This is a genomic window from Pseudomonas sp. (genome assembly GCF_035554175.1).
Taxonomy (GTDB): Bacteria; Pseudomonadota; Gammaproteobacteria; order Pseudomonadales; family Pseudomonadaceae; genus Aquipseudomonas.
The window spans coordinates 1-57671 of sequence record NZ_DATMIV010000006.1 but is presented as its reverse complement, the minus strand read 5'-3'; the positions used below and the strand labels follow the sequence as shown (position 1 = coordinate 57671).

The 57671-nt window shown below is 60.9% G+C and carries 45 protein-coding genes, 2 pseudogenes and 1 riboswitch; of the genes and pseudogenes, 34 read left to right on the top strand and 13 right to left on the bottom strand.

Annotation, left to right across the window (positions count from 1 at the left end):
* Positions 1-39: 39 nt before the first annotated feature.
* The 4 genes from VNV36_RS02310 to aceE form a co-directional block, all read right to left on the bottom strand.
* Positions 40-2736, bottom strand: coding sequence for a putative bifunctional diguanylate cyclase/phosphodiesterase (locus tag VNV36_RS02310; protein ID WP_325715854.1), 2697 nt, complete (start codon positions 2734-2736; stop codon positions 40-42).
* A gap of 243 nt (positions 2737-2979) precedes the next feature.
* A complete protein-coding gene (locus tag VNV36_RS02305; protein ID WP_325715852.1) occupies positions 2980-4377 on the bottom strand; it encodes an alkaline phosphatase D family protein in 1398 nt (465 codons plus the stop codon).
* A 278-nt stretch (positions 4378-4655) separates the two neighbouring features.
* A complete protein-coding gene (aceF, locus tag VNV36_RS02300; protein ID WP_325715850.1) occupies positions 4656-6614 on the bottom strand; it encodes a dihydrolipoyllysine-residue acetyltransferase in 1959 nt (652 codons plus the stop codon).
* An 11-nt stretch (positions 6615-6625) separates the two neighbouring features.
* Positions 6626-9271 (bottom strand): pyruvate dehydrogenase (acetyl-transferring), homodimeric type, encoded by a 2646-nt coding sequence (gene aceE / locus VNV36_RS02295; RefSeq protein ID WP_325715848.1) that lies wholly within the window; start codon positions 9269-9271, stop codon positions 6626-6628.
* Positions 9272-9533: 262 nt separating this feature from the next.
* Between aceE and VNV36_RS02290 the strand changes: the two genes are divergently transcribed.
* The 13 genes from VNV36_RS02290 (at position 9534) to VNV36_RS02230 (ending at position 24703) form a co-directional block, all read left to right on the top strand.
* Positions 9534-9659, top strand: a complete 126-nt coding sequence (locus tag VNV36_RS02290; RefSeq protein ID WP_301291621.1) for a hypothetical protein — start codon at positions 9534-9536, stop codon at positions 9657-9659.
* Positions 9656-12595 carry a bifunctional [glutamate--ammonia ligase]-adenylyl-L-tyrosine phosphorylase/[glutamate--ammonia-ligase] adenylyltransferase gene (gene glnE, locus VNV36_RS02285; RefSeq protein ID WP_325715843.1) on the top strand — a complete coding sequence of 980 codons (2940 nt, stop codon included), beginning with the start codon at positions 9656-9658 and terminating at the stop codon, positions 12593-12595. Before VNV36_RS02290 ends, glnE begins: the two co-directional genes overlap by 4 nt.
* 303 nt (positions 12596-12898) lie before the next feature.
* A complete protein-coding gene (gene waaF / locus VNV36_RS02280) occupies positions 12899-13933 on the top strand; it encodes a lipopolysaccharide heptosyltransferase II (protein WP_325715841.1) in 1035 nt (344 codons plus the stop codon).
* Position 13934: 1 nt separating this feature from the next.
* On the top strand, positions 13935-14996 hold the full coding sequence (gene waaC / locus VNV36_RS02275) for a lipopolysaccharide heptosyltransferase I (RefSeq protein WP_325715838.1): 1062 nt from the start codon (positions 13935-13937) through the stop codon (positions 14994-14996).
* On the top strand, positions 14996-16117 hold the full coding sequence (locus tag VNV36_RS02270) for a glycosyltransferase family 4 protein (protein WP_325715836.1): 1122 nt from the start codon (positions 14996-14998) through the stop codon (positions 16115-16117). The genes waaC and VNV36_RS02270 overlap by 1 nt, the downstream gene beginning before the upstream one ends.
* A complete protein-coding gene (gene rfaP / locus VNV36_RS02265) occupies positions 16117-16923 on the top strand; it encodes a lipopolysaccharide core heptose(I) kinase RfaP (RefSeq protein ID WP_325715834.1) in 807 nt (268 codons plus the stop codon). Before VNV36_RS02270 ends, rfaP begins: the two co-directional genes overlap by 1 nt.
* The gene (locus tag VNV36_RS02260) at positions 16923-17657 is read left to right on the top strand and encodes a lipopolysaccharide kinase InaA family protein (RefSeq protein ID WP_325715832.1); all 735 of its coding nucleotides are present in this window, start codon (positions 16923-16925) and stop codon (positions 17655-17657) included. Before rfaP ends, VNV36_RS02260 begins: the two co-directional genes overlap by 1 nt.
* Positions 17654-18406 carry a lipopolysaccharide kinase InaA family protein gene (locus tag VNV36_RS02255; RefSeq protein ID WP_325715830.1) on the top strand — a complete coding sequence of 251 codons (753 nt, stop codon included), beginning with the start codon at positions 17654-17656 and terminating at the stop codon, positions 18404-18406. Before VNV36_RS02260 ends, VNV36_RS02255 begins: the two co-directional genes overlap by 4 nt.
* A complete protein-coding gene (locus tag VNV36_RS02250; protein WP_325715828.1) occupies positions 18406-19857 on the top strand; it encodes a lipopolysaccharide kinase InaA family protein in 1452 nt (483 codons plus the stop codon). Before VNV36_RS02255 ends, VNV36_RS02250 begins: the two co-directional genes overlap by 1 nt.
* A 178-nt stretch (positions 19858-20035) precedes the next feature.
* The gene (locus VNV36_RS02245; RefSeq protein ID WP_325715826.1) at positions 20036-20362 is read left to right on the top strand and encodes a YceK/YidQ family lipoprotein; all 327 of its coding nucleotides are present in this window, start codon (positions 20036-20038) and stop codon (positions 20360-20362) included.
* A 173-nt stretch (positions 20363-20535) separates the two neighbouring features.
* A complete protein-coding gene (locus VNV36_RS02240) occupies positions 20536-22290 on the top strand; it encodes a carbamoyltransferase family protein (RefSeq protein WP_325715823.1) in 1755 nt (584 codons plus the stop codon).
* Positions 22283-23191, top strand: coding sequence for a glycosyltransferase family 2 protein (locus VNV36_RS02235; protein WP_325715821.1), 909 nt, complete (start codon positions 22283-22285; stop codon positions 23189-23191). Before VNV36_RS02240 ends, VNV36_RS02235 begins: the two co-directional genes overlap by 8 nt.
* A 51-nt stretch (positions 23192-23242) precedes the next feature.
* The gene (locus tag VNV36_RS02230; RefSeq protein ID WP_325715819.1) at positions 23243-24703 is read left to right on the top strand and encodes a glycosyltransferase family protein; all 1461 of its coding nucleotides are present in this window, start codon (positions 23243-23245) and stop codon (positions 24701-24703) included.
* A gap of 3 nt (positions 24704-24706) precedes the next feature.
* On the opposite strand, the gene VNV36_RS02225 is transcribed toward VNV36_RS02230, so the two are convergent.
* The gene (locus tag VNV36_RS02225; protein ID WP_325715817.1) at positions 24707-25360 is read right to left on the bottom strand and encodes a BUD32 family EKC/KEOPS complex subunit; all 654 of its coding nucleotides are present in this window, start codon (positions 25358-25360) and stop codon (positions 24707-24709) included.
* Positions 25361-25485: 125 nt separating this feature from the next.
* On the opposite strand from VNV36_RS02225, the gene msbA reads away from it, so the two are divergent.
* The 7 genes from msbA to VNV36_RS02190 all read left to right on the top strand — a co-directional run bounded on the left by msbA (position 25486) and on the right by VNV36_RS02190 (position 33743).
* Positions 25486-27312, top strand: coding sequence for a lipid A export permease/ATP-binding protein MsbA (msbA, locus tag VNV36_RS02220; RefSeq protein ID WP_325715815.1), 1827 nt, complete (start codon positions 25486-25488; stop codon positions 27310-27312).
* Positions 27306-28202: a GNAT family N-acetyltransferase gene (locus tag VNV36_RS02215; protein WP_325715813.1), complete on the top strand. Its 897-nt coding sequence runs from the start codon at positions 27306-27308 to the stop codon at positions 28200-28202. The genes msbA and VNV36_RS02215 overlap by 7 nt, the downstream gene beginning before the upstream one ends.
* 4 nt (positions 28203-28206) lie before the next feature.
* Positions 28207-29607, top strand: a complete 1401-nt coding sequence (locus tag VNV36_RS02210) for a PIG-L deacetylase family protein (RefSeq protein ID WP_325715811.1) — start codon at positions 28207-28209, stop codon at positions 29605-29607.
* Positions 29608-29671: 64 nt separating this feature from the next.
* On the top strand, positions 29672-31093 hold the full coding sequence (gene hldE, locus VNV36_RS02205; protein WP_325715809.1) for a bifunctional D-glycero-beta-D-manno-heptose-7-phosphate kinase/D-glycero-beta-D-manno-heptose 1-phosphate adenylyltransferase HldE: 1422 nt from the start codon (positions 29672-29674) through the stop codon (positions 31091-31093).
* A 130-nt stretch (positions 31094-31223) separates the two neighbouring features.
* Positions 31224-32198, top strand: coding sequence for a glycosyltransferase family protein (locus tag VNV36_RS02200; protein WP_325715807.1), 975 nt, complete (start codon positions 31224-31226; stop codon positions 32196-32198).
* A complete protein-coding gene (locus VNV36_RS02195) occupies positions 32199-32885 on the top strand; it encodes a hypothetical protein (RefSeq protein ID WP_325715805.1) in 687 nt (228 codons plus the stop codon).
* Between the two features lie 57 nt (positions 32886-32942).
* The gene (locus VNV36_RS02190; RefSeq protein ID WP_325715803.1) at positions 32943-33743 is read left to right on the top strand and encodes a hypothetical protein; all 801 of its coding nucleotides are present in this window, start codon (positions 32943-32945) and stop codon (positions 33741-33743) included.
* On the opposite strand, the gene VNV36_RS02185 is transcribed toward VNV36_RS02190, so the two are convergent.
* From VNV36_RS02185 to VNV36_RS02170, 4 genes are all read right to left on the bottom strand, one after another.
* Positions 33740-34705, bottom strand: a complete 966-nt coding sequence (locus tag VNV36_RS02185) for a metal ABC transporter ATPase (protein ID WP_325715801.1) — start codon at positions 34703-34705, stop codon at positions 33740-33742. The genes VNV36_RS02190 and VNV36_RS02185 overlap by 4 nt on opposite strands.
* Before the next feature lie 31 nt (positions 34706-34736).
* A complete protein-coding gene (locus VNV36_RS02180) occupies positions 34737-35549 on the bottom strand; it encodes an aldo/keto reductase (protein WP_325715799.1) in 813 nt (270 codons plus the stop codon).
* Positions 35546-36721 carry an NAD(P)/FAD-dependent oxidoreductase gene (locus VNV36_RS02175; protein WP_325715798.1) on the bottom strand — a complete coding sequence of 392 codons (1176 nt, stop codon included), beginning with the start codon at positions 36719-36721 and terminating at the stop codon, positions 35546-35548. Before VNV36_RS02175 ends, VNV36_RS02180 begins: the two co-directional genes overlap by 4 nt.
* Before the next feature lie 144 nt (positions 36722-36865).
* Entirely contained in the window at positions 36866-37198 is a 333-nt protein-coding gene (locus VNV36_RS02170; protein WP_253498446.1) for a DMT family transporter, read from the bottom strand.
* Positions 37199-37305: 107 nt separating this feature from the next.
* Here VNV36_RS02170 and VNV36_RS02165 point away from each other — a divergent pair, with 107 nt between their 5' ends.
* Complete coding sequence (locus VNV36_RS02165) at positions 37306-38220, top strand: LysR family transcriptional regulator (protein WP_325715795.1); 915 nt, start codon at positions 37306-37308, stop codon at positions 38218-38220.
* Positions 38213-39487, top strand: coding sequence for a lipid IV(A) 3-deoxy-D-manno-octulosonic acid transferase (gene waaA, locus VNV36_RS02160; RefSeq protein ID WP_325715793.1), 1275 nt, complete (start codon positions 38213-38215; stop codon positions 39485-39487). The genes VNV36_RS02165 and waaA overlap by 8 nt, the downstream gene beginning before the upstream one ends.
* Before the next feature lie 48 nt (positions 39488-39535).
* Here waaA and VNV36_RS02155 read toward each other — a convergent pair whose 3' ends face one another.
* Complete coding sequence (locus VNV36_RS02155; RefSeq protein WP_325715791.1) at positions 39536-40969, bottom strand: TolC family outer membrane protein; 1434 nt, start codon at positions 40967-40969, stop codon at positions 39536-39538.
* 206 nt (positions 40970-41175) lie between these two features.
* Positions 41176-41281, top strand: a riboswitch (TPP riboswitch).
* A gap of 146 nt (positions 41282-41427) precedes the next feature.
* On the opposite strand from VNV36_RS02155, the gene thiC reads away from it, so the two are divergent.
* Together thiC and cytX are read left to right on the top strand one after the other, a co-directional pair.
* Positions 41428-43317 (top strand): phosphomethylpyrimidine synthase ThiC, encoded by a 1890-nt coding sequence (thiC, locus tag VNV36_RS02150; RefSeq protein WP_325715789.1) that lies wholly within the window; start codon positions 41428-41430, stop codon positions 43315-43317.
* A gap of 109 nt (positions 43318-43426) precedes the next feature.
* Complete coding sequence (cytX, locus tag VNV36_RS02145; protein ID WP_325715787.1) at positions 43427-44719, top strand: putative hydroxymethylpyrimidine transporter CytX; 1293 nt, start codon at positions 43427-43429, stop codon at positions 44717-44719.
* Here cytX and VNV36_RS02140 read toward each other — a convergent pair.
* The gene (locus tag VNV36_RS02140) at positions 44688-45434 is read right to left on the bottom strand and encodes an RsiV family protein (protein WP_325715785.1); all 747 of its coding nucleotides are present in this window, start codon (positions 45432-45434) and stop codon (positions 44688-44690) included. The two genes, cytX and VNV36_RS02140, sit on opposite strands and share 32 nt — an antisense overlap.
* Positions 45435-45664: 230 nt before the next feature.
* On the opposite strand from VNV36_RS02140, the gene VNV36_RS02135 reads away from it, so the two are divergent.
* The 9 genes from VNV36_RS02135 to VNV36_RS02095 all read left to right on the top strand — a co-directional run bounded on the left by VNV36_RS02135 (position 45665) and on the right by VNV36_RS02095 (position 55026).
* Positions 45665-46282: an NUDIX domain-containing protein gene (locus VNV36_RS02135; protein WP_325715783.1), complete on the top strand. Its 618-nt coding sequence runs from the start codon at positions 45665-45667 to the stop codon at positions 46280-46282.
* Positions 46273-46725, top strand: a complete 453-nt coding sequence (locus VNV36_RS02130) for a DUF1249 domain-containing protein (RefSeq protein ID WP_325715781.1) — start codon at positions 46273-46275, stop codon at positions 46723-46725. Before VNV36_RS02135 ends, VNV36_RS02130 begins: the two co-directional genes overlap by 10 nt.
* A gap of 97 nt (positions 46726-46822) precedes the next feature.
* Positions 46823-47638: a 3',5'-cyclic-AMP phosphodiesterase gene (cpdA, locus tag VNV36_RS02125; RefSeq protein ID WP_325715779.1), complete on the top strand. Its 816-nt coding sequence runs from the start codon at positions 46823-46825 to the stop codon at positions 47636-47638.
* Between the two features lie 157 nt (positions 47639-47795).
* A complete protein-coding gene (locus VNV36_RS02120) occupies positions 47796-48404 on the top strand; it encodes a YqiA/YcfP family alpha/beta fold hydrolase (protein ID WP_325715777.1) in 609 nt (202 codons plus the stop codon).
* A gap of 41 nt (positions 48405-48445) precedes the next feature.
* A complete protein-coding gene (parE, locus tag VNV36_RS02115) occupies positions 48446-50353 on the top strand; it encodes a DNA topoisomerase IV subunit B (RefSeq protein WP_325715775.1) in 1908 nt (635 codons plus the stop codon).
* Entirely contained in the window at positions 50353-51342 is a 990-nt protein-coding gene (locus VNV36_RS02110; protein WP_325715773.1) for an esterase-like activity of phytase family protein, read from the top strand. The genes parE and VNV36_RS02110 overlap by 1 nt, the downstream gene beginning before the upstream one ends.
* A complete protein-coding gene (locus VNV36_RS02105; RefSeq protein ID WP_325715771.1) occupies positions 51339-51863 on the top strand; it encodes a retropepsin-like aspartic protease family protein in 525 nt (174 codons plus the stop codon). Before VNV36_RS02110 ends, VNV36_RS02105 begins: the two co-directional genes overlap by 4 nt.
* Before the next feature lie 7 nt (positions 51864-51870).
* Positions 51871-54138: a DNA topoisomerase IV subunit A gene (parC, locus tag VNV36_RS02100; protein WP_325715769.1), complete on the top strand. Its 2268-nt coding sequence runs from the start codon at positions 51871-51873 to the stop codon at positions 54136-54138.
* A gap of 180 nt (positions 54139-54318) precedes the next feature.
* The gene (locus tag VNV36_RS02095) at positions 54319-55026 is read left to right on the top strand and encodes a PqiC family protein (protein ID WP_163022205.1); all 708 of its coding nucleotides are present in this window, start codon (positions 54319-54321) and stop codon (positions 55024-55026) included.
* A 54-nt stretch (positions 55027-55080) separates the two neighbouring features.
* Here VNV36_RS02095 and VNV36_RS25695 read toward each other — a convergent pair.
* Both VNV36_RS25695 and VNV36_RS25690 read right to left on the bottom strand, forming a co-directional pair.
* Positions 55081-55791: pseudogene (locus VNV36_RS25695) on the bottom strand (histidine kinase); the annotation flags it as partial.
* A 72-nt stretch (positions 55792-55863) separates the two neighbouring features.
* Positions 55864-56616: pseudogene (locus tag VNV36_RS25690) on the bottom strand (AhpA/YtjB family protein); the annotation flags it as partial.
* Positions 56617-56746: 130 nt separating this feature from the next.
* Here VNV36_RS25690 and serB point away from each other — a divergent pair.
* Positions 56747-57671 (top strand): phosphoserine phosphatase SerB (serB, locus tag VNV36_RS02085; RefSeq protein WP_325715765.1); only part of this gene is annotated, 925 nt, incomplete at its 3' end.

The following is a 57671-nucleotide window of genomic DNA, read 5'->3' as shown; positions in this document are numbered from 1 at the left end:
ATCGCAGCCTTCGGCAGCTCCTACAGGGATCTAGGTGTTTCAGAGACAAAGCGGCCCGCGCGGGTAGCGCTTGAGGGCTTTGATCAGCTCGTCACCGGGAATCGGCCGGTCGAACAGATAGCCCTGGCCGACGTCGCAACGATGCCGGCGCAGAAACGCCAGTTGCTCGGCAGTTTCGATGCCTTCAGCGACCACCTTGAGTTTCAGGTTGTGAGCCATTGCGATCACGGCGGAGGTGATTTCCATGTCGTCCTGGTTGTCCGGGATTTCATGGATAAAGCTGCGATCGATCTTGATGATGTCGATCGGGAATTTCTTCAGATAGCTGAGCGACGAATAACCGGTACCGAAATCATCCATGGCCAGAGTCAGACCCAGACGCTTGAGCTGATCGAGCTGCAAATGCGTGTCTTCAGTGGCTTCCAGCAACAGGCCTTCGGTCAGCTCCAGTTCGAGCAGACTGGCCGGTAGTGCTTCTTCCTTGAGAATGTTGGCGATGGAGGCAACCAGATCCGGATCGGAAAACTGTTTCGGCGACAGATTGATCGCCACTTGCAGATTACCCAGGCCGGCGGCAGTCAGGGATTTGCTCATGCGGCAAGCCTGACGGGCGATCCACTTGCCGATCGGAATGATCAGGCCGGTCTCTTCGGCGACGCTGATGAACTGGTCCGGGCGGATCATGCCGCGCTCCGGGTGGTTCCACCGCAGCAACGCTTCCATGCCCAGCAGGCGCCCGCTGCGCAGGCACAGTTTCGGCTGGTAGAAAACGTCGAGCTCGTTTTGCGTCAGGGCGCGGCGCAGGTTGTTCTCGACGAAGAGTTTGTAACTGGCTTCGGCGTTCAACGCTTCGGTAAACACCTGCACCTGATGTTTGCCATTGGCCTTGGCCTTGTGCAGCGCCAGACCGGCGTTGCGCATCAGCGTTTGCGGGTCGCGTCCGTGCAACGGCGCGCAGGCCAGGCCGACGGAGCCGGTGACGCTGATCAACTGGTTGTCGACGAACATCGGTTTGTCGAGGGTCATCAGCAACTGGTTGGCGATCTGCTGACCGGCCTCAAGGTCGGTGTCGTCCAGCAGCACGGCAAACTCGTTACTGGCGAATCGCGCCAGGCTGCCGCTCGGGCTCAGACTGTTGCGCAGGCGCCGGGCGAGACTGATCAACAGTTTGTCGCCGGTCTGGTGACCGAGGCTGTCGTTGATCCGTTTGAAGTTGTCGATGTCCACCAGCAACAGGCTGATCGGCGAGTCGCTGTCGCGGGCAAAACGCTCATCGAGATTGCGGATGAATGCCGGGCGGTTGCCAAGGTTGGTCAGGTTGTCGGTATAGGCCAGGCGCTCGATGCGTTGCTGCGCCAGTTTGGTCTGGGTGATGTCTTCGTAGATGCCGATGTAATGCGTCAGCTCACGGTTGTCGCCATAGACCTTGGAGATCGACAGCTGCCCCCAGTACGGTTCGAGGTTCTTGCGCCGGCTTTTGAATTCACCCTGCCAGCTGTTGCTCTGGGCCAGCGCCGAGGGCGCGTCGAACAGCAGCTCGCTGAGATTTTCCAGCGCCGGCAATTCCGACAGGCGCTGGCCGTGGACTTCTTCGGTGGTGTACTGGGTGATCGCGGTGAAGCTCGGGTTGACGTACTCGACCACGCCGTCGCAGTTGACCAGCAAAAAGGCGTTGGCACTTTGCTCGACCGCACGCTGAAACAGGTGCAGGGCACTGGTGGCGGTGCGACGGTTGTGGTTGTTGATCACTTGCGCGAACTGGTCGGCCAGTTCACCGGCAAAGGCGATTTCGTCGGACTGCCAGGCGCGGGTGGCGCCGGTCTGCTCCAGACACAACACGCCCACCACCTGGCCGTCGACGCGAATGCTGGCGTCGAGCATGGCGTTGACGTCACGCGCACGCATCGCCTCGGCCATCTCACGGGTGCGCGGGTCATGCATCGCATTGTGCGCGTCGATAGCGCGGCTGCTGTGCAAGGCTTCCATGTAATCTGGAAAACCGCTGATATCGATCGGCTCCGGCAGGATGTATTCCTGGGTCGCGCGATGGTAGGCGGAGATCGGCAGCAACCGTTGCCCTTCAAGGTTCCACAGGCTGGCGCAGTCGATTTCATAGATGTCGCAGGCGCAGCGGGTGATCAGTTCGGCGGCTTCCTGCAACGAGTTGTGCGTGCTGTAGCGCTGGCGGGCGAGCAGCAGAATCAAATCCTGCTGCGCGCGTACGCGTTCCAGATGCAGCAGTTGTTCCTGCTGGGCGCGCTGGTTCAGCTCAAGGGCTATTTGCAGGCGCGAATTCTGGGTTTCCAGATCGACCGAAGGCAGCGCCTGGGATTCATCGAGCATATTGTCGACCGCCAACAGATAGCCGCGCAGCAAGTGCCGGTTGTGCTGTTTATAGGCTTCGCCCAACTCAAGGATATTCAACGCGCCGGCCGCCGTGTGCAGGGTGTAGCGCACCACGTAATGCGCGCCTCTGCTCAGTTGCTGCTGGATCGCGTCGTGCAGTTGATAGCGCGCTTGCGGTTCCATCAGGCTGGCGTAGGGCGATCCGACCAGGGCGCACAGTTCGACGGCCGGCTGGCCGAACTGGCGTTCGCAGTTGGGATCGAGAAAGAGCATCGCCCAACTGGCTTCATTCAAGCGCTCGAAACGCAGCATGCCGAGCCGCGAGGGCACAGGCAACTGCGTCACTACCTCGGCCGCCATACGGCTGGCGGCATCGGGTTGGCTCTTCATGAAGGGAACTCACTTGGAAATATGCTGAATGCGCCGGGCTCTCGCCCTCTTAACTGTTGGCTGCGGCAAGGTTGCATCATTGCGGCACCGACTGACAAGAGAGATGAAGGCCAAGTGCTATAAGAATATGTCGGCTGCAGTGAGCATTTCTCCAGTGCGGCACTGAAATGAGTAAAAGATCGCAGCCTGACAGGGAGCGCATATCCATGCAGGAGCTGGCGAAGGCTGCGTTCTTTCGCGGGTTCAACGCAATTTAATACTGATCGATTGCAGCAGCTTGCCGTCACGATCGTGATAGTTGACCAGAATCTGCTCAGCCTCGACGACCACATGGGCAAAGTTGTCCTGGCTCACCACGGCACTGGTCAGCTCGTGCCGGTAGTCGCCGGCTGCCGTGCGAGCCAGCGGTTGATCGAGGATAAAGGTCGAAGCCTTGGCGTACGGCAGCAATTTGCTGTTGTGCAGCGGCGAGGACACGATGGTGTGCACTTCAAAATCGACGTCCTCGCTGTGAGTCAGGCGACTGGTCAGTGAGCCATGGACGTCGCCGGAGACGAACACCACGTTGTTGATTCGATGGGTGCGGATGGTTTCCAGCAGGCGCAGGCGCTGCTCGGGAAATGCTTTCCAGGCATCGTCACCGTTGAACTTGCGATCGGGATAAAACATCACGCTGGTCACCACGAACTTCACCCGTGCCGGGCTGTGGATCAGCCATCGGAGCAGCGCCTGTTCCTGTTCGACGTCGAGAATGCGCCGGTCTTCTTTCGCCAGGTTGCGTTGGGTACGACTGTCGGTCACGAACCAGGCGATATCGCTGTCGCCGAACTGGTACCAGTAATGCCGTAAGGTATTGCGGTCGATCTGGCCATCGCTGTCACGTGCATAAACCGGGCTGTGGCTGGCTTGATAAAGTTCATAAGCAGCCATGGCATTACGATATAAATCCTTGTCCGCTTCTTTGGCATTGGCAGGCCAGTTATCTTCGATTTCATGATCATCGAGCATCATATAAGTCGATGTATTGGACATCAGTCGTTGAATATTCGGCTGCGAAAACGCCGTTCGATATTTCTTCAGGATGTCTTTGGCTTCGCGATCCGGTGCGATGAAATTAAGGTCATCAACATAAACTTGATCGCCTGTCATGATCACCGCGCTGACGGGAGACTGAGTATTTTCGATCAGTTGGTTGATCGAGCCAAAGATGCGGTCGCCCAATTGCGGTAACGAGGCGATACCAGCGGTTATCCGCAGATAACGGCACGAGCCGACGATAAAGCCCCGGGGTTGACTGGGCTCGGTAGTGCGGGTGCGAAAGCGGTAGAGCTGACGCGGCCACTGCAGCGGAAACTCCACCACCGTGTCGATGGTATGCACCGGATTCATCGGGCTTAACCAGCCGGCCTGGTATTCGTATTCACAATCGGCGTTCAGATCCTGCAGTACCAGCACGCCTGACATGTCATTGGTCGGATTCAAAAGTGCGAATACGCTATTGGACCATTTCTCGGCTCCGACTCTACGTGCGCGAACTCCGGCAAATACGCGTTTGCTGTCCTGTTGCTCGCCGCGAATAAAAATGCGTACTTCGTTAGTTGTGGTGTGGCCCACGATCGGGCCGATAACAGGTTTGAACATAATCGATTCCCTTCGAAAGTTTGAATAGTAAGAAATAAATAAGCGAGATGCGTTGGTTCAACTTTCCTGCGCAGAGGTTAGTTGGCTAGCGGCGGAAAATATTGGCGTAAAGTGGACCCGATCTGTGGCCGATATCAGCGCAGGTTGTGGGAAAAAGGTGCAGTAGGGTTTATTTCAGGCAAAAAAAAGCCCCGCCAGACTGACGGGGTTGAGGTACGAGCGTGTGGCGCTCGAAAGGGTGCAGCAAACGGCCCTCCGTTGCCGGAAGGCCGTTTGTATTACAGCAGGATCGTGCGGATGTCGCCCAGCAGGCTGCCCAGACGCTGGGTGAAGCGTGCAGCTGCAGCGCCATTGATCACGCGGTGATCGTAGGACAGCGACAGTGGCAGCATCAGCTTCGGCTGGAACGCTTTGCCGTCCCAGACTGGCTGGATGGTTGCCTTGGAAACACCGAGGATCGCCACTTCCGGCGCGTTGACGATCGGCGTGAAGCCGGTGCCGCCAATGTGGCCGAGGCTGGAAATGGTGAAGCAGGCGCCTTGCATTTCGTCCGAGGACAGCTTCTTGGTGCGGGCTTTCTCAGCCAGCGACGCCGCTTCGGCCGCCAGTTGCAGCAGGCTCTTCTGATCGACGTTCTTGATGACCGGTACCAGCAGGCCATCCGGGGTGTCGACCGCGAAGCCGATGTTCACGTATTTCTTGCGGATGATCGCCTTGCCGCTTGGTGCCAGCGAACTGTTGAAGTCCGGCAGTTCCTTGAGCAGGTGGGCGCAGGTCTTGAGCAGCAGTGGCAGGATGGTCAGCTTGACGCCGGCCTTTTCGGCCACGGCTTTCTGCGCAACACGGAAGGCCTCCAGCTCGGTGATGTCTGCCGAGTCGAATTGCGTCACATGCGGAACGTTCAGCCAGCTGCGGTGCAGGTTGGCAGCGCCGACTTGCATCAGACGCGTCATCGGCACTTCTTCGATTTCGCCGAAACGGCTGAAATCGACCACCGGAATCGGCGGGATGCTCGCGCCACCGGTGGCGCCGCCAGCAGCGGCCGGTGCTTCCTTGGCCTTCTGCATCATCGCCTTGACGTAAACCTGCACGTCTTCCTTGAGGATGCGACCGTGCGGGCCGCTGGCGCCGACGGCGCTCAGCTCGACGCCGAACTCTCGGGCCAGTTGACGCACGGCTGGGCCGGCATGGACTTTCGCGCCTGGCTTGGCCGGTGCGGCGGCTGGAGCGGCAGCAGCAGGTGCTGCGGCAGCCGGAGCAGCAGCGGCAGGTGCCGGAGCGCTTGGTGCAGCAGCTGGAGCCGGGGCAGCAGCAGGTGCCGCGCCTTTGACTTTGAGCTTGAGGATCAGGTCGCCGGTGCCAACTTCGTCATCCAGCTTGATCGAAACGCTTTCAACCACGCCAGCGGCAGGCGATGGAATTTCCATGCTCGCCTTGTCGGATTCCAGGGTGATCAGCGACTGGTCAGCTTCGACGGTATCGCCGGCCTTGACCAGCACTTCGATGATCTTGGCTTTGCCGGCCGAGCCGATGTCCGGGACATGAATGTCCTGAACGCTGTCAGCGGCCGGTGCAGCCGGAGCAGCAGCCGGGGCTGGCGCAGCGGCAGCAGCAGGCGCAGCAGCCTGAGCCGGGGCGGCAGCAGCAGGGGCCGCAGCACCCGCCACTTCCAGATCCAGAATCAGATCGCCGGTGCCGACTTCGTCGTTGAGCTTGACGCTGATGGCCTTGACCACGCCAGCGGCAGGCGACGGGATTTCCATGCTGGCCTTGTCGGATTCCAGAGTGATCAGCGATTGATCAGCCTCGACGGTGTCGCCGACCTTGACCTGGATCTCGATGATCTGTGCCTTGCCCGACGAACCGATGTCCGGCACGTGCACTTGCTGCACCGAAGCGGCAGCAGGAGCAGCGGCGGGCGCGGCAGCAGCAGGCGCGGCAGCCGGTTTCTCTTCAGGCTTGGCAGCAGGTGCGGCGGCAGGCGCAGGTGCCGCTTCAGCGGCGCCTTCGACTTCCAGCTCCAGCAGTTCGTCGCCTTCTTTCAGGCGGTCGCCCAGCTTCACTTTCAGGCTCTTGATGACGCCGGCTTTCGGGGCCGGCACTTCCATGCTGGCCTTGTCCGATTCCAGGGTCAGGATGCTCTGGTCGGCTTCGATGCGGTCGCCGACCTTCACAAACAGTTCAATTACTTCACCTTCACCGCTGCCGATGTCAGGTACGCGAATGAGTTCGCTCACAAAATGTCTCCTCAGCAGTCCAGTGGGTTGCGTTTTTCCGGGTCGATGCCGAACTTGACGATGGCCTCGGCCACGACTTTAGGTTCGATATCGCCACGGTCAGCCAGTGCTTCCAGGGCTGCCAACACCACGAAATGACGGTCGACTTCGAAGAAATGACGCAGTTTCTTGCGGCTGTCGCTGCGGCCGAAACCGTCGGTGCCCAGGACTTTGAATTCCTTGGACGGTACCCACTGGCGGATCTGCTCGGCGAACAGCTTCATGTAGTCGGTAGAGGCGATGACCGGACCCTTGCGACCGTTCAGGCACTCTTCGACGTAGCTCAGCTTCGGCTTCTGGCCAGGCTTGAGGCGGTTGCTGCGCTCCACGGCCAGGCCGTCGCGACGCAGTTCGTTGAAGCTGGTGACGCTCCACACATCGGCGCCGATGTTGAATTCTTCGCGCAGGATCTTCGCCGCTTCCCGCACTTCGCGCAGGATGGTGCCCGAGCCCAGCAGCTGCACGTGGTGCGCCGCCTCGCGAGTGTCTTCTTCGAGCAGGTACATGCCTTTCTTGATGCCTTCTTCGGCACCGGCCGGCATGGCTGGTTGCTGGTACGACTCGTTCATCACGGTGATGTAGTAGAAGATGTCCTGTTGCTCTTCGGTCATCTTCTTCATGCCGTCCTGAATGATCACCGCCAGCTCGTAGCCGTAGGTCGGATCGTAGGTGCGGCAGTTCGGGATGGTCGCGGCCAGCAGGTGGCTGTGACCGTCTTCGTGCTGCAGGCCTTCACCATTCAGGGTGGTGCGGCCGGCGGTGCCGCCGATCAGGAAGCCACGGGTACGGCTGTCGCCGGCAGCCCAGGCCAGGTCGCCGATACGCTGGAAGCCGAACATCGAGTAGAAGATGTAGAACGGCAGCATCGGCTGGTTGTGGCTGGAGTACGAAGTACCGGCAGCGATGAACGAGCTCATGGCGCCGGCTTCGTTGATGCCTTCTTCAAGGATCTGACCTTTCTGGTCTTCCTTGTAGAACATCACCTGGTCTTTATCGACTGGCTCGTAGAGCTGGCCGACGGAGGAGTAGATGCCCAACTGACGGAACATGCCTTCCATACCGAAGGTACGGGCTTCGTCCGGGATGATCGGAACGATGCGTGGACCGATTTCCTTGTCCTTGACCAGTTGCGCGAGGATCCGCACGAAAGCCATGGTGGTGGAAATTTCACGGTCGCCCGAGCCATCGAGGATGGCCTTGAGGGTGTCCAGATCCGGAGTAGGTACGCTGAAACTCTGCGCGCGGCGCTGTGGCACGAAACCGCCCAGTGCGGCACGACGCTCGGCCAAGTAGCGGCCTTCGGCGCTGTTCGGCTCCGGCTTGAAGAACGGCAGGTGTTCCAGCTCTTCGTCCTTGACCGGGATGTCGAAGCGGTCGCGGAACAGCTTCAGGCTCTCGACATCGACCTTCTTGGTGTTGTGCGCAGTGTTCTTCGCTTCGCCGGCACCGGTGCCATAACCCTTGATGGTCTTGGCGAGGATGACGGTCGGTTGGTCTTTGTGGTTGACCGCTTCGTGGTACGCCGCGTAGACCTTGTACGGGTCGTGGCCGCCACGGTTGAGTTTCCAGATCTCGTCGTCGGACAGATCGGCAACCATTGCCTTGAGTTCAGGCGTGTTGAAGAAATGCTCGCGTACGAACGCGCCGTCTTTGGCTTTGTAGTTCTGGTACTCGCCGTCGATGACTTCGTCCATGCGACGCTGCAGGATGCCGTCGACGTCCTTGGCCAGCAGTGGGTCCCAGAAACGGCCCCAGATGACTTTGGTCACGTTCCACTGGGCACCACGGAACACACCTTCGAGTTCCTGGATGATCTTGCCGTTGCCGCGAACCGGGCCGTCGAGGCGCTGCAGGTTGCAGTTGATGACGAAGATCAGGTTGTCCAGCTTCTCGCGGCCGGCCAGGGAGATCGCGCCCAGGGATTCCGGCTCGTCGCACTCGCCGTCGCCCAGGAAGCACCAGACTTTCTGTTTGCCCGGCTGGATGAAACCGCGGTGCTCCAGGTATTTCATGAAGCGCGCCTGGTAGATCGCCTGGATCGGGCCCAGACCCATCGATACGGTCGGGAACTGCCAGAAGTCAGGCATCAGCCACGGGTGCGGGTAGGACGACAGGCCCTGACCGTCGACTTCCTGGCGGAAGTTGTTCATCTGGTCTTCAGTGATGCGGCCTTCCATGAAGGCGCGGGCGTAAACGCCTGGCGAGGTGTGACCCTGGAAGTAGATCAGGTCGCCGCCATGTTCGTCGGTCGGGGCCTGGAAGAAGTAGTTGAAGCCGATGTCATACAGGGTCGCACTGGAAGCGAAGCTGGAGATGTGACCACCCAGGTCCGAATCTCTCAGGTTCGTACGCATTACCATGGCCATCGCGTTCCAGCGCACCAGCGAGCGAATGCGGCGTTCCATGAACAGGTCGCCAGGCATGCGTGCTTCGTGGGTAACGGGGATCGTGTTGCGGTAAGGCGTGGTGATGGCGTAAGGGAGCTGCGAACCGCTGCGGGTCGCCAGTTCACCCATACGGGTCATCAGATAGTGAGCACGGTCTTCGCCTTCTTTGTCGAGAACCGATTCCAGGGCGTCCAGCCATTCCTGGGTTTCGACGGGATCGAGGTCTTGCATGGCTTGCTCCAGGGCGGAAAGGCTTCCAGAATCGGTTGCCTGAGTTTGCGACTGGCCTTGTGGGCAGACGATTTAAAATTCTTGGATTGCCGACAGGTTGTTCCGGCGGCGTGTAGTTTTACTACAAATCTTCCGGCATTTCAGCCTTTCGAATGTATAGACGAGTAGTAAAACTACAGATGAAAGGCTTGTGGCCTCCGACTGCGTTGTGAGAATAATCGTTAAGGCGGGTCGATTTCCATCCGAATAAGGTGAAAGTTTGATGCTGGATGCCAAAGAAGAAGAAATTTCAGCTATTTCTAACTTTTGTTCGACAGTTCTTCACGTAGCGGGTTTTCATCATTCACTACAAGCGGCTCTTTATACGCCGATCAAGGATAGACCATGACCCTGCCCGTGCTTGCCGAACTGCCCGCCGTTCTCCTGCCGTTGGTCAGCCGATCCGAGCAGTCGTTCCGTACGGCCGTCGCCTCCCTTGATGACGACCAAGGCCTGTCGACCTGGTCGCCGGAGCGCTGGTCGCAATTCGCCCGCGTGACTGCCGCCAGTGAGTTTGTCATTGAACAGAGCGTTCGTGACCCTTTGATGTTGCTGTCGCTGGCGGCGTCCGGCGAACTCGATCGGCCCTTTGCACCCGGTGAGCTGCGCGCGCAAATCGCCGCCGCGGTGAATGCCGCGCAGAGCGAAGATGAACTCGGCCGTGCCCTGCGCCGTCAGCGCTCGCGCCAACAGGTGCGGATCATCTGGCGCGATATCACCCGCCAGGCCGATCTGGTGCAGACCTGCCGCGACCTTTCGGACATGGCCGATGCCACCATTGATCAGGCTTATCAATGGCTGTACAGCCGCCACTGCGAGCAATTCGGCACGCCGACCGGCCGGCGCAGCGGCTTGCCGCAGCAGATGGTCATTCTTGGCATGGGCAAGCTCGGCGCGGTCGAGCTGAATCTGTCGTCGGACATTGACCTGATCTTCGCGTACCCCGAGGGCGGCGAAACCGTTGGCGTGAAGCGTTCGCTGGATAATCAGGAATTTTTCATCCGCCTCGGCCAGCGTCTGATCAAGGCACTTGATCCGATGACCGTCGATGGCTTCGTCTTTCGCGTTGACATGCGTCTGCGTCCGTACGGTTCTTCCGGCGCGCTGGTGCTGAGCTTCAATGCGCTGGAGCAGTATTACCAGGATCAGGGTCGCGACTGGGAACGCTACGCGATGATCAAGGCGCGAGTGGTGGCCGGCGATCAGGTGGCCGGTGCGCAGTTGCTCGACATGCTGCGCCCGTTCGTTTATCGGCGTTATCTCGACTTTTCGGCGATCGAAGCGCTGCGCACCATGAAGCAGTTGATCCAACAGGAAGTGCGGCGCAAGGGCATGGCCGACAATATCAAACTCGGCTCGGGCGGCATCCGTGAAGTCGAGTTCATCGCTCAGGCCTTCCAATTGATTCACGGTGGCCGCGACCTGAGCCTGCAACAACGTCCTCTATTAAAGGTGCTGAGCACGCTGGAAGGGCAGGGCTATCTGCCGCCGGTGGTGGTCAATGAATTGCGCGAGGGTTACGAGTTTCTGCGTTACACCGAGCACGCCATCCAGGCGATTGCCGACCGTCAGACCCAGATGCTGCCGGACAACCCGCAGGATCAGGCGCGCATTGCCTTCATGCTCGGCTTCGCGGACTGGGAGGCCTTCCATGCACAGCTGATGTTCTGGCGCGGTCGCGTGGCCTGGCATTTCGCTCAGGTGATCGCCGATCCCGACGAAGAAGAGGGCAGCGAAAGCGAAGTGGTGGTCGGCGGTGAATGGCTGCCGCTGTGGGAAGAAGAACAAGACGAAGAGGCTGCGTGCCGACAGTTGCAGAAAGGCGGCTTCGCCGATGCCGGCAAGGCCCTGAAGGCGCTGGCCGGTTTGCGCGGCAGTGCGCAATTGCGCGCGATGCAGCGGCTGGGACGCGAACGTCTGGATGCTTTCATTCCGCGACTGCTCGCGCAAGCCGTTGAGCATGACAATCCTGACTTGGTGCTCGAGCGAGTGTTGCCGCTGGTGGAAGCGGTGGCGCGGCGGTCGGCCTATCTGGTTTTGCTCACGGAAAACCCCGGTGCACTGCGGCGCCTGTTGACGCTGTGTGCGGCGAGCCCGTGGATCGCCGAGCAGATCACTCGCTTTCCGCTGCTGCTCGACGAATTGCTCAACGAGGGCCGGTTGTTCAAACCGCCGCTGGCGCCAGAACTGGCGGCCGAGTTGCGCGAGCGCCTGACGCGCATTCCCGAGGATGACCTCGAGCAACAGATGGAAGCCCTGCGCCATTTCAAACTGGCGCACCGCCTGCGTGTGGCTGCCTCGGAAATCGCCGGCAGCCTGCCGTTGATGAAGGTCAGCGATTACCTGACCTGGCTAGCCGAGGCGATTCTCGAACAGGTGCTGGCCCTGGCCTGGCGCCAGACCGTGGCCAAGTACGGCACGCCACTGCGCACCGACGGTACCTTGTGCGATCCCGGCTTCATCATTGTCGGTTATGGCAAGGTCGGCGGTCTGGAACTGGGGCATGGTTCGGATCTGGATCTGGTGTTCATTCACGACGGCGACCCACAGGCGGAAACCGACGGACCGAAGTCCATCGATGGCGCGCAGTTCTTCACGCGGCTGGGGCAGCGGATCATTCATCTGCTGACGGCGCAGACCAACTCCGGCCAGCTGTATGAAGTGGATATGCGGCTGCGCCCCTCTGGCGCTTCCGGATTGTTGGTGAGTTCCCTCGGTGCGTTTGCCCGCTATCAGGAAAATGAAGCCTGGACCTGGGAGCATCAGGCCTTGGTGCGTGCGCGGGTACTGGTGGGCAGTCAGGATGTCGGTCAGGCGTTCGAGAAAGTCCGTGCGCAGGTCCTGGGCAAGGCGCGCGATCTGGCGAAATTGCGCCAGGAAGTCAGCGAAATGCGCGCGAAGATGCGCGACAACCTCGGCACCAGGAGCACTGCGGCGGGGACGGCGGCGAATGCCTTCGAGGCGACGGTGCCATTCGACCTCAAGCAGGACGCCGGTGGTATCGTCGATATTGAATTTATGGTGCAATACGCGGCCCTGGCGTGGTCGCAGAGCCATCCGCCGCTGCTGCGCTGGACCGATAACATCCGCATTCTGGAAGAGCTGGAACACGAAGGGCTGATGCCTGCCGAGGATGCCAGCCTGTTGCGCGAGGCCTACAAAGCCTACCGCTCCGCCGCCCACCGGCAGGCGTTGCAGAAGGACGCCGGGGTGATTGCCGGGGATCAGTTTGCCGAAGAGCGGCGACAGGTTTTGCGGATTTGGCGTGAGTTGGGGCTAAGCTGACAGCGGTTTATGCAGCTATACCCTGTGGGAGCGAGCTTGCTCGCGAAGACGGAGTGTCAGATGACACAGATGTCGGAGGTGATAGCCCCTTCGCGAGCAAGCTCGCTCCCACAGGAGATCTACAGTGTCCGTAGATCTGAAGCGGGACGAACAAACCCTGTAGAAGCGAGCCTGCTCGTGATAGTGGAGTGACAGTCGACAGTCATGTTGAAGGTAATGACCCATCGCCAGCAGCGCCGCTTCCACAATGATTCTCGAGGCGGGGAGGCGTAAATGCCTCCCCGGTTCGTTTTTGGAAACCACATGAATATTCTGATCGTTGGGCCCAGTTGGGTCGGTGACATGGTGATGGCGCAGACACTGTTTCAGTGTCTCAAGCAGCGTCACCCGCAATGCGCAATCGACGTACTGGCGCCCGAATGGAGCCGGCCGATCCTCGAGCGCATGCCCGAAGTGCGCAAGGCCTTGAGCTTCCCGCTCGGCCACGGCGCGCTGGAGTTGGCGACGCGTCGACGCATTGGCAAATCCCTGGCCGGCCAGTACGAGCAGGCGATTCTGCTGCCCAATTCCTTGAAGTCGGCACTGGTGCCGTTTTTCGCCGGCGTCCCGAAGCGCACCGGCTGGCGCGGCGAGTTCCGTTATGGCCTGCTCAACGACGTGCGCACTCTCGACAAGGAACGCTATCCGCTGATGATCGAGCGCTTCATGGCGCTGGCCTATGAAGCGAACGCCGAGCTGCCGAAGCCGTACCCGCGCCCGAACCTGCAAATCGATCCGGTCAGCCGTGATGCCGCGCTGGCCAAGTTCGGTCTGACCCTTGATCGACCGGTTCTGGCCTTGTGCCCCGGCGCCGAGTTCGGCGAATCCAAGCGCTGGCCGTCCGAGCATTACGCCAGGGTCGCCGAAGCACGCATTCGCGAAGGCTGGCAGGTTTGGTTGTTCGGCTCGAAAAACGATCACGCGGTAGGCGAAGACATTCGCGCCCGGCTGATCCCGGGCTTGCGCGAAGAATCGGTGAATCTGAGCGGCGGCACCTCGCTGGCCGAGGCCATCGATCTGCTGTCCTGCGCCGACTCGGTGGTGTCCAACGATTCCGGTCTGATGCACGTTGCCGCGGCGTTGAACCGTCCGCTGGTCGCGGTGTACGGCTCGACTTCACCGGGCTTCACCCCGCCACTGGCCGAGCAGGTCGAGATCGTTCGCCTGGGCATCGAGTGCAGCCCGTGCTTTGATCGGACCTGCCGTTTCGGTCACTACAACTGCCTGCGCCAGCTGATGCCGGACGCGGTCAACGATGCCTTGCAGAAACTGCAGGGCTCCGTGGTCGAGGTTCATTAACTTGCGGGTATTGCTGATCAAGACTTCATCGCTGGGCGACGTGATTCACGCGTTGCCAGCGTTGACCGACGCCGCCCGCGCGATTCCGGGCATCAAGTTCGACTGGGTGGTGGAAGAGGGCTTCGCCGAGATTCCGACCTGGCACCCGGCGGTCGACAAAGTGATTCCGGTGGCGATCCGCCGCTGGCGCAAGAATCTGTGGAAAACCCTCACCAGTGGCGAGTGGAAACGCTTCAAGCAAAGCGTGCGCGCCAATAAATACGATCTGGTGATCGACGCTCAAGGCCTGCTGAAAAGCGCCTGGCTGACCCTCTACGTCAAAGCCCCAGTGGCCGGCCTCGATAAAACCTCGGCCCGCGAGCCGATCTCTGCGCGCTTCTACAACCGCAAACTCGCCGTGGCCCGGGGGCAGCACGCCGTCGAACGGGTGCGTCAGTTGTTTGCCATTGCCCTCGGGTACGATTTGCCCAAAGGCCTTGGCGATTACGGCCTCAACGTCGAGCGCCTGGTCGAGTTGCCGCGCAAAAATGCCTTCGTGGTATTCCTTCACGGCACCACTTGGGACACCAAGCACTGGCCGGAAATCTATTGGCGCGAACTGACCGAGCGGGTCGGCTACCTCGGTGTCGGCGTCAAGCTGCCGTGGGGCAACCCGCAGGAAAAGGCCCGCGCCGAACGTATCGCCGCCGGCTTCAAACATGCCGAAGTGCTGCCGAAGCTGAATCTGGCCGGCGTCGGCAAGGTGCTTGCCGGCGCGCAAGCCTGCGTGGCGGTAGACACCGGGCTCGGCCATCTGGCCGCTGCGCTGGATGTGCCGACCATCTCGCTGTTCGGCCCGACCAACCCGGGACTGACTGGCGCCTACGGCAAATTGCAGATTCATCTGGCCAGCGACTTCCCGTGCGCGCCGTGCCTGCAGAAGAAATGCACCTATCAACCGACTGCGCAGGATGCCCGTCAGTTTGACCTGAAACGCGAGCAGCCTTTGTGCTTCACGCGTCTGAACCCCGAGCGTGTTGCCAGCCGACTGAGCACGTTGTTAATGGCTGAGGAGCTGCGCTGATGCAATTGGCATTCGTTCTGTACAAATATTTTCCGTTTGGTGGCTTGCAGCGCGACTTCATGCGCATCGCCCTTGAATGCCAGAAGCGCGGCCACCAGATTCGCGTCTACACGCTGATCTGGGAAGGCGACGTGCCGCCGGGTTTCGAAGTGCTGGTGGCGCCGGTCAAGGCCTTGTTCAATCACCGGCGCAATGAAAAGCTCAGCGCCTGGATGGCAGCGGATCTGGCCAGGCGCCCGGTCGATCGTCTGATCGGTTTCAACAAGATGCCGGGGCTGGACGTCTATTACGCCGCCGACGGCTGCTTCGAAGACAAGGCGCAGAACCTGCGCAATTCGCTGTACCGGCGTTGGGGGCGCTATCGTCACTTCGCCGAGTACGAGCGCGCGGTGTTCGCCAAGGATGCGAAGACCGAAGTACTGATGATTTCCGAAGTGCAGCAGCCGCTGTTCATCAAGCATTACGACACGCCGCTCGAGCGCTTCCACCTGCTGCCACCGGGCATCGCCCAGGATCGTCGGCGTCCAGCGGATGCTGATGAAATCCGCGCCGGGTTCCGCGCCGAATTCAATCTCAAGGATGACGAACTGCTGCTGGTGCAGATCGGCTCCGGGTTCAAGACCAAAGGTGTCGATCGCAGTCTCAAAGCGCTGGCCGCACTGCCCGCCGAATTGCGCAAACGCACGCGGCTGTTTGTAATCGGCCAGGATGACCCCAAATTGTTCCAGATGCAGAGTGCGAAGCTGGGCCTGGGCGACAATGTGACCTTTCTCAAAGGGCGCAGCGATATCCCGCGGTTCCTGCTCGGCGCCGACCTGTTGATTCACCCGGCCTACAACGAAAACACCGGTACCGTGCTGCTTGAAGCGCTGGTGGCCGGGTTGCCGGTGCTGGTCAGTGCGGTCTGCGGTTACGCCCATTACATCGCCGAGGCCGATGCCGGGCGAGTGCTGGACGAGCCTTTCGAGCAGACGCAACTGACGCAGTACTTGACCGAAATGTTGAGCGACGACGCTGCACGGGCGGCCTGGAGCCGTAACGGCCTGGCCTTCGCCGAGACGGCCGACCTCTATAGCATGCCGCAGCACGCGGCGGATGTGATTCTGGCGGAGCACGCTTAATGAAGTTGATGCTGGCTGAACCGTTCAAGACCCTGTGGGCCGGACGCGATCCGTTCGTCGCAGTCGAAGGCTTGCAGGGCGAGGTATACCGCGAACTGGAAGCGCGCCGGACCCTGCGCACGGAAGTCGATGGCAATGGTTTTTTCGTCAAGATCCACCGTGGCATCGGCTGGGGCGAGATCTTCAAGAACCTGCTGACCGCCAAGCTGCCGGTGCTCGGTGCCGGGCAGGAGTGGAAGGCTATTCAGCGCCTTCAGGAAGTCGGTGTGCCGACCATGACTGCCGTGGCCTATGGCGAGAAGGGCAGCAATCCGGCGGATCAGCATTCGTTCATCGTCACCGAAGAACTGGCGCCGACCATCAGCCTCGAAGACTTCAGCATCGACTGGGTCAGGCAGCCGCCCGAGCCAAAGCTCAAGCGCGCGCTGATCACTGAAGTCGCGCGGATGACCGGCATGATGCACCGCGCCGGGGTCAATCATCGCGACTGCTACATCTGCCACTTTCTGCTGCACACCGACAAACCGGTCACGCCGCAGGATTTCAAGCTGTCGGTGATCGATCTGCACCGTGCCCAGACCCGCCCGGCGATCACGCGGCGCTGGCGCAACAAGGATCTGGCAGCGCTGTACTTCTCCGCGCTGGACATCGGCCTGACCCGCCGCGACAAACTGCGCTTCCTCAAAGGCTATTTCCAGCAACCGTTGCGGCAGATTCTTGCCGAAGAAGCGCCGCTGCTGAACTGGCTGCAAGGCAAGGCCGACAAACTCTACGAACGCAAACAGCGTTACGGGGACGCGCTCTGATGGCGGGCTGGACACTGGAGCCGCAGTACAGCGACCTCGCCGCAGATTTCGGCAGCCTCGAAGCCGTCTTTGCGTTACAGGGTGAGCGCCTGACCCGCGATCCGCTGTCGGAGGTCATTCGCGTGCAGCGCGATGGGGTCAATTACTACGTCAAGCGCTACGTCGGTGCCGGCAAAGGCCTGCGCCGCTATCTCGGCAAGCCGCGGGTGAAGATGGAATGGCAGAACCTCAAGCGCTTCGCCAAGTGGGGCATCCCTACCGCCGAGGTGGTGGCCTGGGGCCTGGAGCGACGTGGCGCGGCTTACGACCGGGGCGCAATGATCACCCGCGAGTTGCCCAACACTGAGGACCTTTCGGCGCTGGCCGAGCGCAAGGATCCCAAGCTAAGGGATCGTGCCTGGGTCGACGGTGTCAGCCGGCAACTGGCCGGTTATACCCGGACAATGCATGATCACCGCTTTACCCATAACGACTTGAAATGGCGCAACCTGTTGATCGATGATCAGGCGCGCATATTTCTCATCGATTGCCCCAACGGTGAGTTCTGGCGCGGTTTCTGGCTCAAGTACCGGATCACCAAGGATCTCGCCTGTCTCGACAAGCTGGCCAAATATCACCTGTCCAACACGCAGCGCCTGCGCTTTTACAAGCAATATCGCCAGTGCGATCGGCTCGATGTCGCCGACAAGAAACGGATTCGGCACGTGGTGAGATTTTTTGAGGGACGTGAATGACTGATTTTCTCGCCGAAGAAGACCGCGCGCTGCTGGAGCGGCACGGTCTTGGCACTTTCGACGCGCTGTGGGCCAGGCAGCTTGAGGCTGTGGATGAGCCCAACACCGTCCGTGGTGGCTGGAGCAGCGTGTTCCGCCTGGATCTCGAAGGTCAGGGGTATTACCTCAAGCGCCAGAGCAACTACCTGACCCGCACCTTGCACGCGCCGTTTGGCGAGCCAAGCTTCGCTCGCGAATTTCGCAACATCAGTCGTTATCGCAAGCTTGGCATTCCGGCGTTGCAAGCGGCGTTTTTCGGTGAGCGCAAGGTCGATGGCGAGGTGCGTGCCCTTCTGCTCACGCGCGCGCTGGACGGCTGGAGCGATCTGGAGTCGTTGCTGGCCCGCTGGGCGCAGCTCAGTGCCGCGCAGCATTCGGCCATCCTCAAGGCTTGCGGACTGTTGGCGCAGCGCCTGCACGGCGCGCGGCAGGTGCATGGCTGTTTCTATCCCAAGCATATTTTCCTGCGCGCCACCGGCGATGGCTATGAGGCGCAGTTGATCGATCTGGAGAAAACCCGGCCATTGCTGTTCGGCATGCGCGATCGGGTCAAGGATCTGGAACCGTTGCAACGCCGCGCACCGCAGTGGAGCGAGGCCGACTTGCGCCAACTGCTCGCGGCTTACCTCGATCAGCCGACTGACAGTGCTCTGCTCGACAGCTGGCTGGGCCGGTTGACGGCGCGGCGCAGCCACAAGGAGACCCGCTGATGCAATTGTCCGAGCTGGCCCGGGCGGGGCGCGGACCCTCATTACCGCTGACGGTGACCCTGGCGGATGCGGCCGGTACGGCGGATCTGCAGTTGTTGAGTCTGCTGCGGGTCTTGCCGGGGCAGCGCTACGTTGGCGCCGGCGTCTGGCGCGGTCGACCGGTTCTGGCCAAATTGTTGGTCGGCAGCAAGGCAGCCCGGCATTTCCAGCGTGAACTCGAAGGCGTGCGCTTGCTGGCGGCCCAGGGCATGACCACGCCGCTGTTGCTGGTCGATGGTCTGAAGGAGGGTGAGGGTGGCTGGCTGCTCTTCGAGTTTCTCGAGGGCGCTCAAAGCCTCGCTGATGCCTGGGCGAAGGTGGAGGCGTTGCCGGTGCTGGCCGATGAGCAAAGCGCCGTGTTGGCCGAAGCCCTGGATGCCATCGGCCGCCTGCACGGCAAAGGCCTCTGGCAGGAAGACTTGCACCTGGACAATTTACTGCGCCACAGCGCTCAGCTGTATCTGATCGATGGCGCCGGGGTTCGCGCCGAGACGGCGGGCCAGCCGTTGTCGCGGCAAAAGGTGCTGGAAAACCTCGGCGTGTTTTTCGCTCAGTTGCCCAAATCGCTCGAGCCGTTCACCGAAGAGTTGCTGGTGTATTACCTGTTGAGCAACAGCGAGCACGCATTGCCGCTGGAGGCGTTGCAGAAGCAGATCGACAAGGTGCGCAGCTGGCGGCTGAAGGATTATCTGCTCAAGATCGGCCGCGACTGTACGTTGTTCGCCGTCCGGCGTGGTGCATTTGGCCTGCGGGCCATTCGCCGCGAAGAGGAAACAGCCATGCTGGCGGTGCTTGAGCAGGCCGACGCCCTGCTCGATCAGGGGCATCTGTACAAGACCGGCGGCGCTGCGAGTGTCGGCAAGGTTCAAGCGGGCGGGCGCACGCTGGTGATCAAGCGCTACAACATCAAGGGCTTTGCCCATTGGCTCAAGCGTTTCTGGCGCCCGAGCCGGGCCTGGCACTCGTGGCGCGAAGGCAATCGTCTGGCCTTCCTCGATATCGCCACGCCAAAGCCGTTGGCAGTGCTGGAAAAGCGTTTTTTGTGGCTGCGCCGTAGCGCGTATCTGGTCACCGAATTCCTGCCGGGGCCAGACATCATCGAGCACTTCGCGCCCTACGTGGATAATGGCCAGGCGCCGGAAGTCGAGTTGCAGGCGCTGGATCGACTGTTTGCCCGATTGATTGCCGAGCGCATCAGCCATGGAGACCTCAAGGGCCACAACCTGTTCTGGCAGAACGATCGCTGGGCGTTGATCGATCTTGATTCGATGTGCCAGCACGGCTCTATCGGCAGTTTCGCCCCGGCTTATGCCCGTGATCGGGCGCGGTTCATGCGTAACTGGCCTGAAACCAGCGCGTTGTATCGAGTCATTGACCAGCGGTTGCCCAAGGATACCTCCGACGCTGGTTGAGTCTTTTCGCCAGCAGGCTGGCTCGCACAATAGCTCGGCCTGCTGTGAAGGCGAGCCTGCTGGCGGCTACGGACACATACCATCGAATTGTCCTACAGCTTCTTCGGAAGCCATGAACTGTCTGCTGTTCAGCCTCGATGCTACTTTGCCCGACGATTTCGGATGATGAGTCTTGGGCATGAAAAAGATGATGACGCTAGGCGTTTTGTTCTCGGTTCTATCAGGCTGTGGCAGTGTTTCAACGGTGTTCCAGCACGACGCAGATGTCGCTCGGAACCTGCGCAAACAGAAGACTTACTGCCAATCCATCCCGCGTATCTACAGTGGCCTGGCCTTTGATTTCTGCATGTTGAACGCACCGCCCAATCCTGCTGGCGCGGTGTCCTTCGTATTGTTTGATCTGCCGTTGTCCGCTGCGTTCGACACGGTTTTGCTGCCTTACACGATCTATCGCCAGGCTGGCGACGGTAATATGAGTATTTACTGGCGCAGGGACGGCTACTGAGGCTTTAGTGCCCGTTGAATCGGACCAATCCCGGTAGTGCCAATTCGCACAGGGTAATTCCCTTCATGTTTACGCTATAATCCCGCCCTTTAGCTGTCACTCGCCCTGCGCGAGGGCACATCAATTTTCAAGGCGCGTCGCGCCTGCATGCAGACTAAAGAGGCTAGACCCCTGTGGCATTGACGATTCTTGGCCTGTCCGGCGCCCTTAGCCATGATCCTTCCGCAGCCTTGTACATCGACGGCAAGCTGGTCGCGGCGGCTGAAGAAGAGCGCTTCGTACGCGATAAACATGCAAAGAACCGCATGCCCTACGAATCGGCGAAATTCTGCCTTGAGCAGGCCGGTATCAAACCGTCCGACGTTGATGTGGTGGCGATTCCATTCGCGCCGATCAGTTTGTTCGGCAAAGCCCGCTGGCATTACGCCAAGCGCTATTGGTACGCCCCGGACCGCGCCCTCGATGCGATCCTGATGGGCAACCGTCGCTACAAGCGCTATCGCAACAAGATCGTCTGGTGCCTCGAGCAACTGGGCTTCGATCCAAAGAAAATCAAGATCGAGCCGGTCGAACATCACCTGGCGCACGCATCCAGTGCCTATCACTGCTCGGGTTTCAAAGAAAAAACCGCGATCCTCGGCATCGACGGCAAAGGCGAGTACGCCACGACGTTCTTCGGCTACGGCGAAAACGGCAAGATCCACAAGATCAAGGAATTCTTCGACCCGGATTCCCTTGGTGGCCTGTACGGCGCGATCACCGAATTCCTCGGCTTCGAAATGCTCGACGGTGAGTTCAAGGTCATGGGCATGGCGCCGTACGGCGACGCCAGCAAATATGATTTCTCGCGTCTGGCCTCGTTCGAGAATGGCGAGTTGGTGATCAATACCGACTACGCCAACGTGATCGGCCTGCGTCGATATAAAGAGAAGGGCAAAGGTTTTTACTTCTCGCCGAAGCTGATCGAATGGCTGGGGCCGAAGCGTGAGGGCGATATCGCCGACGAGCCGTACATCCACTACGCCGCAAGCATGCAAGCGCTGTTCGAGAAGCTGGCGTTGCAGATGATCGACCATTACCTGGGCGATGTGCTCAAGGAGACCGGCAAACTGGCGTTCGCCGGTGGCTGTGCGTTGAACGTCAAGCTGAACCAGAAAATCATCGCCCGCGACGACATCAAGGAGTTGTTCGTGCAACCAGCGTCCGGCGATGCCGGCACTGCAGTCGGCGCTGCCGCTTACGTATCGCACGCCCGTGGCGTGCCGGTCGAGAAGATGGAACACGTCTACCTCGGCCCGTCATACAGCAACGAAGACGTGATTGCCGCCTGCGCCCGTCATGAGAACAAACCGACCTGGCGCAAGCTCGACAATATGCCTGAGCAGATCGCCAGAATCATGGTGGAAGGCAACCCGGTGGCCTGGTTCCAGGGCCGCATGGAATTCGGTCCGCGCGCTCTGGGCGGCCGTTCGATCATCGGATGCCCGAGCGTGCCCGGTGTCGCTGACCGCATCAACCATCAGATCAAGTTCCGCGAGCGCTGGAGGCCTTTCTGCCCGTCGATGCTCGACACTGTCGCGCCACAGATGATCAAGATCGACCACCCGGCACCGTTCATGACCTTCACGTTCGAAGTGGCCGAAGAATGGAAAACCCGCGTGCCGGAAGTCGTCCATGAAGACGGCACTTCCCGGGCCCAGGTGCTCAAGCGCGAATACAATCCGCGCTACTACGACATGATGAAGGCGCTGGAAAACCTGACCGGTAATGGTGTTTCGCTGAACACTTCGCTCAACCGTCGTGGCGAGCCGATGATCTGTTCACCGACCGACGCACTGAACATGTTTTTCGGTTCTGACCTGCAATATCTGATCATGGAAGATATTCTTGTCGTCAAAGAAGGCGTGCAAGGAAACAGTCTTGACTGAAACACTGATCAGCGTCGTGATCCCTGCGTACAACTACGCCAAGTCACTGCCACGGGCTGTAGAGTCTGTGTTGGCGCAGTTGCACGAGGCGAACGCAGATCTGTTGGTTATCGATGACGGATCCACTGACTCGACGCCTGAGGTTGTCCAGGCGCTGCAGGACCGCCATGCCGGGCATTTCCGGGCGATACGCCAAAGCAATGGCGGACTGTCATCAGTGCGCAACCGCGGAATCGAGGAAACGACCGGGCACTTTCTGATCTTTCTCGACGCGGATGACGAGATGGCTCCAGGTGCGCTGGCGGCGTTGTCGAAACACATCGCCAGTCATCCTCACAGCCGAATGATCATCGGTGCTCACTGGTCGATTTTCTCAAGCGGCAAGCGCAGCCTGCAGGCTGTGAAGCCTCTACCGGCAACGGTGCGGGAGCGGGTCAGGGGCTATCTGCTGGACAAGACGGTGTCGATCTCCAACGGTGCCTGCGCGATGCATCGCGAGGTGTTTGCACCGGGCAACTATCCCGAGCATCTGCGCAACGTCGAAGATCTTCCAGTGTTCGCACAGATCCTCGCGCGGTTTCCCTGCACGGTGATCCAGCAACCGCTGGCGCTCATCTACAAGCACGCCGACAGCATGCGCCATGATCTGCGCCAAAGCCTGGCGGCGGGTACCGAGCAGGTGGTCAGCGAGGTGTTTTCCACTGCGCGAATGCCGCAAGAGTTTCATGACTTGCGCCAGGCCTATCTCGCGCAGCGTTGCCTGTCGCTGTTTCGAGATTGCTACTCCCATGGCGAATACGCGCTGGCAAAAAAATTCTATGTACAAGCGCTGCGTGCCGACCGGCGAATTCTGGGGCGCTGGTCGTATATGCGTAAAGCCCTGCGTCTGCTGTTCCGGTAAAAATCGGTTTTGTTTTTGCGTACCTGTGGCGCGAGATGTTGAGGGGGCAGAGTGAAAGGTACGGTAGGTAATTGGACGGACAAGTTCGCCCGGATAATCAATGAACGACCGGTCAGTGTAGCGTTCTGGGCAAGCGTTCTGCTGTCGCTGATTGCCGTGTGGGGTACAGCGACCGTCGGCCGCGACGCAGCGTTATACATCGATATCGCGCAACAGGTTGTCGAGCATGGACCTGGTGTTGCCTGGGTGCATTTCGACTGGCCGTGGTTCTCCATTCTTGTGGCGCTCACCCATCGTTTTCTGCACTTGCCGCTGGAGTTCAGCGCCTATCTCTGGTGCGGCCTGTTTTTCGCCGGCACCAGCGCCCTGATGGTGGATTGCGTTCGCCGGCGTTCCCCCGAGCTTGCCGGCTGGGCGTGCCTGGTGGTGCTGGCGATGCCGGCAGTCAATGCCTTTCGCAACGACATCATTCGCGAATGCGGCTTCTGGTTTTTCTGCACGCTGACATTGTGGCAGGCACTGCGTTGGCAAGCGCTGGGCGGCTGGCTCAGGGCCGGTCTGATCCATCTGGCGATTGTCGCCGCTGCATTGTTCCGGCTTGAAGCATTGCTGTTATGGCCGGCGCTGGGGTTATGGCAATTGCCTGGCCTGTGGCGCTCTGGCCAGCGTATACGGTTGTTGCAGCTTGGCCTGTTGCCGGTGCTGGGGCTGTTGGTTGCATTGATGTTCGGTGTATTCATGTCGGCGCGCTTCATGCTCTATCTGGACATGATTGCGCCGCATAGCGTGTACGCCTCGTTTCAGATGTTGTCCGAACAGTTTGGCAACTCTCTGATCAACAAATATTCGCAGGATGAAGCCGGGCGCATTGTGTTCTTCGGTCTGCTGGCGACGATGATGATCACGTTCGTCAAGCTGATGGGTCCCTTCGCTGCCCCCTTCGTGCTGCGCCGAAACTGGGGGGTGTTGGGCATTTACTGGCGTGACTATCGGCCGTTCGCCTGGGCTGCGCTGTTGTATCTGGTGGTGCTGATGCTGTTCTTCATCAAGCAGCAATTCATGAACGCCCGGTACCTGAGTTTCCTCAATCTGCTGTTTGTGCCGGTACTGGTGATGGGACTTGCAGCACTTGCCCGGCAGTTTCCGCGCTGGACCAAGGTGCTGGTGGCGGCGGCGCTGCTGGTGATGCTGTCCAACGTGATCTCCACCGGTGCCGGCAAGACCCATTACGTGGCGGCCGGACGCTGGATGTCCTCGCACGTCGAACCTGACGCCAGCGCCTGGTTTGAAGACGGTCGCATCAGTTATTACGCGGGGCGGGGATACGTCCTGCCGGCACTGACCCGTGAGCAGGCGATGTCGCCAGAGCATGCCGGTGATTACCGGTATTTCCTGATCGAAGGCAAAGGCGATGAGCCGTGGCTCGGCGAATGGCTGGTGGCGCACAAGATGCGCATCATCGAGCGCTTCGCCAATCGCAAGGGCGCGACGATTCTGGTCATCGGCCGGTAGCGGTCAGCCCAGTAGCGGGCGCAGTCGTTCGATGAACGACGCTTGCCGGTTGCGTGGCAGGGCCTGACGGTAACCCTCAATGAAAGTCTCGCCGGCATCGTTGCCCAGCAACCACCGCCGGTCTTCCTTGTAACGGAGCAAATGGGCGAAGTTGCGCAGTCGCTTGCTATCGCTCAAGGGACGCCGCTGGCAGCGCAGGTCGGCAATGTCGATCAGGCCAAGTTGTTTTTCCGGGGTTTGCACCACGTTGCCGAAGTGCAGCGACCGGAAATACACGCCTTTTTCATGCAGTAGCGCGATGAATGCTCCCAATTGGCTGCGCAACGTGTCGGTTTCCTCGGGAGTACCCTGCAATTGCCGCACGGTTTCCCCCGCCAGCGGTGCGTAATACACGCCGTCACGCTGAATGCTCGGAATACGATAAACCGCAATGACGTTCGGGCAGAGAATGCCGCGCTGCTGCAATGCCCTGGTGTTATTGGCGAAGCGTTGGGCGTAGGGAAAGAACAGCGCCGAACTCAACAGGCGTTTACGGCGAAACAGTTTGAGCATGCGACCATCGGGCAACCTGAGCACTTTGTCACCGGAGCCGTCGGCTTCGAGTACCTGAGCACCTTTGCGCAGTGCCTCGTAAGTGCTGTGATCAATCGATTGCATGCCTGACTCCCCATCGTGAGCCGGCTATCTTAACCGACTTGGCCAAAGGCTGGCTCCCGGTGATGTTGATCGGCGCAAAAGGGCCTGTGATATCATCGCCGCCTCACTGATTTACGCGGATTCCCATGAGCAGTCCTGAACCGAAAGCCCAGTCAACGCTGGCGATCTATTTCCGCCTTTTGGCTTACGTGCGTCCCTACGCCGGCCTGTTCATCCTGAGTATCGTCGGCTTCCTGATCTTCGCATCGACCCAGCCGATGCTCGCCTACATCCTTAAATATTTCGTCGACGGCCTGGCCAATCCGGAGGCCAGTCTGTTCCCGGGCAATCCTTACCTGGGCAAGTTGCAGTTGCTCGAAAGCGTACCTTTATTGATCGTGTTGATTGCCGTGTGGCAAGGCGTCGGTTCCTATCTGGGCAACTACTTCCTGGCGCGGGTTTCCCTGGGTCTGGTGCATGACCTGCGGGTGGTCCTGTTCAACAAGCTGCTTGATCTGCCCAACAGCTATTTTGACAAGAACAACTCCGGTCACCTGATTTCCCGCATTACCTTCAACGTGACCATGGTCACCGGCGCCGCCACCGATGCGATCAAGGTGGTGATCCGTGAAGGCATGACAGTGATCTTTTTGTTCTGCACACTTTTGTGGATGAACTGGAAGCTCACCCTGGTCATGGTCGCGATTCTTCCGGTCATCGGCCTGATGGTGAACAGCACCAGCAAGAAATTCCGCAAGCAGAGCAAGAAGATTCAGGTTTCGATGGGCAATGTCACTCATGTGGCGTCCGAGACCATTCATGGCTACCGCGTGGTGCGCAGTTTTGGTGGCGAGACCTATGAAAAAGTCCGCTTCCGCGATGCCAGTCAGAGCAACACCGACAAACAGCTGACCATGACCAAGACCGGCGCGGTGTACACACCGATGCTGCAATTGGTCACCTACAGCGCCATGGCGGTGGTGATGTTTCTGGTTCTGTACCTTCGCGGTGACGCGTCGCCCGGTGATCTGGTGGCCTACATCACCATGGCGGGTCTGCTGCCCAAACCGATTCGCCAGCTCTCCGAAGTCAGCTCGACGATCCAGAAGGGCGTGGCAGGTGCCGAGAGCATTTTCGAACAGCTGGACGAGCCGGCGGAAGTCGATCGCGGTACAGTCGAACGTGACCGTCTGCAAGGTCGCCTGGAGGTGCGCAACCTCAGCTTCAGTTATCCCAACAGCGAGAAAAAGGTCCTCGATAACATCAGTTTCGTCGTCGAACCAGGGCAAATGGTGGCGCTGGTTGGTCGGTCGGGCAGTGGCAAATCCACCCTGGCCGGGCTGATTCCGCGCTTCTACCAGCATGAACAGGAGCACGGGCAGATTTTGCTCGATGATGTGCAGGTGCAGGATCTGACCCTGCGCAGCCTGCGTCGGCAGATTGCCCTGGTGACCCAACAGGTCACGCTGTTCAACGACACGGTGACCAACAATATCGCCTATGGCGATCTGGCAGGTGCACCGTTCGATGAAGTCAAGCGCGCGGCCACCGAAGCCTATGCCGATGAGTTCATCATCAAGATGCCCCAGGGTTATGAAACCCTGGTCGGGGAGAATGGCGTGCTCTTGTCCGGCGGGCAGCGTCAGCGCATTGCCATTGCCCGAGCGTTGCTCAAGGATGCGCCGCTGCTGATTCTCGATGAGGCCACATCGGCCCTCGATACCGAATCGGAACGGCATATTCAGGCGGCGCTGGATCATGTCGTACAGAACCGTACGACACTGGTGATCGCCCACCGTTTGAGCACCATCGAGAAAGCCGACCTGATCCTGGTCATGGACGAGGGCAAAATTGTCGAGCGTGGTACCCATGCTCAGCTGCTGGCGCAGAATGGCTACTACTCGCGACTGCATGCCAAAGAGTTCGAAGAGGGTGACGAGCCACAACCGACCCATGCGACCGACCTATGCTGACGGCGTTTCGCGTCTGGCGTGAACGCGGCTGGAGCGAGATCGATCAGGCAACTTATGCCCAGGCCTGGCAGCGCTTCGGGGGCAGTTTTGCGACTCATCCCGAAGTGGTAGCGCGGCTGTCGATCTTTGTCGGCATCAAGCTGCACTACCTGGGCTGGGTCGTTGATGGCGAAGTCGTCGCGGCTGTTGCTTGTTGGGGCAGGCACGCCGCCCTCTCCAAAGAAGTGCTTAAGCGCGAAGGCAAACGCGGGTTGCTCGATATGGGTAACGCCGAACTGATTCTGCCGATTGCCCCGGATGTGCTGGTTCCGGTGCGTCAGCGCATGGCTTATGTCTCGCAGCTCAATGCCGGGCAGATCAGCACTCTCAAGTCCCAGCCCGAAGGGCTGGCGCTGGCGCGGTTGCCGGAGGATTACTCGAAGAAGTTCCGCTACAACCAGCGCCGCGAACAGCGCCTGCTGGAGGAGGCTGGCGGTTCGCTGCTGCCGATGTCCGATCTGACGCCGCAGGAGCAGGCTGCCGCTTACGGCGATCTGTTTCAGCGTCGCTGGGGTTTCGAAGTGCCTGGCAAGGCCGGGCTGGTCGAAGTCTTCACCCTGCTGCGCGAGTTCATGACCGGCTCGGTGGTGATGCTTGAGTCGGCACCGGTGGCGATCCAGATTCTCTACCGTGTCGAAGCGCCGCAGTGGGTTTCGCTGGAATACGTCAACGGCGGCGTCGATCCACAGAGCCGAGAGTTCAGCCCCGGCAGTGTATTGAGTTTCGTCAACACCCAGCAGGCCTGGGCGGATGCTCAGGCACTGGGCAAGACATTGCGCTATTCGTTCGGCCGAGCCGATCGTGAATACAAGGATCGCTGGTGCCACACGGTGCCCGTCTACAAGGTCTGAATCCATGACTGCTCGCAAGCAACAGCTGCTCAAGGCGCATCGGCGCAGTAAAAGGTTGTTCCTGATCGCGTTTGTGATCGCGCTGGTGGCGGCCGGTTTCTGGCTCGGCTGGTGGCTGGTGCCGATCTTGCTGGTGCTGGCGTGGGTGGCGCACGAAGCGTGGTTTGCCGACCACCTGTTCTATCGCGCCACGGACGACTATCAGTACCGCTTTCCCTCCGATACCTCGCGCCAGGCCGTGAAACTGGATGCCGGCGTGGTGCACCTGAGTGAGCCGCTGGCTCCGGGGGAAACGTTGCTGCTGGAGCTCGAGGTCAAGGCCACCTGGCTGGGACGCTGGCTGGATCCTTATGTCGAGCCGGGGGACGATCGCCAGGACTTCGAGCGGGGCGTCAACGGGCGGCGCTTTCTCAATCTGTCCGGGCAGGCCACAGCGCTTGGCGAAAATGCGCTGACCCTGCGCGGGCGCCATTGCACACTCGGTGCCACCGGTACGCTATGGGTGATGAGCAATCCCGATTACGCGCGGCAACGGATCATGGTCATCGCGCCCCACGCCGATGATGCGGAGCTGGCCGCGTTTGGCCTCTACCGTCGCGCCAAAGAGGCAAGCATCGTCACTCTGACCCAGGGTGAAATCGAAGCCGAAAACTTCCAGCGTCTGGGCCTGGACAAGGCTCAGGCCGCGCGCTTGAAAGGTCGTCTGCGCAGTTGGGACAGCCTGTGTATTCCGCTGTGGGGCGGGGTGCCGGCTGAGCGGTGCGTGCAGTTGGGCTATTACTGCCTGCAGTTGCCGGCGATGGCCGAGGAACCGGACAAGGCATTCGGCTCGCGGGAGTCGGGCGAAAACGATGTGCGCAGTGTGCGCCAGCACAATCCGCTGAGCTTGCCGGGCGATGTCGACGGTGCTCCGACCTGGATCAACCTCGTCGGCGATATGCAGGGACTGCTGGAGCACTTTCGCCCCGAGGTGGTCGTCACTCCCCATCCCGAACTGGACCCGCACAGCGATCACGTCGCGGCCACCCGTGCCGTGCTGCAAGCCATCGAGGCCAGTTCGTGGAAGCCGGCGACCTTGCTGATGTATGCCAATCACCTGCATGACAATGACCGCTGGCCCATGGGCCCGGCTGGTGCCGGTATCGCCCTGCCTCCGGCGATCGAGCCGTTGCCGGGCGACCGCTTGTGGAGCCCTCTGCTGTCGCCGGACACGCAACTGGACAAAGTCATGGCGCTGGCCATGGAGCATGATTTGCAGGGCTCGCTCGGGTTCAAGCGCCAGTTGCGGCGTGACATTCAGCGGATTCTCACTGGGCGTCGCTGGCCGGTGACCGGCAGTAACGAGTTTTTCCGCAAGGCTGTGCGGCGTCATGAACTGTTCTGGGTGCGCGACCTTTCAGATTGAGGCGGACGACGCTTTACCCTGTGTTAATATCGCGCCCCTGTTCATTTTGTATGTGGGTTGCTCCATGAAGTTGTCCATGCCGCGTTTCGATCAAGCCCCTGTCTTGGTAGTCGGCGATGTCATGCTCGACCGTTACTGGCATGGCGGAACCTCACGGATTTCCCCTGAGGCGCCGGTGCCGGTGGTCAAGGTCGAGCAGATCGAAGATCGCCCGGGCGGTGCCGCGAACGTTGCCTTGAACATTGCCGCGCTGGGTGCGCCGGCGTCGCTGGTCGGTGTGACCGGCGATGACGAAGCCGCCGACAGCCTGAGCAACAGTCTCAAGGGCGCTGGCGTACGCGCATTGTTTCAGCGTATTGCGCACCAACCGACCATCGTCAAGCTGCGGGTCATGAGCCGGCACCAGCAACTGCTGCGTATCGACTTTGAAGAACCGTTCGCCACCGATGCGCTGGCCCTCGGCTCGCAGGTCGATGATCTGCTCGAAGGCATCAAGGTGCTGGTTCTTTCCGACTACGGCAAAGGTGCGCTGAAAAACCATCAGGCGCTGATTCAGGCGGCACGGGCGAAAAACATCCCGGTGCTGGCCGATCCGAAGGGCAAGGACTTTTCCATCTATCGTGGCGCCAGCCTGATCACTCCGAACCTCAATGAATTCGAAGCCATCGTCGGTGGTTGCGTCGACGAGCACGAACTCGTCAGCAAGGGCGCGACGCTGATGCACGAGCTCGATCTCGGCGCTCTGCTGGTGACCCGTGGCGAGCACGGCATGACCCTGTTGCGTCCTGATCAACCCGCGTTGCACTTGCCGGCCCGCGCCCGCGAAGTATTCGATGTGACAGGTGCCGGGGACACGGTGATTTCGACCCTGGCCGCTGCCATTGCGGCGGGCGAAGACCTGCCGCATGCCGTGGCCCTGGCCAATCTGGCCGCCGGCATTGTGGTCGGCAAGCTCGGTACGGCCGCCATCAGCGCTCCGGAATTGCGTCGCGCCATTCAGCGCGAAGAGGGCTCCGAGCGCGGTGTGCTGGGGCTTGAGCAACTGGTGCTCGCCGTTGCCGATGCCCGTGCTCACAACGAAAGAATCGTTTTCACCAACGGCTGCTTCGACATCCTTCATGCCGGCCACGTGACCTATCTGGAGCAGGCGCGGGCTCAGGGCGATCGCCTGATTGTCGCAGTCAATGACGATGCCTCGGTCAGTCGCCTGAAAGGCCCCGGCCGCCCGATCAATAGCGTCGACCGACGCATGGCGGTGCTGGCAGGTCTGGGCGCGGTGGACTGGGTCATCAGCTTCCCTGAAAGCACCCCGGAGAACCTGCTGCGCGAAGTCAGGCCGGATGTGCTGGTCAAAGGCGGCGATTACGGCATCGATCAAGTGGTCGGCGCCGATATCGTGACCGCTTATGGCGGCACCGTAAAAGTGTTGGGACTGGTCGAAAACAGCTCGACGACGGCGATTGTCGAAAAGATCCGCAGTCGCTGAGCAGATGAATTTTTATCGTTGTGTACCGCGTGTGAACGGATTTTGCCTTGGGGATTCCACCGTTTCCGTTGAGCCTGGCAAGTTTGAATCCGCTGCGCTTGCCTGCCTACGTTACGTGGTCATTTAATTTATGAAAGTCATGCTTCTGGTGATGGACGAGCAGCGGGTCATTCTCGACCGGCTCTACGACATCGTTCAGCAGAACTGCGATGAATGTCTGATCTATCGTCTGAGCAAACAGCAGCAGATGAACCTGGGGGCGTTTCTGGCCTCGGTCGAGTACCAGACCTTTGACCGCGTGGTGATTTTCTCGCGAGTCAAACGCCTGGCTCCGCAGCTCCGTGTGCTCAAGTGCATTCCCGGGCTGGTCTTTCTCGAGCACGACGCCTATCAGAACTACATGCCGGCCAGTAAGTACCGTGGCGTTTACTCGCGTCTGTATAGTCGTTTGCCGAGCTGCCGGGCCTTGGTCTCCGGCGCGGTGGTTGCGCGCAAGATGCTGGCCGAAGGCATTGATACCGTGTTCGTATCCAAAGGCTACGACGAGCAGATGCTGCACAACACTGGTGTGGAGCGCGACATCCCGATCGGCTTCCTGGGCAGCCTGAAAAGCACCGAGTACGCCGAGCGCAAGGCCATGCTCGAATCGCTTTCGCGACGCACAGGTATGCTCGTGACCCGTACCAAATCGGGTGCCGAATACCTCGAAACCCTCAATCGCATCAGGATCTTCGTCAGCGCCGATATCGGCATGAACGAATTCATGATCAAGAACTTCGAGGCCATGGCGTGCGGCTGTGTGCTGCTGGCCTGGAGTCAGGGCGAAGAAGATCGCTTGCTCGGTTTCGAAGACATGCACAACACCGTGTTCTACCGCAGCGAAGACGAGGCGGTGGCGAAAATCAAGCTGCTGCAGGACGATCCCGAGCTGGCGCAGCGCATCGCCAGCAACGGCCAGGCGTTTGCCGAAAGCCGCTATTCGTTTGCGCGGGTCGGCCAGGCACTCGCCGAAGCCATCCAGCGTGACATGCGTCCATGGCAGCCGCCTTCGGCTTTCACCCGGTTCTGGGTCAAACTGCGTTACGGCATGAAGGTGCCGGCCTGAATGACGGACGAATACATGGCGCTGGATGCGCTGCCCGGTGGCGACCAGTCGGTTTTGCAAGCCTTGCCCGATGCACTGCGTGAATGCCTGAGCCGCGCCGCGCGAGTGGTGCTGATCGCCAATAATCCCGCCATTACCGCAGCCGACTTCGAGGCGCTGAACATCGGCGCCCATGATGTCGTCGTCAGTTTCAATCACTGCATCAAGGCGTCGCTGCTCAACGAGCAAAGCGTCAATCTCTTCGTGCACGGCTACAACGCCCCCGATGCCTATTTCTTCGGCTTGCCCGGCAGTGCCGACGTACAGCGATTGTTTGACCGCGCGGGCGAGCGCTGCTTCACCATGCTGGTGGGATGCGCGGCGCCGATGTGTCCGCTGCCACGGGTGGCAATGTACTGGGATCGCATCCCGTTGCCGCCGCTGTGGAACTACCCGGTCGACCGCCCGGGCGGTAAAAGCTACGTCGGTCCGTCCACGGGCTTCAACACGCTGGTGCTGTTCGACTGGCTGCGCGGGCACGTCGGTTACACCTATCAGTTGATGACCCTGGGCTTCTCCAACGAGGCGGGGAAGCTGTGGGGCGGCCATGCCTGGGACTACGAGCGGGCCTGGTTGCAACAGTCCGATGTGATTGTCGTGCCGCTGCAACCCCGGCGCTGGTGGCAGAAACTGTTCAAGCGCAAATAAGCGACGCCGCAGTCACGTGCCTGCCGGGCCGAATCTCTTCTTCATAGGTGCATCTGAGTGTTGAAAATTGCCGTGGCATTTTTCGGGATTCCGAGGAATTCCCAGATTTGCTTCCCGTCCATCGAACAGAACGTATTGGCACAGTTGCCTGCGGGCAGCGACGTCCAGTGCTTTTATCATTTGTATAAAGTCGATGAAGTGCAGAATTCGCGCTCCGGCGAGAAAGGCGAGCTGGCGGCTGACAACTATCAGCCCTTCGAGTCCATGACCGGCGCGCTCACCTCCACCGAAGGCGTGCTGGAGCGCTGGAATTTCGAGCAGGTCAAGGCACTGGGCGATACCTGGGCCGATGACTACGCCTCGCTGCGCAACCTGATTTATCAGCTCAACTCGTTGCACACCGTCACCACCGAGATTGAGTCCTTCGATCCGGACTTCGTGGTGTTCGTGCGACCGGACAATTTCTTCCACACCGCGCTGCCCGCTTACGTGTTCAACCACTCCGAGGCGCGGCGGCACAACGTCTATATCCCGGACTGGCAGTGGTGGGGCGGTCTGAATGACCGTTTCGCCGTTTGCGGGCGCGATATGTATGTCGCCTACGGCAAACGCATCGAACGCATCTTCGATTTCTGCAAGGCGAGCGGCCGCAAGCTGCACTCCGAGCGCTTGCTCAAATACGCGCTACTGGAGGCGGGCGCCAAGGTCTGCACATTGCCGATCCAGGCGTCACGCGTGCGAATTACCGGTGCATTTGCCGAAGAGTCGTTCTCACCCAAGCGTGGCATGGGCAAGCGCGAAAACCGCTACTTTCACTTCTTCGCGACGTTGCGCACCTGGTGGGATCGCCGCCGCTAGCGGCTTGCGCGTTTCCTGCCCAGCCCGACCAGACGCAGTGCCTTGATGCTCAACTGCTTGAGGCCGGTGCGGGGCGCCTTGGCCGGTTGCAGGCCCTGTTGCACCAGCCAGTCCTTCCAGCGAATGCGCTCGTCGTGTACGACCCAGCCTTGTTGCGTCGCGAAGCTCTCGGCCAGATGAATGCCGCGGGTGCTGGCCGGTATCAGCTTGTCGCGTTTGAGGGTGAACAGCTCGGCGGTTGGCGCACCGTCCCTGAGTGGCATCAGATACAGGTCTGGCTGCTTGCGGTCGAGCCGCGCGACCAATTGATCGCCCTCAAGGCGTTCATCGACATGAAACAGACTCAGCGACTTGGCTTCCCTGGGCACTTCCAGGCGCAAGTCGTAGATCAATTGCAGTGACGCCGTCGGCAGATGCACGTAGGCTCTCGGTCGTTCCAGCAACTGCAGATTGGCGCAGCGCACCGGACGTGCCGAACCGGACAACGGTGTCAGGCGAAACGGCAACGCTTCACGGTAATGCAGCGCAGCGGAGTAGGGCGCCGGCAGCCAGGTGTCGTTGAAGCGCCCGCCGAGCCAGCCTTCCGGGGTTTCCAGCAAGCACTCTTCGGCGATTTCCTGAATCGCCGTGTGCAGCGGAATGTTCAATTCGTGGGCCGGCACGTAGCCGGAGATCAGCTTCAGCACCACGTCGCCGCGATCCTGGCGACGTTGACGCACCAGCACCCAGTAATCGCGGTTCTGCCAGTGCAGGGTCAGGCGCACTGAGACGCCAAGGTTGGCCAGTTCAAGCGCAAAGCGCTCGCTGTCCGCGACGCTGACCGGTTTGCGCCGTTGCAGGGTCTGGGCGAAATTCAGCGGCATGCCGACGCTCTGGTAGCTCAGGCCTTCGGGCGTGGCTTCAACGAACAGCGGCAGCGTCTTGAAGTTGCTCGGGTTCTTGCGGATGAGCGTGCGCGGCATATCGGCTCCTGCTTAAGGCCGCGGGGCGGCGTCAGTGACCACGCAGGACCTGGGCAACGGTCGCGGCGTTATGGGCAAGGTGCAGCGGATTGATGGTGCCGACAATCGCACTGGCGACGCCCGGCTGAGCGAACAGTAACTCGAAGCTGGCGCGCACCGGATCGACTCCCGGGCTCAGACAGACATGCCCGCTGGCCAAAGCCTTTTTCACCAGAATGGCCTTGCCGTGGGCAGCAGCATAGTCAATGACCGCCTTTTCGTTTTGTTCGTTCAGATTGTAGGTGACCATCGCGCAGTCGCCTTGCTCCAGCGCCTTCAAACCGCCTTCGATGGTTTTACCGGAAAAACCGAAGCCGCGAATCTTGCCTTCGGCCTTGAGGGCCGCGAGTGTGGCGTACACCTCTTCGCGCTCGAGGATGGCCAGGTCGTTGCCGTCGGAATGCACCAGCACCAGATCGATGAAATCCGTTTCCAGACGTTGCAGGCTGCGCTCGACCGACATCCGCGTGTGCGTGGCGCTGAAGTCATGGCGCGACACGCCGTCGGCAAACTCTTCGCCGACCTTGCTGACGATCACCCAGTCCTGACGCTGACCGCGCAGCAGCGGACCGAGGCGTTCTTCGCTGCGGCCGTAAGCGGGCGCGGTGTCGATCAGGTTGATACCCAGATCCCGCGCCTGGCGCAGCAGCATGCGCGCTTCATCGTCGCCGGGAATCTGGAAACCGTTGGGGTATTTCACCCCCTGGTCGCGGCCGAGTTTGACCGTACCCAGCCCCAGCGGCGACACCGTCAGGCCAGTGCTGCCCAGCGGGCGATGCAGTTCGTGCAGGGTGGCGATGGTCATGGCAGCAGTTGCTCCCAGGCAGGCACGCCGAGCGGCGGTTTCGGTAGTGACGGCAATGGCTCGGTCGCTTGCGGCTGGATGCGGTCGCGTTGCAGCGAAGCGATGACGCGGTCAGCGAAGTCCGGCGCCAGCGCCAGTTTGGTTGGCCAGCCGACAAGCAGGCGACCTTCTTCGGCGAGGAAGGCGTTGTCAGGGCGGGTCAAACCGGTCTGCAACGGCTCGGCGCGGTCGACGCGCAGGGTCGCCCATTGCGTGGTGCTGAGGTCGATCCACGGCAGCAACTGAGCGATTTCCTTTTGCGCCGTGGCGATCTGTTCCGCTGGCTCGCGGGCCACGCCTTCACTTTCGGCGATGTCGCCGCCCATGTACCAGACCCACTGGCCGTCAGCCGCCGGATGGGTGGTCACGGTGATACGCGGTTTGGTGCCACCGCCCAGGCAGTGAGCGTATAGCGGTTTCAAACCGGGGCCTTTGGCGAGGATCATGTGCAGCGGCCGGCGTTGCATGGCCGGCCGGCTCAGACCCAAGGTTTCGAGCAGTTCGGCAGTACCGGCGCCGGCACTGAGGACGATACGCTGGGCGCGGATTTCGCGGCCATCGACTTTCAGGCCAACCAGTACGCCCGCTTCCAGCAACGGCTCGATGACCTGACCGGCGAGCAGGCCGTCACCGGCCAGCTCGGCCAGGCGCTGAATCAGGCTCGGTACATCCACCACCAGTTCGGCGAGACGGTAGACCTTGCCCTTGAAACGCTTGTCTTGCAGGGCCAGGGGCAGCTCATCGCCCTTGACCTGATCGACCCGGCCACGCACAGCCTTGCTGGCAAAGAAACTGGTGAGGTTGCCGGCCAGTGTGCCCGGCGACCACAGGTAATGCGCTTGCGATAGCAGGCGCACGCCGGACAGATCCAGCTCGCCACTGCCAGCCAGCGCTTCGCGCCAGCGCCGTGGCATGTCGGCGATCGCTTCCGAGGCACCGGTCAGTGCGCCGTGCAACGCATACTTGGCGCCGCCGTGGATGATGCCCTGGGATTTCACGCTCTGCCCGCCACCGAGGCTGGCGCTCTCCACCAGCACGGTCGAAAAGCCCTGGCGGCGCAGGCGCGCATTCAGCCAGAGGCCGGCGACACCAGCGCCGACAATCAGAACGTCGGTGGAAATAACGGATGGCATGCAGCGACCTCAGTGTTCAAGACGAGGGCGCAGTATACAGACTCGGAGATCGGGCTCAGATGTGAAAAAAGATCGCAGCCTTCGGCAGCTCCTACTTTGGAATGCGTTACCCGTAGGAGCTGCCGAAGGCTGCGATCTTTTTCTTCAATGCCCCGCGGTTTTCGAAAACAGCTGGATCACGACGACGCCCAGCACGATCAACGCCATCCCCAGCATCGCCGGTACGTCGAGTTTCTGTCCGTAGATGAACAGCGCCGCGACGCTGACCATGACAATGCCCATCCCCGCCCAGACGGCATAGGCCACGCCTACCGGTACGGTGCGCACCACCAGCGTCAGCATCCAGAACGCAATCGCATAGCCGACGATGACCAGAATCAAAGGCAGCGGCGTGCTGAAGCCCTTGACGGCTTTCATCGAGACGGTGGCGATCACTTCAGCGCAGATGGCAATGGCCAGATAGACGTAGGCGTTCATGATTTCAGTCCTCAAATAATCGTTGCTTGCTGAGGCGGCATTCTAGAGATTCGTCAGATGCGGTAAAGTTATTACCTATCTGTATTAAAGATGGGTTGGAAAACCGTATGCAGTGGAATCTCGACCAGTTACGCGTATTTGTCGACGTCGCCGAACAGCGTTCGTTCTCCGCCGTGGCGCGGCGGCAGCGCAAGGCGCAGTCGGCGATCAGCAACGCCGTTGCCCTGCTCGAAGAGGATCTGGGCGTGAACCTGTTCGAACGCAGCAGCGGGCGCCAGCCGAGTCTCACCGAGGCGGGCGAGGCGCTGCTGGAAGAAGCGCGGGAAGTGTTGCGCCAGTGCGAGCGGCTCAACGGTCGCGCCATGGCCATGCTGCGTGGCCAGGAAGCGCAGTTGCGCGTGGCTCAGGACGAAGCGATGCCGTATCAGGCGCTGGTGGAAAGTTTCGGCGAACTGGCCGAGCATTTTCCCAGCCTGGAAGTGCAACTGACCAGCGCCGCCCAAGGCGAAGTCGCCCGCAAACTGGTCGAGCGGCGCGCTGACCTCGGACTGTTGTTCTATCACGATGAAATCCCCGAAGCCCTTGAGCGCCGCGTGCTGGGTCGTGTCGAAATGGTCACGGTGTGTGGCGTCAATCATCCGCTGGCGCAGCAGGCTTACGTGACCTGCCAGCAACTGGCGCAACACCGGCAACTGCTGATGTCGACGCAGACCAGCGTTTATCCCGGCAACGAGCCGGCCAGCCCACAGGTGTGGCGTGCCGACAGTTTCTACGTGATGTCCGAATGGCTGGTGCGCGACCTCGGCTGGGCCTGGTTGCCAAGGCATGTGGTGCAATATTCGGCGTATCAAGGCTTGATGGTCGAACTGGACAGCGAATGGACTCCGCCGGCGCTGGTGGTGGAACTGGTCTGGCGGCGCGACGAACCGCTCGGCCCGGCTGCGCGTTGGCTGGCCGAACGTTTTGCCGTGCACTTGTGCGCGATCGACGAAAAAGCCGATAAACTCCGCCGCCATGAATAGAACTCTCTACACCGCGCTGTTTTACCTGGGGCTGCCATTGGTGGCGATTCGGCTGTGGCTGCGCGCACGCAAGGCGCCGGCGTATGCCAAGCGCATTGGCGAGCGCTTTACTTACGGCATGCCGACCTTGCAACCCGGCGGCATCTGGGTGCACGCGGTGTCGGTGGGCGAAAGCATTGCCGCCGCACCGATGATCCGCGCCTTGCTGCAGCGCTATCCGACGCTGCCGATCACCGTGACCTGCATGACCCCGACCGGCTCGGAGCGGATCCAGGCATTGTTCGCCAACGAACCGCGCGTCCAGCACTGCTATCTGCCGTATGACTTGCCTTTTGCGGCGGCGCGGTTTCTTGATCGCGTGCAGCCCAGGCTCGCAGTGATCATGGAAACCGAGTTGTGGCCCAACCACATTCATCAATGCGCCGCGCGCGGGATTCCGGTGGCTTTGGCCAATGGGCGGTTGTCGGAGCGTTCCGCCAAAGGCTATGGTCGCTTCAGCAAACTCACCGCGCCGATGCTCGCCGAAATGAGCCTGCTCGCCGTGCAGACCGAAGCCGAGGCGCAGCGCTTCCGTGATCTCGGTGCGCGCCCGGAAACAGTCGAGGTCACCGGCTCGATCAAATTCGACCTGAGCATCGACCCGCAATTGCTGCAACGGGCCGCCGAGTTGCGTAGTCAATGGCAAGCACAGGAACGCCCAGTGTGGATCGCCGCCAGCACCCACGAAGGCGAAGACGAAGTGGTGCTCGACGCCCATCGCCGCTTGCTGACCAGTCACCCCGATGCGCTGCTGATTCTGGTACCGCGCCATCCGGAGCGCTTCAATTCGGTGTTCGACCTGTGCCGGCGTGAAGGCTTCGCCACGCTGCGTCGTTCCACCGGGGCCAATGTCGATGCGCAGACGAGCGTGCTGCTCGGCGACACCATGGGCGAGTTGCTGTTTCTTTATGCCTTGGCGGACAGTGCCTTTGTCGGCGGCAGTCTCGTCCCGAATGGCGGGCATAACCTGCTCGAACCCGCCGCGCTGGCAAAACCGGTGCTCAGCGGCCCGCACCTGTTCAACTTCCTCGATATCGCCGCGCAGTTGCGCGAAGCCGGGGCATTGGCCGAGGTGGATGATGCCGAGGGGCTGGCGGTTGAAGTGCAGCGCTTGTTCGAACTGCCCCGTGATGCGCAGCGCATGGCAGACGCCGGGCTGGCGGTGATGCGCCGCAATCAGGGCGCGTTGCAGCGCTTGCTGGATGGTTTGGGCAGATTGATCAAATAAGCAAAAAGATCGCAGCCTTCGGCAGCTCCTACATTGGAATACGTTTCCTCAAGGTCGCGCCTTGAGCTGCGCCTCGGCCGCCGACGCCAGATCCGGCGGCAGGAAGTCCTTGTCCGGGTTGTAGTCGGCTTTGAGATAGCGCCGCAGGTCTTCCAGGTCGCCCGGGTTCAACGTCCCTGCCGCTTGCTTCAGGCGCAGGTTGTCGAGGATGTAGTCGTAGCGGGTGTTGTTGTAGTTGCGCACCGAAGTGTAGAGCTGGCGCTGGGCGTCGAGCACGTCGACGATGTTGCGCGTGCCGACCTGATAGCCGATTTCCGTGGCTTCCACCGCGCTCTGGTTGGAGATGATCGACTGGCGACGCGCCTGCACCTGCTCGACGTCGGTGTTCACCGCGCGGTGCAGATTGCGGGTGTTTTCCACCACCTGGCGGCGCAGGGATTCGCGCTGCTGTTCACTCTGATCCAGCTGCGCATAGGACTGACGCACTTGCGAACTGGTCAGCCCGCCGCTGTAGATCGGAATGTTCAGTTGCAGGCCTAGGGTGCTCTGCTCGACGTTGCCGCCGTAGGGCGCGCCAAACGAGTTCGGGTTGGCAAAGCCGAGAGCGTCGTTGTCGCCTTTCTCGTATTTGGCCACGGCGTCGAGGGTCGGCAAGTGGCCGGCCTTGCGCTGCTTGAGCGTCTGTTCGGCGGAGCTCACCGCATAGTTGCTGGCGAGCAGATTGAGGTTCTGCCGCGCCGCCGTGTCGACCCAGGATTTCGCATCGTTGGGCGCTGGCGGCAGAATCGGCAGCGTATGGACGATGCCCTGAATCGAGTTGTACTGACGGTTGGTCAGAGTGATCAACGCTTGGAAGGCATCATCGACCTGACGCTGCGCGACGATGCGGTTGGCCCGCGCGGTGTCGTAGCTGGCCTGCGATTGCAGGACGTCGGTCTTGTCCGAGAGGCCGACATCGAAGCGCTCGTTGGACTGATCAAGCTGACGCTTGAACGCGGCTTCCTCAGCCTTGGTCGAGGCGAGGTTGTCCTGACTGCGCAGCACGTTGAAATAGCTTTCGGCGGTCTGCAGGATCAGGTTCTGTTCGGTGGCCGAAAGCTGCAGCGCGGCCTGTTCGTTGACGTCCTTGGCGGCCTGGTACTGGAACCAGCGATCGGCGCGGAACAGGGGCTGCGCGAGCGTCGCCTGATAAGAATGCGCGCTGCGGTTGGCGATGGCCGAAGGCTGGTCGATCGAGGTGCGCACGTCGGCGACTTCGGCGCCACCGGAGAGGTTCGGCAGCAGACCGGCGCGGGCCTGGGGCACCACTTCTTTCTGCGCACCGTACTGCGCGCGGGCCGCCGCCAGATCGGCGTTGTTGTCGACCGCTTCCTGATAGACGCTGACCAGATCGGTGCGGGTCGACAACGGCGCTTCCGCTGCCCAGGCCATTGCGTTGGACGCACAAGACACGGCAACAGCCAGTGAAAGTTTGCGCAGCATGAGGCGATCCCTAGGATGAATATTATGAAAGTAATCCGGGCGCCAAAGGTAAGGCGCAGTCCGCACAGCGTCAAGGCTGAGCGGGGCAAAGCGAGTGTAGTTGCGCATTGCTTCGGCAACAATCGGGCAAGTCTGTGTATTTACGCCATTCATCATGGCGTTCGCTGCGGTGTTGGCGTTCCTCGGTGGTTGTGTCTAGACTGGCAGGGTTCTTGTCGGGGTGCCTTGCTATGAGGCTGAGATCGAATAATTTCGGATCCCGTTGAACCTGATCAGGTTAGCGCCTGCGTAGGGAACAAGATTTCTCGTCACCCGGCGAGTCCTCTTGTGCTTCGTCCGGGATATTGTTCGACAATCGAACGCCAAAGACGAAGCACAGCACCGGTCCCGGTGCGTCCGTGCCATTTTCAGGTTCTGCTCCGACAATCCACTGCTGGATGCTGTCTGGAGAGCCCGTGATGACGACAAAAGAAAAAAACGCGATCAACCTGAGTGACTCGGCCAAGGTCGACGAGCAATCGGTCAAGCCGTTCACCCGTTCGCAAAAAGTCTACGTTCAGGGCTCGCGCCCGGACATCCGCGTGCCGATGCGCGAAATCAGCCTCGACGTGACCCCCACCGACTTCGGTGGCGAGATCAACGCGCCGGTCACCGTCTACGATACTTCCGGCCCCTATACCGATCCGAATGTAGTGATCGATGTGCGCAAAGGCCTGGCCGACGTACGCTCGGCGTGGATCGACGACCGCGGCGACACCGAGCGCCTGGCGGGCCTGAGCTCCAGCTTTGGTCAGCAGCGCCTGGCCGACCCCGAACTGACCAAACTGCGTTTCGCCCACGTCAACAACCCGCGCCGCGCCAAGGTCGGGGCCAACGTCAGCCAGATGCACTATGCGCGCAAAGGCATCATCACCGCCGAGATGGAATACGTCGCCATCCGCGAAAACATGAAGCTGCAAGAGGCCCGCGCGGCCGGCCTGCTCAAGCAACAACACGCCGGCCACAGCTTCGGCGCGAGCATACCGAAAGAAATCACGCCTGAATTCGTCCGCGAAGAAATCGCCCGCGGCCGCGCAATCATTCCGGCCAACATCAACCACGTCGAGCTGGAACCGATGATCATCGGCCGTAACTTCCTGGTGAAGATCAACGGCAACATCGGCAACAGCGCACTGGGTTCTTCGATCGAAGAAGAAGTGGCGAAGCTGACCTGGGGCATTCGCTGGGGCTCGGACACGGTGATGGACCTGTCCACCGGCAAACACATTCACGAAACCCGCGAGTGGATCATCCGCAACTCGCCGGTACCGATCGGTACCGTGCCGATCTATCAGGCGCTGGAGAAGGTCAACGGTGTTGCCGAAGACCTGACCTGGGAGCTGTTCCGCGACACACTGATCGAGCAGGCCGAGCAGGGCGTCGACTACTTCACCATTCACGCCGGCGTGCTCCTGCGTTACGTGCCGCTGACCGCCAAACGCGTCACCGGCATCGTCTCCCGTGGCGGTTCGATCATGGCCAAGTGGTGCCTGGCGCACCACAAAGAGAACTTCATCTACACCCACTTCGACGAAATCTGCGAAATCATGAAGGCCTACGACGTCAGCTTCTCGCTGGGCGATGGCCTGCGTCCGGGCTCGATTGCCGACGCCAACGACGAAGCACAATTCGGCGAACTGGAAACCCTCGGCGAACTGACCAAAATTGCCTGGAAGCACGACGTGCAATGCATGATCGAAGGCCCGGGCCATGTGCCGATGCAGTTGATCAAAGAGAACATGGACAAGCAGCTCGAATGCTGCGACGAGGCGCCGTTCTATACCCTCGGCCCTCTGACCACCGACATTGCCCCGGGCTACGACCACATCACCTCCGGCATCGGTGCGGCGATGATCGGCTGGTTCGGGTGCGCGATGCTCTGCTACGTAACGCCGAAGGAGCACTTGGGCCTGCCGAACAAGGATGACGTGAAAACCGGCATCATCACTTACAAGATCGCCGCCCACGCAGCGGACCTGGCCAAAGGGCATCCGGGTGCGCAGATTCGCGACAATGCCTTGAGCAAGGCGCGCTTCGAATTCCGCTGGGAAGACCAGTTCAACCTCGGTCTGGATCCGGACACCGCCCGCTCGTATCACGACGAAACCCTGCCGAAGGACTCGGCCAAGGTCGCGCATTTCTGCTCGATGTGCGGGCCGAAATTCTGTTCGATGAAGATCACCCAGGAAGTCCGTGAGTACGCGGCCAACCAGCGCATCGACGCGGTCGACGTGGACGTCGCCAAAGGCCTGGCGGAACAGGCCGAGCGCTTCAGGCAGGAAGGCAGTCAGCTGTACAAGAAAGTCTAGTCACAAGCTGCAAGCTGCAAGATTAGAAGCAGTCCGCGTACCGCTTTTAACTTGCGGCTTGCCGCTTGCCGCTTGCAGCTTTTTCCTGCTCCTCTTTGAGATCACACCTTTGAGCATTCAACCCGGCACCTATTCCCCCGACCTCGCTGTGCCCGCCGACAATCGTGTATTTGGCGGTCGCGATCTGTTTTCCCTGTGGTTCTCTCTCGGCATCGGCCTGATGGTTTTGCAGACCGGCGCATTGCTCGCGCCTGGTCTGGGTTTGTCCGGTTCGCTGCTGGCGATCTTCCTCGGCACATTGGTCGGCGTACTGCTGCTCGCCGCCGTGGGCGTGATCGGCAGCGACACCGGTCTGTCGTCGATGGCGGCGCTGAAACTCAGCCTCGGCAGTCAAGGTGCGAGCCTGCCGGCGCTGCTCAATCTGCTGCAGCTGATCGGCTGGGGCTCGTTCGAAATCATCGTCATGCGTGATGCCGCCAGCCTGCTCGGCTCTCATGCGTTCAGCGAGGGCTCGCTGTTGGCGAGTCCGATCCTGTGGACGCTGTTCTTCGGTGCGCTGGCCACTTTGCTGGCGGTGAGTGGGCCGTTGACTTTCGTGCGGCAGATTTTGCGCAAGTGGGGCATCTGGCTGCTGTTGGCGGCGTGCCTGTGGCTGACCTGGAACCTGTTCGCCAAAGCCGATCTCGCTGCGTTGTGGGCGCGTGCCGGTGACGGTTCGATGCCGTTCGCTGTGGGCTTCGACATTGCCATCGCCATGCCGCTGTCGTGGCTGCCGCTGATTGCCGACTATTCGCGCTTCGGCAAGCGGGCGAGGAACGTGTTCGGTGGTACGGCGGTGGGTTTCTTCATTGGCAATTTCTGGCTGATGAGCCTCGGCGTCGCCTACACCCTGGCGTTCGCGCCGAGCGGGGAAGTCAACGCGCTGCTGCTGGCTCTGGCCGGTGCCGGCCTAGGAATTCCGTTGCTGTTGATTCTGTTGGATGAGTCGGAGAACGCTTTCGCCGATATTCATTCGGCGGCGGTGTCGAGCGGGATTCTGCTGCGCCTGAAAGTCGAGCATCTGGCCTTGGCCATCGGCGTGATCTGCACGCTGATCGCCCTGCTGGCGCCGTTGGCGCAGTACCAGAATTTCCTGCTGCTGATCGGCTCGGTGTTTGCGCCGCTGTTCGGCGTGGTGCTGGTCGATCACTTCATTCTGCGCAAGCGCAGCGCGCAGCTCGCATCCGCCGCATTGCGCTGGCCGGCGTTGCTGGCGTGGCTGGGTGGGGTCAGCACTTATCACTTGCTGGCCAATCTGTATCCGGATGTCGGCGCAACCCTGCCGGCGCTGGTCCTGGCAGGGCTACTGCAATTGATCCTGGGCCGGGCCTTCAGTTACGGCCGGGAAACAGCTCAGGCTTGAGAATGCCGTTCAGGCGCGGGTAAGGAATTTTCAGTTCGACGTGGCCCAGCGCGTAAGGCGCAAGGGTGGTCACGTCGTACTTGAGGATCACGCCGCCATAGGTCAGCGCCACATGCGGGGTTTTCACGAACGGCCAGTTCGCGACGAATTCCGGCTCCTGATCGAGCTTGGTGCTGATCAGCCAACTGTTGTGTGCCACTTGCGCGGCTTTCCAGAACGCCTCTTCCTGGCCTGGCAGCAACATGTCGGACAGGTTCAGCACCTTGTGCTGCTGGCGCGAATAGTTGATGAAACCGCGACCGGGGTTGCCATGGGCGCCGCCGGTGTCCAGGTAGCTCGACAGCTCGATGATCACCAGTCCGTCATGCTGCTCGCGTACTTTCGCTTGCAGGTAGCTGCTGTTGCGCGGGCCGGCGCTGGCGAGGAACTGCTCGCGGTAGGTGGCCAGAGTTGGCGCGACGGGTGCGTTCTTCTCGGTACGGGTCATTTGCAGCAGACGTTTTTCGATGATGCCGTCCAGAGCCGGTTCATCCGGGAAGCGCAGGGTATCGATGTTCACCAGCGGGCAATCCGGGTTGGAACAGCCAGGTTTCAGCTGTTCCGAAGCGTCGCGGGTGGTTTCCAGCGGCGTGCGATAGTTGGGCTGGAACAGGCTGGCACAGGCGCCCAAAGTCAGGGCGATAGCGGCCACAGAGGCAATTTTGAAAAGCGACATGGGCGTCCTTTCGAAAGCAGGGGAAGGCGAAAAGTTACCGCTTCGACTCTCAACGAAGCGGTCAGTTCGCCACTAAGCTAATTAGAGTGGGTTTCACCGTCACCGTCCATCCCGCTGACGGTAAAGGGGCTGCATCAAACGGTGCGGGCGCGTTAGGATGGCGCGAAGTCGGGGCTGCCAGTCACAACAAGAAGGCACCTCGTAACGGATTTGCAGTAAAGAGGATGCTCATGACTGATTTTGCCAACGCCATTCCGACCGCCGTCGATATCGTACGGCGCGAAAAATGCTACGAGGGCTTTTACAAGCTCGACCGTGTGCACCTGCGCCATGAGTTGTTCGCCGGTGGCATGAGCCGCGAGATCAACCGTGAAATCTTCGTGCGCCACGATGCCGTTTGCGTGCTGCCATACGATCCGCAACGCGACCAAGTGGTGCTGATCGAGCAGTTTCGCGTCGGTGCCATGGGCAAGGCCGACAACCCGTGGCTGGTCGAACTGGTCGCCGGTCTGATCGACAAGGATGAGCAGCCGGAAGAAGTTGCTCACCGCGAGGCGCAGGAGGAAGCTGGGCTGGACATCAAGGCGTTGTGGCCGATGACCAGATATTTCCCTTCGCCAGGTGGCAGCAACGAGTTCGTGCATTTGTATCTGGGGCGCTGCAGCACCGACGGCGTCGGCGGCTTGCACGGCCTGGAAGAAGAGGCAGAAGACATTCGCGTGACAGTCTGGGCATTTGAAGATGCCTTGCAGGCCGTTCGTGACGGACGTATTGCCAACGCGGCGAGCATCATCGCCTTGCAATGGCTGGCGCTGAACCGCGCCGAAGTGAGGGGGCTATGGTCGTAAACAAGCTGCGCGATCGTTATCGGGTTGACCTCGTGGGGCTGCAAGCTGCCTGCGAGGCCAACTACGCGCGCCTGATGCGACTGTTGCCCGACATGCGCAGCGAGCCCGAGGCGCGGCGCATCGCCGTCACCCAGGGCGAACAGATGCTCGGTGTGCTCGCCCTCGAAGTGCTGCAGACTTGCCCGTACACCACGACCTTGCAGGTGCGCCAGGAGCACAGCCTGCCGTGGCTGCCGGTGCCGCAACTGGAAGTGCAGGTCTACCACGACGCGCGCATGGCCGAGGTGATCAGCGCCGAACATGCTCGTCGCTTTCGCGGCATCTATCCTTACCCGAACGCCGCCATGCACCAGCCGGATGAAAAGGCTCAGCTCAATGTGTTCCTGGGGGAGTGGCTCAGTCATTGCCTGGCGTTGGGGCACGAATACGAAGTCGTTCGTTAGTTGTGAACTGCGTCCGCTTCGGCGCTTTCCCCTTTGCGTCATCCCCCAGCATAATTGCCGCACTATCGATTGAGTGCCTTTGACCCGGGAGAGCGCCTTGTCCAGCGTATCCGCATTGACCACCGCCGACCCGGCGCTGCTGGTGCAATTGTCCGACAGCCACCTGTTCGCCGAAGCGGACGGTACGCTGTTGGGCATGAATACTCGCGAGAGCCTGCAAAAGGTCATTGAGCTGGTGCTCAGGCAGCAACCGCGGATCGACTTGCTTCTGGCAACGGGGGACCTTTCCCAGGATGGCACTCTGGAGTCGTACCAACAGTTTCGTGAGATGACGGCACAGATTGATGCGCCGGCACGCTGGATACCCGGCAATCACGATGAGCCGCAGATGATGGCGGTGGCAGCAGTGAAGAGTGCGTTGCTCGATTCAGTGGTCGACGTCGGCAATTGGCGCGTGACTTTGCTCGACTCCGCGGTGCCGGGTTCGGTGCCGGGGTTTTTGCTGGACGATCAGTTGCAATTGCTGGCCCGCTCTCTGAGCGAAGCGCCGGAGCGTCATCATCTGGTGTGCTTCCACCATCATCCGGTACCCGTCGGTTGTGCCTGGGCGGAACCGATCGGTCTGCGCAATCCGGAAGCCTTCTTTGAAGTGCTGGACCGTTTCCCACAGGTTCGCGCGGTGTTGTGGGGCCATGTGCATCAGGAAATCGACCGTGAGCGCAATGGCGTGCGCTTGATGGCGTCGCCGTCGACCTGCATTCAGTTCGAGCCGGGGAGTGTGGATTTCAAGGTCGGTGAGCAGGCGCCAGGGTATCGGTGGTTGCGGTTGTTGCCGGATGGGCGTCTGGAAACCGGGGTTGAGCGCGTTACCGGATTCGACTTTCAGGTTGATTACGGTTCCGAAGGTTACTGATGCCATAAAGGCCTCTTCGCGAGCAGGCTCGCTCCCACATTGGAATGCGTTCCCCTGTGGGAGCGAGCCTGCTCGCGAAGGCGTCCGCACAAACACCCACGACGTCCCTGACTCCCTGTAAACTCCGCTATCTTTCGCCGACAGCCAGGGAGCTCAAATGTCCGGTTCGATCCTCTATATCCACGGTTTCAACAGCGCGCCGGCCTCGAAGAAGGCCTGTCAGCTGGTCGCGGTCATGGAGCGGCTGGGGTTGAGCGAGCAATTGCGTGTCCCGGCCCTGCATCACCATCCGCGCGAAGCCATCGGTCAGCTGGAGCAGGCAATTGCCGAGCTGGGCCGGCCGTTGCTGGTGGGAAGTTCGCTCGGCGGCTACTATGCGACTCACCTGGCCGAGCGCCATGGCCTGAAAGCCCTGCTGGTCAACCCGGCGGTCAGCCCGCACCGGATGTTCGATGGTTATCTGGGCACGCAGAAAAACCTCTATACCGATGAAACCTGGGAATTGACCCACGACCACGTTACGGCGCTGGCCGAACTGGAAGTGCCGGCACCGCAGGATCCGCAGCGTTATCAGGTCTGGTTGCAAACCGGCGATGAAACGCTGGATTATCGCCTCGCCCAACAGTATTACCGTGCCTGTGCCTTGCGCATCCAGGCCGGCGGCGACCACAGTTTCCAGGGCTTTGCCGGGCAATTGCCGGCGTTGCTGAGTTTTGCCGGCATGGCTGCCGATATGTATCAGGCAATCGATTTCACCGCGCTGTGAAGTCTTGCCCCTCTTTCATGAATGACTGACGACGAGACCTTATGGCCACTCCCAGCGCTAGCTCCTATAACGCCGACGCCATCGAAGTCCTCTCGGGCCTCGACCCGGTGCGCAAACGCCCCGGCATGTACACCGACACCAGTCGGCCGAACCACCTCGCCCAGGAAGTCATCGACAACAGCGTCGACGAAGCCCTGGCCGGTCACGCCAGGTCGGTGCAGGTCATCCTGCACGCCGACCATTCGCTGGAAGTCAGCGACGACGGCCGTGGCATGCCGGTCGACATTCACCCGGAAGAAGGTGTGTCCGGCGTTGAGCTGATCCTCACCAAGCTGCATGCGGGTGGCAAGTTTTCCAACAAGAACTACCAGTTCTCCGGCGGTCTGCACGGGGTGGGTATTTCCGTGGTCAACGCGCTGTCGACCGAAGTCCGCGTGCGTGTCAAACGTGACGGCAACGAATATCAGATGACCTTCAAGGACGGCTTCAAGGCCTCCGAGCTGGAAATCGTCGGCACCGTCGGCAAGCGCAATACCGGCACCAGCGTGTACTTCGCGCCGGACCCGAAATATTTCGATTCCGCGAAATTCTCCATCAGCCGCCTCAAGCATGTGCTCAAAGCCAAGGCCGTGCTGTGTCCGGGGCTGCTGGTCAGCTTCGAAGACAAAGGCACCGGCGAGAAAGTCGAGTGGCATTACGAAGACGGCCTGCGCTCCTACCTGGTGGATGCGGTCAGCGAATTCGAGCGTCTGCCGAACGAGCCGTTCTGCGGCGCCTTCGCTGGTAACAAGGAAGCGGTCGACTGGGCACTGCTGTGGCTGCCGGAAGGTGGCGACGCGGTGCAGGAAAGCTACGTCAACCTGATCCCGACCGCGCAGGGCGGTACCCACGTCAACGGTCTGCGGCAGGGCCTGCTCGACGCCATGCGCGAGTTCTGCGAATTCCGCAGCCTGCTGCCGCGCGGTGTGAAACTGGCGCCGGAAGACGTCTGGGAGCGCATCGCTTTCGTCCTGTCGATGAAAATGCAGGAACCGCAATTCTCCGGCCAGACCAAAGAGCGTCTGTCATCGCGTGAAGCGGCGGCGTTCGTTTCCGGGGTGGTCAAGGATGCGTTCAGCCTGTGGCTCAACGCCAACCCGGAAACCGGTCTGGCCCTGGCCGAACTGGCGATCAACAACGCTGGCCGGCGTCTCAAGGCGAGCAAGAAAGTCGAGCGCAAACGCGTCACCCAAGGCCCGGCGCTGCCTGGCAAACTGGCTGACTGCGCCGGGCAGGATCCGATGCGTTCCGAGTTGTTCCTGGTCGAGGGTGACTCCGCGGGTGGTTCGGCCAAGCAAGCGCGGGACAAGGAATTCCAGGCGATCCTGCCGTTGCGCGGCAAGATCCTCAATACCTGGGAAGTCGACGGCAGCGAAGTGCTCGCCAGCCAGGAAGTGCACAACATTGCCGTGGCCATCGGTGTCGATCCGGGGGCGGCGGACATGAGCCAACTGCGTTACGGCAAGATCTGCATCCTCGCCGACGCCGACTCCGACGGTCTGCACATCGCAACCTTGTTGTGTGCGCTGTTCGTCCAGCATTTCCGTCCGCTGGTGGACGCCGGTCACGTCTACGTCGCCATGCCACCGCTGTACCGCATCGACCTCGGCAAAGAGATCTACTACGCCCTGGACGAAGCTGAGCGCGATGGCATTCTCGACCGTCTGGTCGCCGAGAAGAAACGCGGCAAGCCGCAGGTCACCCGATTCAAGGGTCTGGGCGAAATGAACCCGCCGCAACTGCGTGAAACCACCATGGACCCGAACACCCGGCGTCTGGTGCAGTTGACGCTGGGCGAAGACTTTGCCGAAACCTCGGAAATGATGGACATGCTGCTGGCGAAGAAACGCGCCGGCGACCGCAAATCCTGGCTGGAATCCAAAGGCAACCTCGCCGAGGTGCTGGCCTGATGCAGTTTGGCTGGGCCTTGGCGGGTGCGTTGCTGCTGAGTGCGCTGAGCGTGTCGGCCGAGCCGCTGCAACAGTTGCGGCTGCTCTCCGAGCATCCGGTCGACGGCATGCGCGGTGGCAACCTGTCGGGTCTGGCGCTGTGCGGCAACGAACTGTGGACAGTGTCCGATCGCGATGACGAGCAGATCTACCGGCTCGATACCCGCGATCAGGTCTGGCAGGCGCAAACCGTGCACCTCGACGTGCCGCCAGTGCCGGAAAGCGGCTTGCCGTGGGGCTTGAGCTCGCGCACCTGGGCGGCGTCGTTCATTCGCGGTGGCGATCTGGATTTCGAAGGTATCAGTTGCGACAGCGCTGGCAATCGCTACATCGTCAGCGAAGCCCACGCCGCCGTATTGCAGGTGCCGGTCAGTGGCCCGGCGAACTGGCTGAAGGTCTCGCCGCTGCTGGTTCGCGAGGCGCGGGCCAGCGGCATGCTGCTGCATTTCAATGCGATTTTCGAAGGCCTGGCGATCAACCCGGCGGGCGACCGGATGTGGCTGGCCGCCGAACGGCAAAAGCGCGGTCTGCTGCTGATCAAGCGCCAGCAGACCGTGTGGGATTGCGACGGTCGCTGCGTACTGCTCAGTGAGGGCGGCAAGGAAATGCAGCCAGCGCAGTTTCCCAAGGCGAAAGCGGTCGATCGGGACTTTTCCGATATTTCATTGTTCAACGGCAAACTGTTTACCCTTGAACGCAACGCCTTCCGGATTTGCCGCCGCGATGCACAGACAGCCAGGGTCGAGCAGTGCTGGTCATATGTCGACGAATTGTTGCAGGAGAATCGCCGCTACTCGCAGAACTACGGACTGGAAGAAGCGCTGATCATTGATGCTGAAGGAGCGTGGGTGGGCGTGGACAATAATTTCGGGCCGCGTGTCGACGGTGAGGTCCGCCCGATCGTCTGGCGTTTTGCAGCGCCTGAAGGTGGCTGGAGTGCCAGTCCTTGAGTCAGCAATCGCCGGGCAAGCGCGCCGGTCGGGTGTTGATGATTCTCGCCTGGTGTGCGGCGCTGTTTCTCGCCACGCGGTTTTTCGCTCAATGGGAGCAGCGCCAGCAGAACCCGAACATCGTCGTCACGTCGGAGCAGGGCGAGGGTTTTATCGAGGTGAAACTGGCGAGCAATGCCCAGGGGCATTTCGTCGCCAGCGGCCAGATCAACGGCGAGCCGGTGGAGTTCATGCTCGACACGGGCGCGACCGACGTAGCGATCCCGGCGGATCTGGCCAAGCGTTTGAAGCTGGAAGAAGGCTTCGGTGTGACCCTGAGCACGGCCAATGGCCTGAGCCAGGGCTACCGAACGAAAATTGCCCGCCTGCAACTGGGCGACATCGTGCTGCGGGATGTTCGCGCACTGGTGGCGCCGGGGTTGCATGGCGATCAGGTGCTGCTTGGCATGAGCGCCCTGAACAAACTTGAATTTACCCAGCGCGGTGGCACCATGCTGCTGCGCCAGACAACGAACCGATGAGGCCCGCATGAGCGACTCCCTTGATCTCAGCCTGGACGGTGTAGAACGCCGCTCGCTGGCCGACTTCACCGAAAATGCCTACCTCAATTACTCCATGTACGTGATCATGGACCGCGCCTTGCCGCATATCGGCGACGGCCTGAAACCGGTACAGCGGCGTATCGTCTACGCCATGAGCGAGCTGGGGCTGGACGCCGATTCCAAGCACAAGAAGTCGGCACGTACCGTCGGCGACGTGCTCGGCAAGTTCCACCCCCACGGCGACTCGGCGTGCTACGAAGCGATGGTGCTGATGGCGCAGCCGTTCAGCTATCGCTACACGCTGGTCGACGGCCAGGGCAACTGGGGTGCGCCGGACGATCCGAAGTCCTTCGCCGCGATGCGTTACACCGAAGCGCGCCTGTCGCGTTATTCCGAAGTGCTGCTCAGCGAACTGGGCCAGGGCACTGCCGACTGGGGCCCGAACTTCGACGGCACCCTGCAGGAGCCGCTGGTATTGCCAGCACGCCTGCCGAACATTCTGCTCAACGGCACCACCGGCATCGCCGTCGGCATGGCGACCGACGTGCCGCCGCACAACCTGCGCGAAGTCGCCACCGCCTGCGTGCGTCTGCTCGATGAGCCGAAAGCCACGGTCGAGCAGCTCTGCGAGCATATTCAGGGTCCGGATTATCCGACCGAAGCGGAAATCATCACCCCGCGCGCCGACCTGCTGAAAATGTACGAAACCGGCAAGGGCTCGGTGCGTATGCGCGCCGTGTACCACATCGAAGACGGCGACATCATCGTCACCGCGCTGCCGCATCAGGTGTCCGGTGCCAAGGTGCTGGAGCAGATCGCGGCGATGATGCAGGCCAAGCCGTCCAAAGCTCCGCAGATCGCTGACCTGCGTGACGAATCCGACCACGAAAACCCGTGCCGGATCGTGATCATTCCGGGGGCCCGCAAGCATTTCGACCACGATGCGCTGATGCAGCACCTGTTCGCCAGCACTGAGCTGGAGTCGAGCTACAGGGTCAACATCAACATCATTGGCCTGGACGGCAAGCCGCAGCTGAAAAACCTGCGCGCATTGCTGGTCGAGTGGTTGGCGTTCCGGGTACAGACCGTGCGTCGTCGCCTGCAATTCCGCCTCGACAAGGTTGAGCGTCGCTTGCACCTGTTGGACGGTTTGTTGATCGCTTACCTCAACCTGGATGAAGTGATTCACATCATCCGCACCGAAGAGCACCCGAAAGCCGCGCTGATCGCTCGTTTCGCCCTGAGCGAAATCCAGGCGGACTACATTCTCGACACCCGTTTGCGTCAGTTGGCGCGACTGGAAGAAATGAAGCTGCGTGCCGAGCAGGATGAATTGCTCAAGGAACAAGCCAAGCTGCAAGCCCTGTTGGGCAGCGAGGCCAAGCTGAAGAAACTGGTACGCACCGAGCTGATCAAGGATGCCGAAACCTATGGCGACGACCGTCGTTCGCCTATCGTCGAGCGCGCCGAAGCCAAAGCCCTGACCGAACACGATCTGCTGCCGAACGAGAAAGTGACGGTCGTGCTGTCGGAAAAAGGCTGGGTCCGCTCCGCCAAAGGTCATGAAATCGATGCCACCGGGCTCTCTTATAAAGCCGGAGATGGCTTCAAGGCCCTGGCGCCGGGTCGTTCCAACCAGTTTGCGGTGTTTATCGACTCCACCGGTCGCAGTTATTCGGTGCCGTCGCACACCTTGCCATCGGCCCGTGGCCAAGGCGAACCGCTGACCGGTCGTCTGACCCCGCCGCCCGGTGCGACATTCGAATGCGTGCTATTGCCCGAGGATGACGCGCTGTACGTGGTTGCGTCCGATGCCGGCTACGGTTTCGTGGTCAAGGGTGAAGACCTGCAGGCCAAGAACAAAGCAGGCAAGGCGCTGTTGAGCCTGCCAGCCGGGGCCAAGGTGATCCTGCCGCGTCCGGTGCCGGATCGTGAACACAACTGGCTCGCCGCCGTGACCACCGAAGGCCGTTTGCTGGTGTTCAAAATCAGCGATCTGCCGCAGCTGGGCAAGGGCAAAGGCAACAAGATCATTGGCATTCCGGGCGAGCGCGTTGCCAGTCGAGAAGAGTACGTGACCGACCTGGCCGTTGTTCCTGACGGTGCCACGCTGGTGCTGCAGGCCGGCAAACGCAACCTGTCGCTCAAACCCGACGACCTGGAGCACTACAAAGGCGAACGCGGACGACGGGGCAACAAACTGCCCCGTGGATTCCAGCGCGTCGATGCACTGTTGGTGGAAACCGCAGGCTAAAGCGGTTGGTTTGGCGGTCGCTCTTCGTTTCGTCACGAGAGCGACGCAGAATCGCTGGAGTCAACGCGCATATTCACGGATGATATGACGTCCTCCGGCGCCGCCATGGCGGAATGCCTTCATGTTTTCAAAGTATTTAACAGCGTGGACGCGTTACACGGCGTCCACTTGGACGGGATGATGAATTTTCTACGTGTTCCCTGTGTTCTGTTGTTGACCGGCGTTCTGGGTTTGGCCGGGTGCAGCGTTCATCAGCCCACGTCGCTCTATCAACTGGACAGCGGCGATCCTGGGCAACCGAAACACAGCGGCGGGGTCGCCGTTTTGCTGGGCCCTGTGACAGTTGCCGACTATCTGCAACGTGAAACATTATTGCAGCGCCAACCCGATGGCAGCCTCAAGGCATCCACCGATGGTCGCTGGGCCGGCAGCCTGTCTGCTGACATCGATCAACTGCTTCTGCGCCAACTGGCCTGGAAACTCGACAGTCAACGTGTGGTTATGGCCCCCGCAGCGGCCAGCTTCACGCCGGATGCCCAGGTGGTGCTATCCATCACTCGTCTGGATTCGGGCGAGAAGCAGCCAGCGGTACTGGATGCACAGTGGCGTTTGCTCGACCGCCGCGGAAACGTTCGCGACAGCAAGCTGATCCATCTGGAAGAACCGCACGCAGGCTCTTCAGCTGCACAGGTCAGGGCGCAAGGGATTTTGCTGCAGCGCCTGGCGGACAAGCTGAGCGTGGCCGTCAAGCCAATCGCCAATCAACCCTGGGTGGCGGATGTGCCTAAAAAGGCCACAGCGCCGGCGAAAACCCGCACCGATCAGGACAAGCCCAAGATCCCGATGGCATCACCGATCCGCACCGATCTTGAAGTGTTCCGCTTCTAAGATTGGCGCCCACAAAAAAGCCCGCAGCAATGCGGGCTTTTTTGTGGATGACGCTTAGGCCTTGCGCGCCTCGTGCATGCGCGCCAGTTGGCGTTCCAGCATCGATGGGTACGGCTCCATCAGACGCTCCACACAGCTTGCACCTTCCGGGCTTGCAATCGGGCGGATGCGCGCGCGCTGGCGGATGGTCGGGTCTTCGCTGATCTTGCGCTCCACCAGCAGCAGATTGCGGCTGTGCTGCGACAGCGCCAGGGCGTCCTGCGCGGTTTCAGTCAGCAGCAGATCGATCTGGTTCATGCCGTGCAAGCCTTCGCCCAGCGTCAGGCCCAGCTGCAATTGCAGGGTAATGCCACTGTCGGCGACTTCGATCTGCAACGCGTGGCTCAATGCACGCAGCAACTCGCCACAGCAGATCGCATTGGTCAGATAGTCGTCGCCGCTGTCCTGAGTGCTGAAAACCATCAGTGAACTGCCATCGTTCAGGGTGTGCAGCTCACTGTCGTAGAGCGAAGCGGCCTGATCAATACAGTCACGGTAGCGCTCGAGCAGCTCGGTCAGGCGTGTACGCGGCAGACGGCGCAGTTGCTCCTGCGAACCCAGCTGCACGGCCAGCACGGCGCTGTACTGCGGCTGCGATGGAACGACCGGAAGGATCGGACGCGGTGCGGGTTTTGGTGCGGCAGGGGAGTGGTCGCGAAGGTCCGCAAACGGATCCTCTTCGTCTTCGTCTTCTTCATCTTCCTCGGCAGAGATGCGTCGTGCCGGGATCACCGTTGCGCGCGGCTTTGGCACGTCATCGAAGTCAGGGTCGCTCAGGTCACTGCTGTCGAACTCCGGCGAAGTGTCTTCCTCGTCCTCGACCTGTGCAGGCTCGGGAATGGGCGCCGGTTCCGGTTCTGGCGGCGCGTAGGAAGTCTTCAACTGACGCGCCAGATCGCCGATCTCGTCCTGACGATCAGTGGCGGGCGTGTACGGATCGATGTAGCGCAGCCACATGCGCAGTTGCAGCATCGGCGTGGAAATATGCCGCCCAAGGCGCAGACTCAAGGCCAGTGCCAGTGCCAGCAGGATGCCAGCCAAAATCGCCATGCTCTGCAAGCTGATGGTCAGCGGCTGTTGGAACTGGGCCATGTCCAGGCTGATACGCAGCGTGCCGGCGACCACATCCTGGAAGGTGATTTTGATCTCGTAAAGACCTTCCGCCTCACCCAGCAAGCCGTTCTTCGGACGCTGACCGGCTTCGGCAAGAATGCGGTTGTCGGGGCTATAAATAGCCGCGTGGGCCACCAGCGGATTCTTCACCAGATTGCCCAGCAGCACATTGAGGCTGAGGATGTCGTTGGACACCAGCAATTCGGTGGCGGACGTGGCGGTCTGCGTGGTCAGGGCTTGCCCCAATGCGTCGGCCTGTTCGTGCATGGCTTGCTTGAATTGCAAACCCATGACGCAGGCGTAGATCACCAGAGCCAGCGCGACGAGGATCACGTTATGGCTGGCGATGCGCAAAGCAATCGGTACACGTCGATGACGCAATGCCCGGAAGATCAGCAAGAAGAAATTATCGGTTTTTACTGGCGTGGGCCGGTTCACTGAGCACGGCTCTCGTGGTGAAGTTGGGGCGCAGTATAGCGAGCGACCCTGTGGCGGCAAAGCGCTGGCTGTGCCCGGCGGTCACTGAAAGTGCGTAGAATGCGGTTTTTTTCCACTGCGGGGGTGCGCCTTGCGCGAAATCGTCCTGATAAACATCACCGGTGAAGACCGTCCGGGTCTCACTGCGGCCATCACCGGTGTGCTGGCCCAAGGCGGCGTGAACATTCTCGACATCGGTCAGGCGGTGATTCACGACGCGCTGTCATTCGGCCTTTTGGTCGATATCCCCGACACCGAAGCAGGCGCGGCAGTGCGCCAGAACGTGCAAGCGACAGTCGACCAACTGGGTCAGCAAGTGCGCTTTACCCGCGTGTCAGAAGCTGATTATCAGCACTGGGTCGACGGCCAGGGCAAGGCGCGGCATATCGTGACGCTGCTGACCCGCAGGGTCACCGCCGAGCAACTGCAGACGGTCAGCGCGATCACTGCCAAGTATGGTTTGAACATCGACCGCATCGACCGTCTTTCCGGGCGTATGCCGCTGGACATGCCCACCGAGAAGAGCAAGGGTTGCATCGAGTTTTCCGTGCGCGGCGAGCCGGTCGATCCTCAGCAGATGCAGGCCGAATTCCTCCATGTTGGCCAGGAGCTGAACGTCGATATCGCGTTCCAGCAGGACTCTCTGTTCCGTCGCAACCGTCGTCTGGCGGTGTTCGACATGGATTCGACGCTGATCGAAGCCGAGGTCATCGACGAGCTGGCCAAAGCCCACGGCGTCGGTGAGCGCGTATCGGAAATCACCGAGCGCGCCATGCGCGGCGAACTGGACTTCCGCGCCAGTTTCAAAGAGCGACTGGCGCTGCTCAAAGGCCTGGATGTGAAGGTGCTGGACGAGATCGGCGCTTCGCTGCGTTTGACGGAAGGCGCTGAAACGCTGTTCGCCGAGCTCAAACGACTGGGCTATAAAACCGCGATCCTGTCGGGCGGTTTTACGTACTTCGCTCGCCAGCTGCAGGCCAAACTGGGCATTGACTACATCTTCGCCAACGAGCTGG

What these genes read in the sequence shown, in the direction of transcription:
- VNV36_RS02310 (WP_325715854.1), bottom strand. Translation starts at nt 2,736, where the DNA reads ATGAAGAGCCAACCCGATGCCGCCAGCCGTATGGCGGCCGAGGTAGTG.
- VNV36_RS02305 (WP_325715852.1), bottom strand. Translation starts at nt 4,377, where the DNA reads ATGTTCAAACCTGTTATCGGCCCGATCGTGGGCCACACCACAACTAAC.
- aceE (WP_325715848.1), bottom strand. Translation starts at nt 9,271, where the DNA reads ATGCAAGACCTCGATCCCGTCGAAACCCAGGAATGGCTGGACGCCCTG.
- VNV36_RS02290 (WP_301291621.1), top strand. Translation starts at nt 9,534, where the DNA reads ATGCTGGATGCCAAAGAAGAAGAAATTTCAGCTATTTCTAACTTTTGT.
- glnE (WP_325715843.1), top strand. Translation starts at nt 9,656, where the DNA reads ATGACCCTGCCCGTGCTTGCCGAACTGCCCGCCGTTCTCCTGCCGTTG.
- waaF (WP_325715841.1), top strand. Translation starts at nt 12,899, where the DNA reads ATGAATATTCTGATCGTTGGGCCCAGTTGGGTCGGTGACATGGTGATG.
- VNV36_RS02270 (WP_325715836.1), top strand. Translation starts at nt 14,996, where the DNA reads ATGCAATTGGCATTCGTTCTGTACAAATATTTTCCGTTTGGTGGCTTG.
- rfaP (WP_325715834.1), top strand. Translation starts at nt 16,117, where the DNA reads ATGAAGTTGATGCTGGCTGAACCGTTCAAGACCCTGTGGGCCGGACGC.
- VNV36_RS02260 (WP_325715832.1), top strand. Translation starts at nt 16,923, where the DNA reads ATGGCGGGCTGGACACTGGAGCCGCAGTACAGCGACCTCGCCGCAGAT.
- VNV36_RS02255 (WP_325715830.1), top strand. Translation starts at nt 17,654, where the DNA reads ATGACTGATTTTCTCGCCGAAGAAGACCGCGCGCTGCTGGAGCGGCAC.
- VNV36_RS02250 (WP_325715828.1), top strand. Translation starts at nt 18,406, where the DNA reads ATGCAATTGTCCGAGCTGGCCCGGGCGGGGCGCGGACCCTCATTACCG.
- VNV36_RS02245 (WP_325715826.1), top strand. Translation starts at nt 20,036, where the DNA reads ATGAAAAAGATGATGACGCTAGGCGTTTTGTTCTCGGTTCTATCAGGC.
- VNV36_RS02225 (WP_325715817.1), bottom strand. Translation starts at nt 25,360, where the DNA reads ATGCAATCGATTGATCACAGCACTTACGAGGCACTGCGCAAAGGTGCT.
- msbA (WP_325715815.1), top strand. Translation starts at nt 25,486, where the DNA reads ATGAGCAGTCCTGAACCGAAAGCCCAGTCAACGCTGGCGATCTATTTC.
- VNV36_RS02215 (WP_325715813.1), top strand. Translation starts at nt 27,306, where the DNA reads ATGCTGACGGCGTTTCGCGTCTGGCGTGAACGCGGCTGGAGCGAGATC.
- VNV36_RS02210 (WP_325715811.1), top strand. Translation starts at nt 28,207, where the DNA reads ATGACTGCTCGCAAGCAACAGCTGCTCAAGGCGCATCGGCGCAGTAAA.
- hldE (WP_325715809.1), top strand. Translation starts at nt 29,672, where the DNA reads ATGAAGTTGTCCATGCCGCGTTTCGATCAAGCCCCTGTCTTGGTAGTC.
- VNV36_RS02200 (WP_325715807.1), top strand. Translation starts at nt 31,224, where the DNA reads ATGAAAGTCATGCTTCTGGTGATGGACGAGCAGCGGGTCATTCTCGAC.
- VNV36_RS02195 (WP_325715805.1), top strand. Translation starts at nt 32,199, where the DNA reads ATGACGGACGAATACATGGCGCTGGATGCGCTGCCCGGTGGCGACCAG.
- VNV36_RS02185 (WP_325715801.1), bottom strand. Translation starts at nt 34,705, where the DNA reads ATGCCGCGCACGCTCATCCGCAAGAACCCGAGCAACTTCAAGACGCTG.
- VNV36_RS02180 (WP_325715799.1), bottom strand. Translation starts at nt 35,549, where the DNA reads ATGACCATCGCCACCCTGCACGAACTGCATCGCCCGCTGGGCAGCACT.
- VNV36_RS02175 (WP_325715798.1), bottom strand. Translation starts at nt 36,721, where the DNA reads ATGCCATCCGTTATTTCCACCGACGTTCTGATTGTCGGCGCTGGTGTC.
- VNV36_RS02170 (WP_253498446.1), bottom strand. Translation starts at nt 37,198, where the DNA reads ATGAACGCCTACGTCTATCTGGCCATTGCCATCTGCGCTGAAGTGATC.
- VNV36_RS02165 (WP_325715795.1), top strand. Translation starts at nt 37,306, where the DNA reads ATGCAGTGGAATCTCGACCAGTTACGCGTATTTGTCGACGTCGCCGAA.
- waaA (WP_325715793.1), top strand. Translation starts at nt 38,213, where the DNA reads ATGAATAGAACTCTCTACACCGCGCTGTTTTACCTGGGGCTGCCATTG.
- VNV36_RS02155 (WP_325715791.1), bottom strand. Translation starts at nt 40,969, where the DNA reads ATGCTGCGCAAACTTTCACTGGCTGTTGCCGTGTCTTGTGCGTCCAAC.
- thiC (WP_325715789.1), top strand. Translation starts at nt 41,428, where the DNA reads ATGACGACAAAAGAAAAAAACGCGATCAACCTGAGTGACTCGGCCAAG.
- VNV36_RS02140 (WP_325715785.1), bottom strand. Translation starts at nt 45,434, where the DNA reads ATGTCGCTTTTCAAAATTGCCTCTGTGGCCGCTATCGCCCTGACTTTG.
- VNV36_RS02135 (WP_325715783.1), top strand. Translation starts at nt 45,665, where the DNA reads ATGACTGATTTTGCCAACGCCATTCCGACCGCCGTCGATATCGTACGG.
- VNV36_RS02130 (WP_325715781.1), top strand. Translation starts at nt 46,273, where the DNA reads ATGGTCGTAAACAAGCTGCGCGATCGTTATCGGGTTGACCTCGTGGGG.
- VNV36_RS02120 (WP_325715777.1), top strand. Translation starts at nt 47,796, where the DNA reads ATGTCCGGTTCGATCCTCTATATCCACGGTTTCAACAGCGCGCCGGCC.
- parE (WP_325715775.1), top strand. Translation starts at nt 48,446, where the DNA reads ATGGCCACTCCCAGCGCTAGCTCCTATAACGCCGACGCCATCGAAGTC.
- VNV36_RS02110 (WP_325715773.1), top strand. Translation starts at nt 50,353, where the DNA reads ATGCAGTTTGGCTGGGCCTTGGCGGGTGCGTTGCTGCTGAGTGCGCTG.
- parC (WP_325715769.1), top strand. Translation starts at nt 51,871, where the DNA reads ATGAGCGACTCCCTTGATCTCAGCCTGGACGGTGTAGAACGCCGCTCG.
- VNV36_RS02095 (WP_163022205.1), top strand. Translation starts at nt 54,319, where the DNA reads ATGAATTTTCTACGTGTTCCCTGTGTTCTGTTGTTGACCGGCGTTCTG.